Source organism: Eisenbergiella massiliensis, assembly GCF_003435485.1.
Genome location: NZ_QVLV01000023.1, coordinates 1 through 57,671, shown reverse-complemented (window position 1 = coordinate 57,671; position 57,671 = coordinate 1). Strand labels below are relative to the sequence as shown.

General features: G+C 47.8%; 58 protein-coding genes (1 of these 58 running past the window's edge). 29 read left to right on the top strand and 29 right to left on the bottom strand.

Annotation, left to right across the window (positions count from 1 at the left end; genetic code table 11):
• The 9 genes from DXC51_RS23500 to DXC51_RS23460 all read left to right on the top strand — a co-directional run.
• Positions 1-245: the 3' end of a ParB/RepB/Spo0J family partition protein gene (locus DXC51_RS23500; protein WP_002596257.1), read on the top strand. Its footprint begins 610 nt before the window's first position; the window shows 245 of its 855 coding nt (coding positions 611-855); its start codon lies off the left edge, out of view; it ends in the stop codon at positions 243-245.
• A 45-nt stretch (positions 246-290) separates the two neighbouring features.
• Positions 291-521 carry a YdbC family protein gene (locus tag DXC51_RS23495; RefSeq protein WP_002596258.1) on the top strand — a complete coding sequence of 77 codons (231 nt, stop codon included), beginning with the start codon at positions 291-293 and terminating at the stop codon, positions 519-521.
• A 70-nt stretch (positions 522-591) separates the two neighbouring features.
• Positions 592-783 carry a hypothetical protein gene (locus DXC51_RS23490; RefSeq protein WP_002596259.1) on the top strand — a complete coding sequence of 64 codons (192 nt, stop codon included), beginning with the start codon at positions 592-594 and terminating at the stop codon, positions 781-783.
• Positions 784-837: 54 nt separating this feature from the next.
• Positions 838-2,739 (top strand): recombinase family protein, encoded by a 1,902-nt coding sequence (locus DXC51_RS23485; RefSeq protein ID WP_117545518.1) that lies wholly within the window; start codon positions 838-840, stop codon positions 2,737-2,739.
• A gap of 65 nt (positions 2,740-2,804) precedes the next feature.
• Entirely contained in the window at positions 2,805-3,710 is a 906-nt protein-coding gene (locus tag DXC51_RS23480; RefSeq protein ID WP_025489048.1) for a hypothetical protein, read from the top strand.
• On the top strand, positions 3,710-4,048 hold the full coding sequence (locus DXC51_RS23475; RefSeq protein WP_021639590.1) for a plasmid mobilization protein: 339 nt from the start codon (positions 3,710-3,712) through the stop codon (positions 4,046-4,048). The genes DXC51_RS23480 and DXC51_RS23475 overlap by 1 nt, the downstream gene beginning before the upstream one ends.
• A 73-nt stretch (positions 4,049-4,121) precedes the next feature.
• Positions 4,122-4,403 carry a CD1845 family protein gene (locus DXC51_RS23470; protein ID WP_025489049.1) on the top strand — a complete coding sequence of 94 codons (282 nt, stop codon included), beginning with the start codon at positions 4,122-4,124 and terminating at the stop codon, positions 4,401-4,403.
• A gap of 189 nt (positions 4,404-4,592) precedes the next feature.
• A complete protein-coding gene (locus tag DXC51_RS23465; RefSeq protein ID WP_181970178.1) occupies positions 4,593-5,222 on the top strand; it encodes a recombinase family protein in 630 nt (209 codons plus the stop codon).
• A 66-nt stretch (positions 5,223-5,288) separates the two neighbouring features.
• Positions 5,289-6,716, top strand: coding sequence for a relaxase/mobilization nuclease domain-containing protein (locus DXC51_RS23460; protein ID WP_021639587.1), 1,428 nt, complete (start codon positions 5,289-5,291; stop codon positions 6,714-6,716).
• A 301-nt stretch (positions 6,717-7,017) separates the two neighbouring features.
• On the opposite strand, the gene DXC51_RS23455 is transcribed toward DXC51_RS23460, so the two are convergent.
• Positions 7,018-8,478 carry a GntR family transcriptional regulator gene (locus DXC51_RS23455; RefSeq protein ID WP_021639585.1) on the bottom strand — a complete coding sequence of 487 codons (1,461 nt, stop codon included), beginning with the start codon at positions 8,476-8,478 and terminating at the stop codon, positions 7,018-7,020.
• 160 nt (positions 8,479-8,638) lie between these two features.
• Here DXC51_RS23455 and DXC51_RS23450 point away from each other — a divergent pair, with 160 nt between their 5' ends.
• From DXC51_RS23450 to DXC51_RS23410, 9 genes are all read left to right on the top strand, one after another.
• On the top strand, positions 8,639-10,291 hold the full coding sequence (locus tag DXC51_RS23450; RefSeq protein WP_021639584.1) for a diguanylate cyclase: 1,653 nt from the start codon (positions 8,639-8,641) through the stop codon (positions 10,289-10,291).
• 18 nt (positions 10,292-10,309) lie between these two features.
• Positions 10,310-10,672: an Hpt domain-containing protein gene (locus DXC51_RS23445; RefSeq protein ID WP_021639583.1), complete on the top strand. Its 363-nt coding sequence runs from the start codon at positions 10,310-10,312 to the stop codon at positions 10,670-10,672.
• 5 nt (positions 10,673-10,677) lie between these two features.
• Positions 10,678-13,239 (top strand): hybrid sensor histidine kinase/response regulator, encoded by a 2,562-nt coding sequence (locus DXC51_RS23440; RefSeq protein WP_117545517.1) that lies wholly within the window; start codon positions 10,678-10,680, stop codon positions 13,237-13,239.
• A 230-nt stretch (positions 13,240-13,469) separates the two neighbouring features.
• Positions 13,470-13,748, top strand: a complete 279-nt coding sequence (locus tag DXC51_RS23435) for an RNA polymerase sigma factor (RefSeq protein ID WP_117545516.1) — start codon at positions 13,470-13,472, stop codon at positions 13,746-13,748.
• A gap of 154 nt (positions 13,749-13,902) precedes the next feature.
• Positions 13,903-14,094, top strand: a complete 192-nt coding sequence (locus tag DXC51_RS23430) for a hypothetical protein (protein ID WP_021639580.1) — start codon at positions 13,903-13,905, stop codon at positions 14,092-14,094.
• 14 nt (positions 14,095-14,108) lie between these two features.
• The gene (locus DXC51_RS23425; RefSeq protein ID WP_025489050.1) at positions 14,109-14,504 is read left to right on the top strand and encodes an RNA polymerase sigma factor; all 396 of its coding nucleotides are present in this window, start codon (positions 14,109-14,111) and stop codon (positions 14,502-14,504) included.
• A gap of 478 nt (positions 14,505-14,982) precedes the next feature.
• Complete coding sequence (locus tag DXC51_RS23420; RefSeq protein WP_021639577.1) at positions 14,983-15,159, top strand: transposon-encoded TnpW family protein; 177 nt, start codon at positions 14,983-14,985, stop codon at positions 15,157-15,159.
• Positions 15,160-15,247: 88 nt separating this feature from the next.
• The gene (locus DXC51_RS23415; protein ID WP_025489051.1) at positions 15,248-15,682 is read left to right on the top strand and encodes a recombinase family protein; all 435 of its coding nucleotides are present in this window, start codon (positions 15,248-15,250) and stop codon (positions 15,680-15,682) included.
• Positions 15,679-15,909: a recombinase family protein gene (locus tag DXC51_RS23410; protein WP_025489052.1), complete on the top strand. Its 231-nt coding sequence runs from the start codon at positions 15,679-15,681 to the stop codon at positions 15,907-15,909. The genes DXC51_RS23415 and DXC51_RS23410 overlap by 4 nt, the downstream gene beginning before the upstream one ends.
• Positions 15,910-15,957: 48 nt before the next feature.
• Here DXC51_RS23410 and DXC51_RS23405 read toward each other — a convergent pair whose 3' ends face one another.
• From DXC51_RS23405 to DXC51_RS23365, 7 genes are all read right to left on the bottom strand, one after another.
• The gene (locus DXC51_RS23405) at positions 15,958-17,634 is read right to left on the bottom strand and encodes a recombinase family protein (protein ID WP_002569190.1); all 1,677 of its coding nucleotides are present in this window, start codon (positions 17,632-17,634) and stop codon (positions 15,958-15,960) included.
• Between the two features lie 100 nt (positions 17,635-17,734).
• Positions 17,735-17,962 (bottom strand): TnpW family protein, encoded by a 228-nt coding sequence (locus DXC51_RS23400; protein ID WP_004613661.1) that lies wholly within the window; start codon positions 17,960-17,962, stop codon positions 17,735-17,737.
• A 417-nt stretch (positions 17,963-18,379) separates the two neighbouring features.
• The gene (locus DXC51_RS23385) at positions 18,380-18,640 is read right to left on the bottom strand and encodes a helix-turn-helix domain-containing protein (protein WP_002569189.1); all 261 of its coding nucleotides are present in this window, start codon (positions 18,638-18,640) and stop codon (positions 18,380-18,382) included.
• Positions 18,621-19,061, bottom strand: a complete 441-nt coding sequence (locus tag DXC51_RS23380; RefSeq protein ID WP_002569188.1) for an RNA polymerase sigma factor — start codon at positions 19,059-19,061, stop codon at positions 18,621-18,623. Before DXC51_RS23380 ends, DXC51_RS23385 begins: the two co-directional genes overlap by 20 nt.
• Positions 19,062-19,162: 101 nt before the next feature.
• Complete coding sequence (locus DXC51_RS23375; RefSeq protein ID WP_009243795.1) at positions 19,163-19,348, bottom strand: hypothetical protein; 186 nt, start codon at positions 19,346-19,348, stop codon at positions 19,163-19,165.
• 250 nt (positions 19,349-19,598) lie between these two features.
• On the bottom strand, positions 19,599-20,588 hold the full coding sequence (gene rlmN / locus DXC51_RS23370) for a 23S rRNA (adenine(2503)-C(2))-methyltransferase RlmN (protein ID WP_002569187.1): 990 nt from the start codon (positions 20,586-20,588) through the stop codon (positions 19,599-19,601).
• A 23-nt stretch (positions 20,589-20,611) separates the two neighbouring features.
• The gene (locus tag DXC51_RS23365) at positions 20,612-20,791 is read right to left on the bottom strand and encodes a cysteine-rich KTR domain-containing protein (RefSeq protein ID WP_002588768.1); all 180 of its coding nucleotides are present in this window, start codon (positions 20,789-20,791) and stop codon (positions 20,612-20,614) included.
• A gap of 384 nt (positions 20,792-21,175) precedes the next feature.
• On the opposite strand from DXC51_RS23365, the gene DXC51_RS23360 reads away from it, so the two are divergent.
• The 4 genes from DXC51_RS23360 (at position 21,176) to DXC51_RS23345 (ending at position 23,748) form a co-directional block, all read left to right on the top strand.
• Positions 21,176-21,529, top strand: coding sequence for a helix-turn-helix transcriptional regulator (locus DXC51_RS23360; protein WP_002569186.1), 354 nt, complete (start codon positions 21,176-21,178; stop codon positions 21,527-21,529).
• Positions 21,530-21,796: 267 nt separating this feature from the next.
• Positions 21,797-22,126, top strand: coding sequence for a plasmid mobilization protein (locus tag DXC51_RS23355; protein WP_002569185.1), 330 nt, complete (start codon positions 21,797-21,799; stop codon positions 22,124-22,126).
• A complete protein-coding gene (locus DXC51_RS23350) occupies positions 22,087-23,433 on the top strand; it encodes a relaxase/mobilization nuclease domain-containing protein (protein ID WP_002569184.1) in 1,347 nt (448 codons plus the stop codon). Before DXC51_RS23355 ends, DXC51_RS23350 begins: the two co-directional genes overlap by 40 nt.
• 63 nt (positions 23,434-23,496) lie before the next feature.
• Positions 23,497-23,748: a helix-turn-helix domain-containing protein gene (locus tag DXC51_RS23345; protein WP_002569183.1), complete on the top strand. Its 252-nt coding sequence runs from the start codon at positions 23,497-23,499 to the stop codon at positions 23,746-23,748.
• A 177-nt stretch (positions 23,749-23,925) separates the two neighbouring features.
• Here the strand turns inward: DXC51_RS23345 and DXC51_RS23340 are convergent, their stop codons facing one another.
• The 19 genes from DXC51_RS23340 to DXC51_RS23255 all read right to left on the bottom strand — a co-directional run bounded on the left by DXC51_RS23340 (position 23,926) and on the right by DXC51_RS23255 (position 43,787).
• Complete coding sequence (locus tag DXC51_RS23340) at positions 23,926-24,291, bottom strand: cysteine-rich VLP domain-containing protein (protein WP_002569182.1); 366 nt, start codon at positions 24,289-24,291, stop codon at positions 23,926-23,928.
• A complete protein-coding gene (locus DXC51_RS23335) occupies positions 24,288-24,500 on the bottom strand; it encodes a transposon-transfer assisting family protein (protein ID WP_004607965.1) in 213 nt (70 codons plus the stop codon). The genes DXC51_RS23340 and DXC51_RS23335 overlap by 4 nt, the downstream gene beginning before the upstream one ends.
• Positions 24,497-25,450, bottom strand: a complete 954-nt coding sequence (locus tag DXC51_RS23330) for a hypothetical protein (protein ID WP_002569180.1) — start codon at positions 25,448-25,450, stop codon at positions 24,497-24,499. The genes DXC51_RS23335 and DXC51_RS23330 overlap by 4 nt, the downstream gene beginning before the upstream one ends.
• Positions 25,451-25,453: 3 nt before the next feature.
• Entirely contained in the window at positions 25,454-29,017 is a 3,564-nt protein-coding gene (locus tag DXC51_RS23325; protein ID WP_002569179.1) for a YodL domain-containing protein, read from the bottom strand.
• 212 nt (positions 29,018-29,229) lie between these two features.
• A complete protein-coding gene (locus DXC51_RS23320; RefSeq protein WP_002569178.1) occupies positions 29,230-31,320 on the bottom strand; it encodes a DNA topoisomerase 3 in 2,091 nt (696 codons plus the stop codon).
• Positions 31,321-31,335: 15 nt separating this feature from the next.
• Positions 31,336-31,524 carry a hypothetical protein gene (locus DXC51_RS23315; RefSeq protein ID WP_002569177.1) on the bottom strand — a complete coding sequence of 63 codons (189 nt, stop codon included), beginning with the start codon at positions 31,522-31,524 and terminating at the stop codon, positions 31,336-31,338.
• On the bottom strand, positions 31,521-32,222 hold the full coding sequence (locus DXC51_RS23310; protein ID WP_002569176.1) for a DUF4366 domain-containing protein: 702 nt from the start codon (positions 32,220-32,222) through the stop codon (positions 31,521-31,523). The genes DXC51_RS23315 and DXC51_RS23310 overlap by 4 nt, the downstream gene beginning before the upstream one ends.
• Positions 32,215-32,493, bottom strand: a complete 279-nt coding sequence (locus DXC51_RS23305) for a DUF4315 family protein (protein WP_002569175.1) — start codon at positions 32,491-32,493, stop codon at positions 32,215-32,217. Before DXC51_RS23305 ends, DXC51_RS23310 begins: the two co-directional genes overlap by 8 nt.
• 34 nt (positions 32,494-32,527) lie before the next feature.
• Positions 32,528-34,597: a C40 family peptidase gene (locus DXC51_RS23300; RefSeq protein WP_002569174.1), complete on the bottom strand. Its 2,070-nt coding sequence runs from the start codon at positions 34,595-34,597 to the stop codon at positions 32,528-32,530.
• Positions 34,598-34,632: 35 nt separating this feature from the next.
• Positions 34,633-35,592 (bottom strand): DNA-methyltransferase, encoded by a 960-nt coding sequence (locus DXC51_RS23295; RefSeq protein WP_002569173.1) that lies wholly within the window; start codon positions 35,590-35,592, stop codon positions 34,633-34,635.
• On the bottom strand, positions 35,589-38,027 hold the full coding sequence (locus DXC51_RS23290) for a VirB4-like conjugal transfer ATPase, CD1110 family (RefSeq protein ID WP_002569172.1): 2,439 nt from the start codon (positions 38,025-38,027) through the stop codon (positions 35,589-35,591). Before DXC51_RS23290 ends, DXC51_RS23295 begins: the two co-directional genes overlap by 4 nt.
• A complete protein-coding gene (locus DXC51_RS23285) occupies positions 37,978-38,379 on the bottom strand; it encodes a PrgI family protein (RefSeq protein ID WP_002569171.1) in 402 nt (133 codons plus the stop codon). The genes DXC51_RS23290 and DXC51_RS23285 overlap by 50 nt, the downstream gene beginning before the upstream one ends.
• Positions 38,380-38,556: 177 nt before the next feature.
• Positions 38,557-39,426, bottom strand: a complete 870-nt coding sequence (locus DXC51_RS23280; RefSeq protein WP_002595174.1) for a VirB6/TrbL-like conjugal transfer protein, CD1112 family — start codon at positions 39,424-39,426, stop codon at positions 38,557-38,559.
• A gap of 19 nt (positions 39,427-39,445) precedes the next feature.
• Positions 39,446-39,661 (bottom strand): Maff2 family mobile element protein, encoded by a 216-nt coding sequence (locus tag DXC51_RS23275; RefSeq protein WP_002569168.1) that lies wholly within the window; start codon positions 39,659-39,661, stop codon positions 39,446-39,448.
• Between the two features lie 417 nt (positions 39,662-40,078).
• Positions 40,079-40,249, bottom strand: a complete 171-nt coding sequence (locus tag DXC51_RS29675; RefSeq protein ID WP_002569167.1) for a hypothetical protein — start codon at positions 40,247-40,249, stop codon at positions 40,079-40,081.
• On the bottom strand, positions 40,236-42,044 hold the full coding sequence (locus DXC51_RS23270) for a VirD4-like conjugal transfer protein, CD1115 family (RefSeq protein WP_002569166.1): 1,809 nt from the start codon (positions 42,042-42,044) through the stop codon (positions 40,236-40,238). The genes DXC51_RS29675 and DXC51_RS23270 overlap by 14 nt, the downstream gene beginning before the upstream one ends.
• Positions 42,041-42,517 (bottom strand): PcfB family protein, encoded by a 477-nt coding sequence (locus DXC51_RS23265; protein WP_002569165.1) that lies wholly within the window; start codon positions 42,515-42,517, stop codon positions 42,041-42,043. Before DXC51_RS23265 ends, DXC51_RS23270 begins: the two co-directional genes overlap by 4 nt.
• A gap of 41 nt (positions 42,518-42,558) precedes the next feature.
• Positions 42,559-42,780 (bottom strand): DUF5348 domain-containing protein, encoded by a 222-nt coding sequence (locus DXC51_RS23260; protein WP_002569164.1) that lies wholly within the window; start codon positions 42,778-42,780, stop codon positions 42,559-42,561.
• Between the two features lie 23 nt (positions 42,781-42,803).
• Entirely contained in the window at positions 42,804-43,787 is a 984-nt protein-coding gene (locus tag DXC51_RS23255; protein WP_002569163.1) for a DUF6017 domain-containing protein, read from the bottom strand.
• A gap of 255 nt (positions 43,788-44,042) precedes the next feature.
• On the opposite strand from DXC51_RS23255, the gene DXC51_RS23250 reads away from it, so the two are divergent.
• A complete protein-coding gene (locus tag DXC51_RS23250; RefSeq protein WP_147332399.1) occupies positions 44,043-45,548 on the top strand; it encodes a recombinase family protein in 1,506 nt (501 codons plus the stop codon).
• Positions 45,549-45,640: 92 nt separating this feature from the next.
• Here the strand turns inward: DXC51_RS23250 and DXC51_RS23245 are convergent, their stop codons facing one another.
• Both DXC51_RS23245 and DXC51_RS23240 read right to left on the bottom strand, forming a co-directional pair.
• Entirely contained in the window at positions 45,641-47,176 is a 1,536-nt protein-coding gene (locus DXC51_RS23245) for a response regulator transcription factor (protein ID WP_021639574.1), read from the bottom strand.
• Positions 47,145-48,827: a cache domain-containing sensor histidine kinase gene (locus DXC51_RS23240; RefSeq protein WP_181970177.1), complete on the bottom strand. Its 1,683-nt coding sequence runs from the start codon at positions 48,825-48,827 to the stop codon at positions 47,145-47,147. Before DXC51_RS23240 ends, DXC51_RS23245 begins: the two co-directional genes overlap by 32 nt.
• 399 nt (positions 48,828-49,226) lie before the next feature.
• Between DXC51_RS23240 and DXC51_RS23235 the strand changes: the two genes are divergently transcribed.
• The 6 genes from DXC51_RS23235 (at position 49,227) to DXC51_RS23210 (ending at position 57,402) form a co-directional block, all read left to right on the top strand.
• Positions 49,227-50,594, top strand: coding sequence for an extracellular solute-binding protein (locus DXC51_RS23235; protein WP_021639571.1), 1,368 nt, complete (start codon positions 49,227-49,229; stop codon positions 50,592-50,594).
• Between the two features lie 75 nt (positions 50,595-50,669).
• Positions 50,670-51,557, top strand: coding sequence for a carbohydrate ABC transporter permease (locus tag DXC51_RS23230; RefSeq protein WP_049942492.1), 888 nt, complete (start codon positions 50,670-50,672; stop codon positions 51,555-51,557).
• 12 nt (positions 51,558-51,569) lie between these two features.
• Positions 51,570-52,436: a carbohydrate ABC transporter permease gene (locus DXC51_RS23225; protein ID WP_021639569.1), complete on the top strand. Its 867-nt coding sequence runs from the start codon at positions 51,570-51,572 to the stop codon at positions 52,434-52,436.
• Between the two features lie 17 nt (positions 52,437-52,453).
• Entirely contained in the window at positions 52,454-53,938 is a 1,485-nt protein-coding gene (locus DXC51_RS23220; RefSeq protein ID WP_021639568.1) for a sulfatase family protein, read from the top strand.
• Positions 53,939-54,159: 221 nt separating this feature from the next.
• A complete protein-coding gene (locus DXC51_RS23215) occupies positions 54,160-55,227 on the top strand; it encodes a LacI family DNA-binding transcriptional regulator (protein WP_021639566.1) in 1,068 nt (355 codons plus the stop codon).
• Between the two features lie 126 nt (positions 55,228-55,353).
• Positions 55,354-57,402 (top strand): beta-galactosidase, encoded by a 2,049-nt coding sequence (locus tag DXC51_RS23210; RefSeq protein ID WP_025491541.1) that lies wholly within the window; start codon positions 55,354-55,356, stop codon positions 57,400-57,402.
• Positions 57,403-57,671 lie beyond the last annotated feature (269 nt).

The following is a 57,671-nucleotide window of genomic DNA, read 5'->3' as shown; positions in this document are numbered from 1 at the left end:
CAACGCCCTCACTCTCACAGGCACAGCGGATGAAAAGCCTAAGCCAGAGCGGGCGGCTTGACATGGATACGATATTTGCAATTATGACGGAGGAAAAGGGAAACCAGAAAGAAACCTTGAAAATCAACACAAGCAAGCTGAAAAAGTATTTTCCGAAGAACACAACGCCGAAGCAGATGGAGGAAACCATCATTAAACTTTTGGAGCGTGAATTGCAGAGGAAACGGGGCAGGGACAGCCGCTAATCTTCTCTTTTCGGGAGGTAAATGCAGAAAATTGAGGTATGAAGAATGAAAGAAATCCAGTATGAGATTGTAAAGGAAATCGCCGTATTGTCTAAGGGCGACAGCGGCTACACAAAAGAAATCAATCTTATCTCATGGAACGGAAGAGAGCCGAAATATGACATCCGCAGCTTTTCCCCGAACCGTGAGAAGTGCGGAAAGGGTATCACGTTGAACGCTGATGAAGCAGCAGCACTCCTTGAAGCATTACAGAAAGAAGTAAACAGCGGGGATTGATGGTATCTGATTGACAGGGCGGGGCGTTTCCAGACGTTCTCCTGCCCTGTCTGGAAAGGAAGATTTAAGTATGGGCGAGGATAAGAAAGCAGATAAAAAGAGAAAGCGTATCGTGCCGAAAGCACCAGTTCAGATGATAATCAGCCGTGAATATGTCGGCACGCAGACAGTCACAGAAGCGTTTATCCCGATTATTTCCGAGGATATTCGGAAGAAGATTGCCGAGGGCGACACCTTCGACAATGAGGGGCTGTCCGCTTAGAATGTACGCAATGGAACATGAAAACAGATAGGACAGATATGGAGGTTTTACAGTATGGCAGGAATAAGAATGGAGAACAAGATTTATGAAGTCGGCATGTACTGCCGCTTGTCAAAAGACGATGGCACGGATAACGAGAGTGCGAGCATTGCGACACAGAAATCCATCCTCACGGATTATGTGAAAAAGCAGGGATGGCACTTAGCAAAAACGTATGTGGACGACGGTTACTCTGGTACAAATTTCCAAAGACCAAGTTTCCAGAACATGATTAAGGACATTGAAAGCGGTCTGATAAACTGCGTTATCACGAAAGATTTATCTCGTCTGGGGAGGAACTATCTTGATTGCGGACTGTATCTGGAAGTGTTTTTCCCAGAGCATAATGTGAGGTATATAGCGGTCAATGACGGCGTGGACACGCTCAATAAATCCGCTATGGACATCACGCCTTTCCGCAACATCCTAAACGAAATGTATTCCGCCGATGTGTCGGTCAAGATAAAATCGGCGTACCGAGCGAGGTTTCAGCAGGGGAAATTCATGGGGACGACAGCACCATACGGTTACGTCAAAGACCCCGCCGACCACAACCATCTGCTGATAGATGACAAAGTTGCCCATGTGGTAAGGGAAATATTTGACCTTGCGTTAGCGGGCAACGGAATCGCCAAAATCCGCAAGCACATCAACAAACAGCATATCTTACGCCCCGCCGCTTATGCGGCGGAGCAGGGGGCAACAGGCTATGAGAGGTATTTTGAGGAGAATGAGGAGAACCGTTATATTTGGAGCGAGAACAGCGTAAGGGGCATTTTAAGAAGCCCGATATATGCGGGAAACCTTGCAGGCTACAAGCGGATTGCCGCCAACATGAAAAGCAAGAAACGCCCCTCTAAGCTGCCCGAAGAATGGGAAGTGATACCAGACACCCATGAGGGGATAGTCACGCAGGAGGAATTTGATACCGTACAGCAGCTTATTACAAGCCGCAGATTACCAGAAAACAAGGGCGGCTTTGAGAACATCTTTGCAGGCGTTATTAAGTGTGCGGACTGCGGCTATGCGATGCGGGCTATGAGTGCCAACAGGAGGAAACGCCCCGACATCATCGACTGCGTACAATATTCCTGCAATAATTATGGCAGATACGGTAATATCATGTGTACCGCACACAGCATTGAAGCGAGGGACTTGTTCAACGCTGTCCTCACCGACATCAACCGATTTGCGGATATGGCAGTCAATGATGAAAAGGCAGTGAGGGCGATTGAAAAGCGGCTCACGGAAACAGACCAGAGCAAGGCAAAGGCACTGGAAAAGGAGCAAAGAAAACTGAACAAACGCCTTGCAGAACTGGACAGGCTGTTTTCCTCACTCTATGAAGATAAGGTGATGGAGCGTATTACCGAGCGGAATTTTGAGATGATGTCGGGAAAATACCAGAAAGAACAGCTTGAAATTGAAGCAAGGCTGAAAGAGGTAACGGAAACGCTCAGCGACAGCTATGAGAAGACGCAGGGTGTCCGTGATTTCCTCTCCCTAATCCGCAACTATCAAGGCATTAAGGAACTGGACGCAACCATCATAAACGCACTTATAGACAAGATACTTGTTTCGGAACGTGAGAAACTTACAGACGGAATGGTGCGGCAGGAAATCAAGATTTATTATAAATTCATCGGCTTTGTCGGTGAATTACATATCACACCGACAAAGCGGTGGACTGCGTTAAAGCCTAAGAATTGTACGGTGTGCGGTGTTGAATATGTTCCCCGCTCTGGCATATCGAAGTATTGTCCTGCTTGTGCCAAGAAGATACAGAGGGAGAAATCAAACGAGAGCAAACGCAGGAGCAGGGAGCGAAACAGACAGGCATGTATTGAACTGTCCGCAAAAAATGACCGACTGATATTGAACAGCGTGAGGGCCGGATTCTGCGCCAAGGCAATCTGAATGAGGTTGTTAAGATTTTCAAGTATGTAACGGAAAACACTTTTGACGCTTATAACTGGAGCATTTTGGAGAACAAGCAAAAGTTTATCGGCCAGCTTATGAGTGGTAAAAATCCCTCCCGTTCCTGTGAGGATGTGGACGAAGCCGCCCTGTCCTACGCAGAGGTCAAAGCCCTGGCTTCCGGCGACCCGCGCATTATTGAAATGACCGATTTAGACAGTCAGGTGACAAAGCTGAAGCTGCTGAAAGCCAACCACGAGGGCCAGCGGTATATGCTGGAAGATCGCTTAATTCAATTTTTCCCCCAGGCTATCAAGCGCAGGCAGGAACAAATCAAGGGCCTGGAAGAAGATATTGCCCACTTGCAGGCACACCCCCAGGATAAAGATCACTTCTCTATCTCTTTGGCCGGGGAACTTTACACGGAGCGCAAGGCGGCAGGTCAGGCAATCATCGAAGCCTGCACACAAATGAAAAATGTATCGGAACGGATTGACCTGGGCGAATACCGGGGCTTCCCGCTGACCTTATGGGCAGATACACAGACGCAAAAATTTCAGGTGACGATGAAGCACAGCCTTTCCCATACCATTGAATTGGGCAGCGACCCCGTGGGCAATATGGCCCGTTTGGATCACGCGCTGAACATCATGGTAGAGAATTTGGAGGAAAACCGGGCCAACCTGGAAAACCTGACCGCACAGATGGAGGAAGCAAAGATTGAGGTACAGCGGTCATTCCCCCAGGAACAGGAACTTGCCGAAAAATCTGACCGGCTGAACGTGCTGCGGATTGCCCTGAATATGGACGGAAAAACGGTGGGCAAGCGCCAGCGGGAAGCGGAGGAGCTGGAAAGCGATACCCAGGGCGGCCAGCCCTCCATTAAAGGTATGCTCAAACGCCTGGGCGTGGAATCTGCGGCTACGGCTTCCCCTCCCGCCAAAGGAAAAGACATGGAGGTGGCAATCTGATGAAACCGCACAGCGGGCGAACAATCCCGCTTTATTTCAAGGTATCACCTGAAGAAAAGGAACTCATAGAAAAAAAGATGGCCCAGCTTGGTATTCACAACCAGCGGGCCTACCTGCGAAAGATGGCGGTGGACGGTTATGCCGTCCGGGTGGATATGTCCGACTTCAAAGCCCTGGTGTCGCTGCTGCGGATCTGCTCTAACAACTTAAACCAGATCGCCAAACGGGTGAACAGCACCGGCAATCTCTATGAGGAAGATGTGGCCGACCTGCAGGAACGGTATGGGGAACTTTGGGGCGCGGTCAGTACCCTGCTGGGGAAGCTGGACAATTTATAAAAACTGCCTTTACTGTATCGCTTTAATGTGTTATAGTGTATCCGTAAATAAGTTTGCAAAGGAGGTTGCGCGAATGAGAATTATAATAAAGATTTTGCTGTTCCCCATCGTCCTGGCTCTGACGCTTCTGGTAGCGTTCTGCCGGTTCTTCTGCCTGTTTTCCGGCATGGTGCTCGGCATTGTCGCGTTTCTGTTGTTCCTGCTGGGGATCGTGGTATTGTTCGCCGGACGGGTGGACGGATTTATCGGCTTCCTGGTTCTGGCGTGGCTGGTAAGCCCCTACGGACTGCCGCTGGCGGCCTCCTGGCTGACGGAACGGGTGGCGGACTTTAACCACATGCTGAAATCTATTTGATACAAAAAAGCTGACCGGGCGCGGCATTCTAAACGGGTGCCGCGTCCATGTTCTTAAAGTAGATCAAAATAAAGGTGAGGTGTGACTATGAAATCTTACGATGAAATAGAAAAAGCATATGCGGATATGGTAGCGGACAGTAAAATATCCGATAGGCTTAGAACTCTGCTAAAAGAGAAACGGGCCAGAATGGAGCAGGTGCAAAAGGAACAGATATATGGTTATAAAGTGAATGACAAAAACCTGCTTGTAGTTGATGATCTACCGGCTGAGAATGTGAAATTTATCTTTTACAAGATAGAGGAATATATACAGAATCCTCCGGCCGAACTGGTAACAGAGGTAATGGAACGCCATAAAGGCTGGAACACAGAATTGACTTATGAGGAAGCTATCCCACTGGTTAGCCTTTCAGCCATACAGGAATATGTAGCAGAAGAATTGTCCGTTAAAAATATGGCGTTCATTCTCTCTGAGTGCCCACAATCGGCGGAAAACCTGCGGGCAATCCTGGCACGGCCTTTTGCTGATTTTCCTGCTGATGATATTCGGAGGGCATACCGGGATAAAGTACAGGCAGAAAATTCTAACTCGCTTCTGGATTGGAAAAAGCGGGTACGGAGGGTATCGCGCAATTCTATTTACACGGGAACCATAACATTGGAACGACGGCTTGGCTCTCCCTCTTTACAAAAGCAGTGTGCCCTGGAACGGGTGGAACTCTTTGACCATCAAGCACTTGTTTCTAAAGAGCAGTTTGAACAGGTAAACAGGATATTGAAAGAAGCAAAACGAGAAAAAACACATATGGAAATTTAACATCTCTCACTGAACCGCAGATCATAACTGGTCTGCGGTTCTTTTTATCGAAAGGAGGGTCAGCAGGTGGCAATTTCCAAAATAAAACCTCGTCATGCCAGTGAGGGCCGCAGTATCGCGGCGGTACTGAAAGATCGGCTTGACTACGACAAAAATCCTGAGAAAACAAAGGGCGGCCTGCTGGTATCCTCCTATCAGTGCAGCGCAGATACCGCGTGGCAGGAATTTACCGTCAGTAAGCAGATTTATGAAGCCACTACCGGGAGGCGGCGCGATCCAGACGAAGATGTTATTTCCTATCTGTTAATTCAATCTTTTCGGCCAGGAGAAATTACACCGGAGGAAGCAAACCGGCTGGGGTATCAGCTTGCCTTGGAATTTACCGGCGGCCAGCACCAATTCATTGTAGCTACTCATATAGATAAGCACCACATTCATTGTCACATCGAGTTTAACAGTACCACTTTGGACTGCACCCACAAATTCAACAATTACTGGAATACCTACAAAACAATCCGGCAGATCAATGACCGGCTGTGTCAGGAACATAAGTTATCCGTCATTAAGGAGCCAAAAGAAAAAGGAAAGCATTATGCAGAATGGGCCAATGAAAAGCGTGGCTCAAGCTGGAAAGCGAAGCTGCGCCGGACGATTGACCGGGTGTTGCCTACGGTGTCCAGCTATGAGGAATTTTTGGCGGCCATGCGGCGGGAGGGCTATGAGATTCAGACTACCAGGAACATTCTTAGTTTCCGCCTATCCGGTGAGGGTCAGGAGCGTTTTACCCGAACCAGAACGCTGGGAACCGATTATACAGAGGAAGCCTTAAAAAGCCGCATTGGACAACCACAAAAACGCCCGCGTCGGCGTACTGCACAGCTTCAAAAAAATGGCCGTATCAATTTGCTGCTTGATATTCAAAGCCGTTTGCAGGGGCGCGGGCCAGGCTATGAACGCTGGCTGAAAATTCATAACCTGAAAGAAGCGGCACGGACGCTCAATTACCTAACGGAGCATGACATTACAGAGTACGATGTGTTGGCGGCCCAGGCCGCTTCCACCGCTTCGGAGTTTGAAAAGGTGTCTGCTTCCATCAAGCAATATGAACACCGTATTGAGCAGGTGGCGGCTCTGAAAACACACATCATCAATTATGCGAAAACTCATGATACCTATGTGGCCTACCGAAAGGCCAGTCCCAGGGAAAAGGCGGCGTTTCGTTCTGCCCATGAAGCGGATCTGCTGTTACATGAAGCTGCAAAACGGGCCTTTAACGATTTAGGCACAAAGAAGCTGCCCACGGTTAAAATTTTGCAGGCGGAATATGCTGACTTGCTCGCTAAGAAGAAAACAGCTTATGAGGATTTCAAACGCTTGCGGAAAGAAAGCCAGGAATTGCAGACAGTCAAGGCAAATGTAGACGCGCTTCTGCGTATTGAGCAGGTACAGGACTACGAACAGGAAAAAGAGAAAAATCAGGAACAGGGCCGGTAAAGCCGCACTGCGGTTTTACCGCCTTGTCTACCCAAAAGCAAAAGCCGGGAACGGTGTCAAGGGTAAAATGAACGCGCCACGGCGCGCCCCTGACACCGTTCCCGGCTTTTGCTATGTCCTTGCTCTTTAAGCGTCCGCCAGGGCGCGGCAGCCACCATGCTCCGCATGGTGTTCGGCCCACACATTTCTGTGTTGGGCCGGGGGCTTGGGGAACTCCCCAACAAGCGGAAAGGGGTAGCCTTTTGGTCGGGAGAACGAAGTGAAAACGGGCAAAAGGATATCCCTTTCCATTGCTTGCTAACTAATATTTTTCTGGAACCCGAATATTAGCTACATGATAAAATTTATGTTTTTCTACCATATGCTTCTTCATACGACTCAAATTGTAACGATAACAATCTGCTATGCCATCCGCAAAGGAATCTGCATTACCTTCCCTTAACTGTTGAAGCGCAAGAATAACTTGCTTGTTGAGATGTGAAAGTGTATGTTTCTTGGACGGATAATAAGCAAAATGGTGTCCCCATTCAAGAAGATGATTGGTTTCAGACAATATAACATATAAAGGTTCTAACGTGGTATTTCTCATTATGGCTTTCAAAATATCCGACAAATAAATAGAGTCAGAAGAAGTAAATCTATCTGCCAACTCGTCCAGTTCTTCTTTAGTAAACTGTGGAGCAGCAGCTAAAGCGGCAGGACGAATAATTAGTACCATTAACTGCAAAGCGTGAAGGTAACGTAGTGCTTTTTCTACATATCCGGAATTAAGAGCCAGCTGATGAAGTTTCGTATCATCCGGTTCTATCACTATAGTACCTTTACCATTTAATGTCTTTACGAAACCTCTTTGCTCGAGTTCTGATAATGCCTTTCTGACCGTCGATATAGAGACCTCATACTGGTTGGCCAGTTGTTTTTCATATGGAAGAAACATTCCAACAGAATACTCTCCAAGACCGATTTTTAGATTCAAGTCATCAACAATTTTTGAGTAACAATAATCCTGACCACGCATGGGATTCCACGAGAACTTCAAACCAGTTTGTGCAGGACATTTGGTAGTGCTATCTGACAGGTAATTTAACGTATTCTCAATGGAATCCGCAAGTTTTTGATACATATTTGATAACTGGTCATACTTCGTAAGTGGATCATCGCCCTTTAATATGTCAATAACACTGGTTGCAGATAAAGGCCCCTGTAAAAAGTATTTAGAGAAATAAGTACACTCTTCTGTAAAAAATGCAAGCTTATTATAAAGGCCAAACGTAGAGTAGAGTTCGCTGAATAGGGAATTACCACCTATTCTCAATATATCATATCCTAATTTAGAAAAGGAACGCCATACACCGGGGGCATGTCCCAAACGCAATGCTTTCATAGCCTGCTTATAGTGGGGCATTATCTCCACATCACACCCCTGCAAAGCAAAAACCATAAGGGAAGGCAGTATTAGAGCAAAAGTCTGATATACCTGTAAAATGCTTTCCTTTTGCTTTAGAATCTCCAAAACAATATTTGATGAACTACAGGTATCTTTTTTTGAAACAACAATCGGCGCAAGGCGAGGCTGAATATCAACCAGTCCTTCCGCCCTCAATGCTTCGAAAACACGATTAATCGTATATCTGCTAACATGGAATTGTTCGCAATACATCCTTGAAGATGGCAAGGCATTTCCATGAGGTATCTGTCCATCTAAAATACACTGCTTAATTTCATTATATACAAATTCAAATTTTGTCTCTTGTGGTTTCATAACTTGCCTCCTTGCTGTCTGGATTATATCATGGTGTGTCTATTTTGTCAGCACAAAAAACGCTCACCTATTTGCACACCTTACCAATATAGATATTGCCAGTATATATGGATGACATTTATAATGAAAATGCAAATCAATAGGAAAGAGTTTAAGTATCATGGATAAACAAAAAATTTTAATTGTGGACGATTCAGAAATGAACCGAGCTCTTTTGATAGATATTTTGGAAGAGCACTATGATGTGGTAGAGGCTGAGAATGGTGTGGAAGCAATTTCTCTCCTTTCAAAGCAAAGAGCAGATTTCTCCCTTTTGCTTCTGGACATTATGATGCCTGAAATGGACGGATTTGAAGTATTAGCTTACATAAACAAATACCATTGGAATGACACCTTCGCTGTTATTATGATTTCTGCTGATGACACTCCTGCTAATATAAAGAGGGCCTATGATTTAGGGGCTTTTGACTATATCAGCCGACCTTTTGATTCAACCATTGTCCAGCGTCGAATTTCTAATACGATGTTTTTATACGCAAGGCAGCAGCGCCTTGAAAAAATTATTGCAGAACAATTTCACGAGCAGGAAAAGAATAGTAAGCTGATGATCTCAATTCTGTCTCATATTGTGGAATTCCGTAATGGAGAGAGCGGCCTACATATCCTGCATGTAAATACAATTACAAAATATTTGCTGAAGCAGTTGGTTCAGCTGACAGATCAATATCCTTTGTCTAAAGCAGATATTTCTTTGATCAGCACTGCTTCTGCGCTGCACGATATTGGGAAAATCTCAATTTCAGATGCAATATTAAATAAACCCAGCCGACTTACGGCAGAGGAATTTGAAGTGATAAAAACGCACTCAGTGATCGGTGCTAACATGCTATTAGACCTGTCCATAGAGCAGCGCGAAAATCCGCTTATTAAAGTGGCTTCTGAGATCTGCCGATGGCACCACGAAAGGTATGATGGCAATGGTTATCCGGACGGATTAAAGGGAGAAGAAATTCCCATTGCCGCTCAGGTAGTTGCGCTGGCCGATGTATATGATGCCTTGACCAGTGAGCGCTGCTATAAGAAAGCTTATTCACATGAAGAAGCTTTAAAAATGATTTTAGAAGGACAATGCGGTGCATTTAATCCTTCTCTTTTACTATGTCTGCAAGAAATTGCCGATACACTTGAAGACGAACTAATGGCTGCCTCTCAGGAACAAGAGGCTAAAAATATTCAGGATATAAGAAATAAAATAGACTACGATAGGCTGTTTTCCTGTAAAAAATACACCGCCTTGTCTCGCAAACAGCAGCAACTGCACTTATTATATATTGATTCCTTAACCAGTATTTACAATCGCCGCTATTATGACGAGCATTTTCAAGGCACAGATGATATTCAGGCAATGGCCGTAATAGATGTAGATGATTTTAAGTACATCAATGATAATTATGGCCACGATGTTGGCGATATCATATTGCAGAGCATTGCACAAACTGTTTTATCCTGTGTGCGAAAAACAGATGCAGTTATCCGTTATGGCGGCGATGAATTTGTAATCATCTTTTTTAGTATGCCCCAAGAGATATTTGAGAAAAAACTGGAGAGGATCAGACATTCTGTTGATAGTCTGATAATTGATGGACATCCCGAACTACATATGTCTGTAAGCATAGGTGGGGCATATGGAAGTGGAACCGCAGAAAAACTGTTCAAAGTTGCAGACACTATGATGTATCAATCAAAAAAAGCAAAAAATCAGGTGACCATTAGTTTTCTGGACGAGATGGTGGGCAGCGCAGACAGCATTTAAAAAGGAGGAATCGTGATTATGAATCTAAAAGATTGTTATATAAAATTTGGCGGCGATTTTGATGAAGTGCTGGGCAGATTGCGTCGTGAGCAAATCGTTCAGAAATTTATGTATAAATTCCTGGATGATAAAAGCTTTCATTTGTTTGAAGCGTCTGTGGAGAATAAGGACTATGAAGAGGCTCTAAGGGCCGTTCATACACTCAAAGGAATTTGTCAAAATCTTTCATTTACCAGATTGTTTGAAAGTAGTAGTTTGGTAACTAATGCATTAAAAGAAAACGATTGGGATAAGGCTATCGATATGATGCCGAAATTATCAGAGGATTACTATGAAACCATCAATGTTATTAGAGATTTTAAGAATTCCAGGGAGGAATAACATCAATGGGAAACAGTAAAAAAAAGCATTCTGTAACACATTTTCTAATAGGCAGTTTTATTGGGTTAATTGTCTTTAGTATTATGGTTTTCAGTATGCTCGGAATTTATATGAGCCGAAAAAGCAACAAGGCTATTAATGAAGTTGCTCAGATTTATATGTCTGGAATGAACGAACAAATGTCCAGACACTTTCAAACTGTCATTCAATTACGTTTTGATCAGGTCAGCGGCATTGTTTCTGTTGTCTCAGTAGATAATAACGAAAAAGAAAAGTTATATGAGGAACTTGTTTACAGGACGAAGGTCAGGAACTTTGACTATTTAGCACTTTGTTCTAATGAGGGAGATTTTCAGACTCTTTATGGACAATCAATACAACCACTGAACCCAGCCCCCTTTGTAGAAGCATTAGTACGAGGAGAACAAAGAGTCGCTTTAGGTAGTGATTCTGCCGGAAATATAGTGGTATTGTTTGGCGTTGATGCCACTGATTACCCTATGCAGGATGGCAGTATGAGCACTGGACTGGTAGCAGCCGTCCCACTGGAGTACATCATTGATTTCCTTTCCTTAGAGAATGAAGAGCAGCTGATATATTATCATATTATCAGGCCAGACGGTAGTTTTGTAATACAGAACGACAACACTGAGTTGTGGTATTTCTTTGAACAACTACAAAAGCAGCTTAATGCTACAGCAAATGAGCTATCTGTAGAAAATTCTATTAAAGAATTTGGTGCTGCACTAAAGAATCATGACGAATATAGTACAACATTTGAAGTGAATGGTGAAACACTTCAAATATATGGTAACCCATTACCCTGTTCCGAGTGGTATTTAGTATCGGTAATGCCTTATAGTATATTGAACAAAAACGTGGACGCTCTGGAAAACCTGCGCATATTTATGGTAGGATTGGCCTGTGCTTCTATCTTGATTTTTCTATCATTGATTTTTATTCGGTATTTCTTCATAACCCGTTCTCAGGTGTATGAATTGGAGAAGGCCCGGCAGACTGCTCTTGAAGCGAACAAAGCCAAAAGCGAATTTTTAGCAAATATGAGCCATGATATTCGTACACCCATGAATGCAATTGTCGGCATGACCGCGATTGCCACAGCCCACATAGATGACCAGAAACAGGTACAGAATTGCCTTAGAAAAATTACATTATCAAGTAAACATCTATTAGGGCTGATCAACGATGTTTTGGATATGTCTAAAATTGAAAGTGGGAAATTAACTTTAACAACAGAACAAATTTCATTAAAGGAAGTTGTTGAAGGAATTGTTAATATTATGCAGCCACAGGTTAAGGCAAAAAGGCAAACCTTTGACATACATGTGGAAAATATCTTAACAGAAAATGTGTGGTGCGATGGTGTACGCTTGAATCAGGTTTTGCTAAATCTTTTATCGAATTCAACGAAGTATACACCGGAGGGGGGTTCGATACAACTATCCCTCTCTGAAGAAAAATCTCCGAAAGGAGAAAACTATATCCGAATCCATATCAAGGTCAAGGATAATGGAATTGGTATGTCGCCAGATTTTCTGAAAAGAATATATGAACCCTATAGCCGTGCTGATGGAGTCAGGGTTAGTAAAACGCAAGGCACTGGTTTGGGAATGGCGATTACAAAGTACATTGTGGAGGCAATGGAAGGATCCCTTAATATAACAAGTGAACTTGATAAAGGTACCGAGGTTTCTCTTACATTTGATTTTGAAAAAGCGGTTGCACTGGAAATGGATATGGTTCTTCCTTCCTGGAATATGTTGGTAGTTGATGATGATGAATTACTCTGCAGGACAGCGATAGACACGCTGAAAACCATCGGCATCAATGCCGACTGGGTATTGAGTGGAGAAAAGGCGATAGAACTGGTTACCCAACACCACCAAAAGAGAGATGATTATCAAATCGTTCTATTGGATTGGAAACTACCTGGTATGAATGGGATTCAAGTTGCAAAAGAAATCCGGCGTAATTTGGGAGATGAAGTGCCGATTTTGCTGATTTCTGCATATGATTGGAGTGAATTTGAAGCGGAAGCTCGTGAAGCAGGTATTAGTGGTTTTATTTCCAAACCCCTTTTTAAATCCACTCTGTATCATGCTTTGCGTCAGTATATGGGCGCTGAAACAGAAAATGATCAGACATTGAACCACAATATCGATCTATCCGGACGTCGTATTCTGCTTGCTGAGGATAATGAACTAAACTGGGAAGTCGCTAAAGAATTACTTTCCGATTTAGGCGTGGAACTGGATTGGGCAGAAGATGGCCAGATCTGTCTGGACAAGTTCCAAAGATCACCACAGGGATATTACGATGCCATTCTTATGGATATACGGATGCCGCATATGACAGGGTATGAGGCCACAAAAGCTATCCGTGGACTGAATCATCCTAATGCCCTATCTGTTCCAATTATAGCTATGAGTGCAGATGCTTTTTCTGATGACATACAGCATTGTCTGGAGTGCGGTATGAATGCCCATATAGCAAAGCCAATCGATGATATAGAATTGACTCGCATATTAAAAAGATTTTTAATTTAAATCTATCCATAAAAGCGCGTGTCCGAAGGCACGCGCTTTTATATTTATCTCCAATTCCCACCTTTTCGTTTTTAGGTGTAGATCGCCTCCATTCCAATTATTTCAAAAAAATGATTGGAATGGAGGAGTAAATGGATTATTAATATTGGACTAAGACCATAAATGAAGAAGATCGTAAAATCAACAATGCAAACCGTAGATTTCGTTATCATTGTTACTCACTGGAAAGTATGAGTGAAGAACTCATTTACCAAGAACGTTCTTTATTTCCCCACAACGACTTTACCACAGAATTATTTAACGAGGACTTTATTGATACTGTCCAAAATGAAAAATTAGCCAAAGCCCTGCGTCGTCTGACCGACCGGCAAAAGCAGGCTATTAAACTTGCTTTTTGGGAGGGATATCAGTACAAGGAAATTGCGGCAGTATTCCAGTGTAGTCCGGCGGCGGTTACGCTACTGCTTCAAAGAGCGTTCCACCGGCTCAGGGAATATCTAAACGAATAGTTGAAAGCAAGGGCAGTATCCAAGCGATACTGCCCTTGTCTTTGTCTATTTATTTTTTGAAAATTGTATCGTTACCCTTTAATTTACAGGTTCTCTAATCTCCGATAGATAAGAGGGATAAGCCCTCTAATACAAAAATCGGAGGTGTTCTATTATGGTAAAAACCATCAAAGTAATTCATCTGGCTCCTGGGGAATCCGTTTTAATCACAGCGGCCCCTGCCCCTACGCCACCTTGTCAGGCTGCCGCAAGCTGTCCTTATGCCTGCGGCGAACCAAAACAGTTCTGTGATACTCATGCAGAACATACGCCGAAAGAGATCGTCGCTTTTTTCCGCGTTGCATGATGGAGGGCTGGCCTATGTATGTCATTACAATTACTAATATCGATCATAATCTGCTGGAGGTCGAAGTGTCGGTGGACGTTTACAAGGTTTATGAGGATAGCCGCCGCCAGGAAGAACGCCAGAGATATGAGCGCCGGAAACATATCGACGGGAGGTCCTTTGACAACTGCCTGCTTTTTGAACTGGCGACGGAGCCTTTGGAACAAACCTATGAACGTATAGAACGGCTGCGGGAAATACAGGCCGTTCTGCAAGATATTCCACCGCAGCAACGTGAGCGATTTATTCTGCATTTTGCCTACGGTTACTCTTACTCGGAAATTGCCAAAATGCAGGGGTGTCATAAGGCGGCTGTCATGCGTTCCGCTAAATCTGCACTGAAAAAAATTCGTGAAAATCTTGCCGCCTGACTATCAACTTTTGCCCGCTTTCCCTCCTATATAGTGAAAGGGATTGGAGGACCTTTTCTATATCAGGACCTTGACAAACAGCGGGCAATCCGTTCATATCAGCATTCAGATTTTGAATGTGACAGCGAGCAACGCATAGCGCAAACGCCACGACCCCCTGCGGACTGGTCAGAGCAGTCCGTCAATACGATAACATCAAAGGGGCTGAGCGGTTATTTGGCGGCTGATACCCGGCCTGTGGTGGGCTGGAAATTGCCGTGACCTGTCACAGTAGAAAACGCATTACTTCACCGAACGCGGAGGGCCGCCAGCTACCGGCTGGATAACCACGGCACGATCTGAATGTTCCCACTGTACCGGGGGTGAGCCGATGGACGATGACAAGTCCAGATAATACGGTACTAAATAAAACGATAACCGAGGCCCGCGCTGGAGCAATCCGGCGCGGTGCCCTCTTTTTATAGAAAGCAGGTGAAAAATGGACAAAGATAGGAAACCGGACGCTGTGATGATGCGCCGGGTAAAGGGCACGACCTATGTTGTGTCCTCTTTCTTCAATCAGGACAGCAAAGAAACTGCTGCCGACAAAATGGCGCGATTGATTGAACGTGAAGCTGGCCTGGGTACATCAGTTAATAAAAATTTAACACTTTAATGTGCGAAAGTGCTTCCTAAGACGGCAAAGGTGCGGTATAATAAAGGCATAAACCCAAGCCCTTTAGTTCGTCGGATTGGAGGATATGATGTTACAGACGAACGAAAAGGACAATAAAAAAATTGAATATATCGCGCTTTATTGCCGTGTAGATTCGGCAAACAGTCAAGTCAATACTTTGGGGATTCTAACACAGAAAAAACGACTGGCCCTTTGGGCGGAGCAACAGGGCTTTACCCCTGAGCAGATCATCTATTTGGTGGACAGCGGCTTTTCTGGCCGTACTCTTGACCGCCCTGGTATTCAGAAATTCCTTTCTGGTGACCGGAAATATGCTATTATGGCTGCTATGGATTTTTCCCGGTTCAGCCGTGATTTGTTCCTTGCTGACGAACTTATTGACTATGCCGACACCCAGGGAACGACGCTCTATGTGTTAAACCAGGATATTTCACTTAACCAGTGGAAGCGTGAACGGGATCAACGCCTGTATGCACTCCTGAAAGGGGGTGCGGCACAATGATGGCAAATATGACTGAAATGCTTTCATACCATAACGTGTTGAGCCTGGACGCTTTGACTGCCCTGTACTGCCGGTTATCGGTGGACGACGCAAATGACGGTGACAGCAACAGTATCCAAAACCAGAAAGAAATGCTGGAAAGGTATTGCAAAGAAAACGGCTTCACCAATTACCGATTTTATGTTGATGATGGCTATTCCGGCACGACCTTTGTTGAGGTAAGATAACGATACCTTTTTTGCAGAGGGTGTTATCTTACCTCTTTTTGATGTATGTTAGATAGCATAACTCTTTACGTCGGCTCCTATCTGTCTGAAATAGGAGATACTTTCGGTAGGCTTGTCACCTGTATCAACTCTGCCGACAAAGCTATAAAAGATTTCGATTTTGCGGGTGTTCGTTTCCTTATCCAGTTCGTGAATAAGAATACGGTCAATAAATTCATGGACGTTTTCGTAGGTCAGTTCTTCAATCGCTGTGTATCTGCGTACCAGTGCGACAAACCTTTTTACGTCCGCGCTGCGCTCGGTGGCGTTGTCGATTTCCTGTGACAGCTCCGCAATCCTCCGGGTCAGCGTCTTTTTTTCTTCATCATAGCCGGAAGTCAGAAAAGCAAATTGTTCATCTGAAAGTTTCCCTAAAGCGTTGTCCTCGTAGAGCTTGCGGAATAAGATGTTCAGCTCGTTAATACGGTTCTGCGCCTTGTCAAGCTCTTTCCGCTGCTGTGTCAGCGTCTTTTGTACTGCCTTTGCGCTGCACTCGTTGGCTGTTTCGATAAACTCCTGTTCATGCTCTTTCACATAAGACGTTACTCGCTGCAAGTCTGCAAGGACAAGTTCTTTCAATACGCTTTTGCGGATATAATGCGTAGTGCAGAGCATATCATTTCTTGCCCGGTTGCGGTAGTTGCCGCAAGTGTAGGCGTGTTTCCGTTCAAGCGTCCCGGCTCCGCGTACTGCATACATTTTGTAGCCGCAGTCCCCGCAAAAGAGCAGCCCGGAAAACAGGTCAATTTCATCAACCTTTGTCGGGCGTTGCCGGGTGGCAATCCGCTTCTGTGCAAGTTCAAAGGTTTCTTCATCAATCAAAGGTTCGTGAGTGTTGGGGAAGAAATACCTTTTTTCCTCCGGGTTCTTTTTCGTCTTTTTCGACTTATAAGATACCTTGTAGGTTTTCCCGGTTATGGTATGCCCTAAATATTCTTTCCTTGTCAGAATGTCGTACAGCGTCTTATCCGGCCAGTTGTACCATGCGTTGAGCTGTGGGCGGGGGTGGCGTTTGCTCCCTGTCCTGCGGTAGCGCAGTTCCCCGACGGTCAGTATTTCATTGTCCCGCAGCCAGTTCTGGATTTCACACATACGGTCGCCCCGTACATACATTGCAAAAATCTGTTTTACGACGTGCGCCGTTTCCGGGTCGGGTATCAGATGATTGCGGTTATCCGGGTCGATAAGGTAGCCGTAAGGAGCTTCGCCGTTGACGCGCTCGCCTTTCTGCGCCTTTGCCTGTTTGACAGCCCGGATTTTCTTTGAGGTGTCGCGGGCGTAAAACTCGTTGAACCAGTTCCGCAGAGGGGTAAACTCGTTATCTTCCCTTGCTGTGTCTACACCGTCGTTAATGGCAATGTAGCGCACTTCATATTCGGGAAAGACAATCTCTATCAGCTCCCCGGTTTTCAGATAATTACGTCCCAGACGGGAAAGGTCTTTTGTTATGACGGTCGCCACGTTCCCGGCTTCAACCTCATGCAGCATGGCTTGAAGCCCCTCACGCTCAAAGCTCACGCCGGAAAATCCGTCGTCTACGAAAAAGCGCGTGTTGAAAAAGTGGTGTTCGTCAGCATACTTTTGTAAAATCAGTTTTTGGTTCTGTATGCTCTCGCTTTCCCCGGCTTGCATATCTTCCTGGCTCAATCTGCAATATAAAGCGGTAATCTTGTCTGTCTGTAACATTTTGTCCTCCTTTCCGACGACAGACAAGCATGGTATTTGTACTGTCTATATTATACCACATACCGCTGCCTGTGTCATGTATAAAATGTGAAGAAACGCCCTATTTCCGGGCGTTTGCGGGGTTCAGTTCCATGTCTTTGCGAATGAGTTTTTTTATCTTTTTATCCAGTGTGTCCGTTGCGCGTTCACTTGCGGACGAACATACAAGGTAAGTAACTTTTCCTATTTTATGCTCCGTTGTGGTAACGGGCGTTTGGTTTTGCGTCAAAGAAAATCCCCCTTTCTTTCGCAAACATATAATATAGTCTATGAATAGCAGCAAGTCCACTATTCAATAAAACAAAGGCTTTAATCGGACGGTTATTAGCATAACCTCATGGGAATTTCACCCCGGCATGGTTCTCATGCCGCCCTACCCATTGCCTGCGACGCTCTTAACGCTCGGACTGTGGCTGTAAGGAAGTATCATTGTATATTCTGCGTGTCGTCGCCCGCAAGCCGCTACACTTGCTTTCCGGCGCGGTGTTGGTCGCTCGGCTGTCCGGGCGGGGATAACCTCACCCGGATAGCGTCATGGCGCACCCGCCGTATGGCTCGGCGCAAAAGGAACGTATCCGATTTGCCCTATGCTGCGCCGCCGTTATCTTGCGCCGCTTTCTTTGTCAAGGTTCAGAATGGCTTTGCTGCCGCGTCAGCAGCGGAACGGAAAAGGGGGAGAGAGAAAGCGTCCCGCCGCCGCTGCGGTTTATTCCTCTGCCTTAAAGGTGAGGACAGCCATCATCAGTTTTGCTTGCAGCCGTTCCCGAATGTCGTGGTCTACGCCAAAATAGACGTTCCCGCGCTCGTCGTACAGCTTCCGCATGGAGAGGCGGGCTATGTAGCCGCTGAAATGCTGCAAGACAATCTTCATGGCGTCCGGGTCGCCCTTTGTCGCTGCCACAATGACAGGATAAGGAACAAGGGCATTTTCCGGGTAGCCGGGTTCGTTACCATTCGTCCCATTCATCAGCATTTTCCTCCAGATATTTTCTTAATTTCTCAAAAGAGCTTGTCCGCCTGTACTGTATCGTGCTTCTCGACGTGTTGAACAGCTCCGCAATCTCGGTATCGTTCATTCCCTCGAAGTAATACAGCAATATGGCTTTGCGCTTTTCTTCCGGCAAAGTACGGATTGCTTCAAGAAGCAGCTTTGGCGTGATTTTCTTCCCGGCTTTCTCAAAGACGGTTTCGGCGGCTTCACGTTTGAAATATTCATCAAACGTATGAAGCTGCCGCGCTTCGTCTAAGGTCATGTCGGAAAAGGTCACTTCCTTTGCCTTGTGTCTGCGAAGTTCTCTATGGGTGTCGCAAGCTTCATTGTGCAATACCGTATTACAAAACTTCTGAAAAGCACACTGTTTGTAAAACTCCCTGCTATTAGGTTCCACATTCTCACCTCCTTTCTCGTTGGAAAGTTGGTGGTGCTTCCCCCCTTTTCGCGGGGCAATACGGCGTTTTTCAAAAACGCCGAAGATTTTTTGAAATTTCTTCAAAAATTTTTTGAACGTACAAAATGCGCCCGTCCGAAAAGCCCGGACGGGCGCATAGGCATTGTAAGCAGTATCCAGATGATTAGACAGTTCATATATATAAGCGTAGTTTCCCCCGGTGGTGGGCGGGCTTTTTTTGATAAGTCAATAACTGTCGGATTTTGTCGATATGCTTTTTGCTTCATGGCGGCTACCTCCTTTAGCCGCCGATTTCAACAGTGATACCGCGTCATTTCATTAGAAGATAAAAAGAAACGGCGGCTTTGATTTTTCAAAGCTGCTGCGGAAATCAAAGAACGACAAGCAACAGTTCTGATTTTGCTCCAATATGGTTATTAGGGGCACAAATTAAAATCAAAAAAGAGCCGATAACAGCAGTATTTCAAACTGCATATTATCGGCTCTGCGTCTGTGCGTCTGGCTCTTTTAATTAAATTATTTCTGTTGTTTTTTGGCTTTATTATATGTATTAGCTAACTGTCCACAAGCTGCTTTAATCTCTCTACCATGAGAAACTCTCATGGTAACTTCAAGTCCTGTTTGCTCTAATTGATGTTTGAACGCAACCATTTCTTGTTTTTGTGGTGCTCTAATTTTTGAATTACTCGTCGGGTTGTATTGCAGCACGTTAATCATAACATTTTTGCCCTTAAACCATTTTGCAAGTTGCCTTATATCTGAGGAACGGTCATTTATACCTGGTAAAAGCAAATACGCAAATACCACTTTTCGATTATGCCTTTGAGAATAGGACAATGCTTGCTTAACAACATCTTCAATAGCGTACATGTGCATATGAGGAATGATACAGTTTCTCGCAGCCTGTGTTGCTGCATGTAAAGATATTGTCAACTGAATTTTTAGATGTTCTTCGCGCAATTTTTTTAATTGATTAACTGGACCAACTGTTGATACGGTAATGCCGTCGGTTGGAAAGTTAAGTCCATTTCTATCTCGAAGAATATGGATTGCTGCAATCAAGTTGTCGTAATTGAATAAAGGTTCTCCCATTCCCATAAAAACGATACGATTTACTTTTTGACGTATCAATACAACCTGCTGCACAATTTCAGACGGTGTTAGATTACGAACAAAACCATTGCGTCCGGACTCACAAAAAATACAGCCAACAGAACAACCAACTTGCGTACTTACGCAAACAGTCCCACCATCTCGCCGTTTAATAAAAACCGTTTCAATATACCTGTTATCTTTCAATTCATAAACATACTTTTCAGTATCGCTACTTTTATAGACTTTTTTTGTTGATATTGATAGATTTTCTTTGTGAAATGGCTGTTTATACAATTCCGTATATAAGGCTCTTGCTTTATCCTCTCCAATTACTTCCGACATTTCTTTGTAAGTAAATCCGTATGGGTCATTCAATATTTCCGTAGGTGTACTTTTAGGTAAGTGTTTCATTTAAATATCCTTCCTTTTCAAAATTAAAAAGTTTGTTTTTCAGAGTTTTTGATTATGATTTCTAGTTTTTCAACATCAACGATATGCGTTAATTTACATTTAGGGCAGAAAAGAGGAAAATTTCTTAATACCGTATTATAAAATACTTGAACCCTCGTCTTTCCGTTACAAATTGGACATTTTATCCAATATTTTTCAAGCATAATATTTCTCCTTTTGCGCAAAAAAATGCAGGTCAATTCTCAACATGAGCATTGACCTGCATTTATACATATAATACTACAACAAAATTAAGGCATAGTTTTTATACTATGTCTATACGTCGTTAGTTTTGTTGTATAGCATACGCAAAATAAGCATGACAAAAAAGCCCATATTGAAAATGGGAAAAATCTTTTTTGATTTCAATGCTTATCGAATACGCATGCTATGTAACATAAACATTCCCCCCCTTTTATATAATATTATATACAAAAGCAGCTTGTTGTCAACATATATATATATGAATTATTTTGGCTAACTGATAGAACTACGTAGACATATCCAAGAAGAAAGGGGAACAGTAAAATGTAATAGGGTGAATAACTATGGCAAAAAGACCAGTACCACGATACGACTTTAAGGCTTTTGGGGCAGCGATAAAGGCAGCGCGTGAGGGATGCAAGGAGAGCCGCAAGAAAGTAGGCGACGAAATGTTTATCTCGCCGCGCTACCTTGCGAACATTGAGAACAAGGGGCAGCACCCAAGTTTACAGATATTCTTTGAGCTGATACAGCGTTACCATATATCCGTAGACCAATTCCTTTTAGAAACGCCGCCGGAGAAGAACACGCAGCGGCGGCAGCTTGACGCGCTTCTTGACGGTATGAGCGATACAGGCATACGGATTGTAACCGCAACGGCAAAGGAGATTTCCGAAGTCGAAAAAGAGGGCGAATAGGAATGTCCGACTTAAAACTGAACAGGATTTAGAAAGCGTTGTAATCTTTTTTGAGGTTGCAGCGTTTTTCTTTTGCGTAAGTTTGGCAAAATCGCTTTTTCTCCGTAGTAGGTGATAAGAGCCTAAAGGATAAAAACATTCGTAGCAAGCATAGGAAGCGGGTACCACTTCCGTATTTTCGCCCTCCCGCGCTGCGGCGCGTCGGTTGAAAATTGCTTGTTGGGAAGTGTCCCAAACCCTCGGAACGGAAAGGAAAGGAGCGAACACATGGACGGACGCAAAAGGACAGTGCAAATCAAATTCAGAGTGACGGAAGCGGAACGGGATTTAATACTGGAAAAAATGAAGCTCGTACCCACCCGGAACATGGCGGCGTATCTGCGGAAGATTGCCATTGACGGGTATATCATTCAGATAGACCACGCCGATATAAAGGCTATGACCGCAGAGATACAGAAAATCGGTGTCAACGTCAACCAGATAGCACGCCGCGTAAACGCGACGGGGAACGCATACCAAGAGGACATAGAGGAAATAAAGGGGGTGCTTGCGGAGATATGGCGGTTACAAAGATTAAGCCTATTAAAAGCACTCTAAGCAAAGCCCTTGACTATATCGAAAACCCGGACAAGACGGACGGGAAAATGCTTGTGTCCTCTTTCGGTTGCTCCTATGAAACGGCAGATATTGAGTTTGAATATACCCTGTCGCAAGCACTCCAAAAGGGGAACAATTTAGCCTTTCATCTGATACAGTCCTTTGAGCCGGGGGAAGTCGATTATCAGAAAGCCCATGAAATCGGAAAGCAGCTTGCCGACGCGGTAACAAAGGGGCAGCATGAGTATGTACTCACGACGCACATTGACAAAGGACACGTCCATAACCATATCATTTTTTGCGCGGTGAACTTTGTAGACCACCATAAATACAATTCCAACAAAAGGAGCTATTACGGCATACGGAACATGAGCGACAAGCTGTGCCGGGAAAATGGCTTGTCCGTTGTCGTCCCCGGCAAGGGCAGCAAGGGAAAGAGCTATGCGGAGTACCAGGCAGAAAAGACGGGTACAAGTTGGAAAGGCAAGCTGAAAACCACTGTTGACGCGCTTATCCCCCAAGTTTCCAGTTTTGAGGAATTGCTAACGCGGTTACAGGCGGCGGGCTATGAGATAAAGCCGGGGAAATATGTATCATGCCGCGCCCCCGGACAGGAACGCTTCACCCGCCTTAAAACCCTCGGCGCAGACTATACAGAGGAAGCCGTAAGGGAACGGATAGCGGGCAGACGGACAAAGGTGGCGAAAGCTCCCAGAGAGCAGCGCGGCGTGTCGCTGCTTATCGACATTGAGAACAGTATCAAGGCAGCGCAGAGTAAGGGCTATGAACAGTGGGCGAAAATCCACAATCTGAAACAGGCAGCTAAAACAATGAATTTCTTGACGGAACATAAGATTGAGCAGTACGCGGATTTAGTCAGCCGGATTGAGGAAATGGCAGCGGAAAGCGGACAGGCGGCAGACGCATTGAAGAACGCCGAAAAGCGGCTTGCGGAAATGGCGGTGCTTATCAAGAATGTTTCCACCTATCAAAAGACAAAGCCTGTCTATGACGCATACCGCAAGGCAAGGAACAGGGAGAAGTACCGCGCCGGACAGGAACAGGCAATTATCCTCCATGAAGCCGCCGTAAGGTCACTGAAAGCGGCGGGCATTGCGAAGCTCCCGAACCTCGCCGCGCTGCAATCGGAGTATGAAGCCCTCCAAGCGCAGAAAGAAGCCCTTTACGCCGACTATGGAAAATTGAAAAAGAAAGTCCGGGAATATGATATTATCAAGCAGAACATTGACAGCATTTTACAGGCAGACAGACAGCCGGAACGGGAAAAGGAAACAGAACGCGGATAAGGATAGCAAAATCCCCGCCGCTGTGCTATGATAGGGCTATCAAAAAGCAGAGGAGCGTTGAGCATGGAAAACCAGAAAATGCCGGAATATGAAACCATACGCGCCGCCGTTGCCGGGGAGAAATGGGCGGTGGAGAAAGTCGTGGATTGCTACAAGGACGAAATCGACAGGCTATCGACGGTAGCGGTCAGACAGCCAGACGGAAGCACGAAACAGGAAATCAACGAAGATATGCGCCAGTCTATCACAAAGAAGCTGATAGAAGCCCTCCCGCAGTTCCCGCTTGAAGAAATGGAAAAGGGAAATGTCAGATAGGCAAAAAAAGAACAGGGCGCGGAAGCCAGTATATGACTTCCGCGCCCTGTCTTTTTATGGGTGCTGTTTTCGTGAATGTTACGCAGTAGAACGCCATTTTCGGGGGTAAAGGTATAAAGTATCGCCTATCCGATTTTCACGCCCGGAAAGCCCTGTAAATCAAGGGATTTTCCGCACCTACTGCGTAACAGGGGTGCGTCTTTTCCTCATGCGCTCGGCAGCTTGTCTGCGGGTGATACGCTTCCGGCAGACGGGGCAGTATTTGACACTGTTAGAGGTTGACGCAAAGAACGCGCCGCACTCGGTACACTTCTTCTTGTCCCCTGTCTGGTAAAGCTCCGCATAGAGTAGCCTGTCGGCGGGAAGCACCGCAGCCCGGAACCACTTGCAGAGAAGCGAATAGGAAATGAGCTGCGGACAAACGCACTCGTCCCCGTCGTCCAGTAAGATACAGTTCCCGTTATCATAATTGCAGCACGTCCGGCGCACAAGGGCGTTGACTTTCCGGCTCTGGGGCGGCGTCAGCCGCTTAACCCCGTTCATACTTCATCAGCGGCGTAAATGGGAAGCTCTGCAAATTCCGCTTCGGTCAAAGCGTCCACTTTGGAAAGGGTGCGCTTTGCAAGCTCCCGCATATCCGCGTCCATGTAGGGCAGCGCGGCGTTGACATTCTCAATCAAAGCCCGCTTGCCGCCCTCGTTGTAAATGCTCAAAAGGTTTGTTTCTTCAACAGTCAGTCTAATCATGCTCATACCTCCATATCGTGATTTTTTGTTTTTGCCGCCGCCTTTTTCGGGGCGGTCTTTGCCTTGTCTGCTTTAAGCTGCGCCCGGATAGAGGGGCGGGGCTTCCTTATCTTCCTGTCCCGGTTCTCCCCCTTGTCAATCAGCGCATACGTCCCATGTCTGCCCTCGATTTTGGAAAAGGCAAGGGTCTTGTAGGGCAGCATGGAGAAAAGGCGGTCAGTGTCCTTTGTGGCTGCAAGCTGCATGAACGCCGGGGAAAGCTCTACCATGAAATGGGTCTTGTTGGGGCTGTTCGGCGTGTCGTGCCGCTTCATTTCCCGTACAATGCGCCGCGCTTCCGTTTCAATCAGCCCGTCCCGCAATGCGGCGATATGCGCCTTGAAATCCCCCGGCGGAAGCTGCTCCCGGCTGCGCCGTTCTTCCTGTAAGAGCGATTGCAGCGCGTCCGGGTCGTTGGGTACGGCTTCAAAGCGTTCAAACTTTCCAAGCTCATAATCGGGATTGCCGTTGAAAAACTGTCCGGCGGGTATCTCCCGTTCCCCATGCTCATAAATCAGCTTCACCGTATCGGCGGGCAGCTCCTTTTCCTTGACGCGCTCATAATGTTTAGCGTAGTCCAGTTCGTACAGATTGCCCTTGATTTTCCCGCGCTCCGTCCCCGTTAGCTCGATTGCATAGGCAAGGACGCGGTCGCTCGTCTGCTCCATGTAGAAACGCCATGTGTTGTGGGGCGCGGTGTCTTTGAGGAAAACGTCGCGCTCCCGGAAGCAATGCGTCCCGGACGGGCGGCAGAACCACAAAAGGGTCTTGTCCTCCTTGCGGGGGCTTGCCGCCGCCTTTGCGATAATCTCCTTGTCAATCTCCAAGTCGCTCTGGTAAAAGCCTGTGTTCTGCTTCATAACCGCATTGAGGGAAGCGAACAAATCCACGTTCTCAAATTTACTCTGTTTCGGCATGGGTCAGCTCCTTTCCAAATCCTGTAATTTCTGCTTTGCGTTTTTCTTCTGCGCCTTTTCCTTGTCAGCCCTAAGCTGCGCCCGGATAGAGGGCTTCTTTTCCGGCTTCGCTTCCTTGCCGCGCTCTTTGTCGGCTTTGACCGCGTTAGCCAGGTCAACAAGGGAAATTGTTTCTCCCGCCTTAACCTTTGCTTCCAGTTCGTCAACGGTAGGGGTGTTGTTGATGATACCGTCAAAGTTGTTGTCGTTCTGCTCTACGGTGTCCTCGATATGCTTCAAGGGGTTTGCCTTTTCCGGCTGCTCTGCGGCAACAGCAAACGCCCGCGTCCCGTTCCCCATAATCAGATACTTTCCGTCGTCCGACTGGTGGTGAAAGCCATATCCGGCGGCTTCTATCTGCTCCCGGCTCATGGCGGTCACATGGAAAGTCCCCCTCGGTGTCTGGATTGTTTCGCCCGTTGTCAGCTCGTCCGGGGTAAGCTGCTTCTGCTCCTGTAAAAACTCCGGCACTTGCCGGAAGCCTACGCTGTCAACGTAATGCGCGGTGTCCTGTCCGTTCTGATGAAGCACTACCACGTCCGAAACGGAAAGGCTGTGTCCCTTAAAATCTTTTGGGTGGTCGATATTGAAGCGGGTATAAATATCTTCAAGGGAAGTTTCCGGCGCAAGGGGCGCGGAATAGACAAGCTCATAGTTCGCTTTATCAACCACATTTCCCGCCGCCTGCAGGCGGTCGTAAGGCTCAAAGCGGAAGTCCCTTGTTTCGTCCCCGCCCTTTATCTGGTAAATGGAAAAGGTGTCCTTGTCCTGTCCGGTGGTCTGCGCCGTTTCCTGTGCCTTTGCGTAAAGCTGCTTTACGTCGCCCTCGGTCAGCTCGCCGCTTTTGAGCTGCCCCATAAGCTCGCGGCATTTCTCCGGCGTTCCCGTATAAAGCACGTCGCCCATTTTCGCCCGCCCGTTCTCCTGTGTCACATAGGCTTGCAAGAGGTGGCTGTTTTCCCGGCTGTCGCTGTAAGGGTTCCGGCGCACTCTGTAAATCGTTTCCGGGGTAAAGGCTTCTTTCGGGGCTGCTTCCGGCTTTTCTTTCCCGGCTGTATCTGCTTTTTTCGGGGCTTCCGGCTGTGGCGCGGCTTCTTGTCCCTCTCTGGTGGGCTGCTCCTGTCCGGCGGTCTGCTCCTTGTCCTGTGCCTTTTGCAGCTCCGCAAAATTCGCGTCTATGGAATTGATAATCTCGGCGGCTGCGCTGCGTATCGTTTCAAGGGAGCTTTTCAGCTCGGACAGCTCCCGCCCGCTGCTCCACCCGGCGACATAGCCGAAAGAATAGTCCGACGTGTCAAGCCCGTAATGTTGGCAGACGGTATAGGCGACGCTTTCCGCTTCGACTTCGCGGGTGCGGCGGTCAACGCGGGGTTGCTCGTCCTTTGGCGCGTTGAGGTCAATGTCGTGCAGCTTCGCATGGGCGATTTCGTGAATGGCGGTCTTTAAGGTCTGTAATTCGCTCATGCCCTCGTTGATAGCAATGCGCTTGTCCTCCAAGTGGTAGTAGCCATGAGAGCCGCCCTCGATATTCTCAAAGGCGATAGGAACGGGGGAAGTCTTTTCAAGGGCTGCGAAAAAGTCCTTATAGCGGTCAACGTCGCCTGTCAGTTCGTCAACGGCAATGTCCGGCAGTTCCTTTCCCTCGGTCTGGGAAACGTCAAAGACGGATACCACCTTGTAGGCGGGTATGGTGATTTCCTTTTCCTCGGTGACGGGCTTTCCGTCCTTGCCGATTATGGGCTTCTGCGTGTGCGGGTCGATTTTCTGCATTTCCTGTTTGATTTTATAGGGCGACGGGGCAATGATTTTAATTCCCTTTTGCCCTCTCATCACATTTCGCTCAAAGTTGTTCTTCCAAGCGGAAAAGCCCGCCAAAAGGGAAGCGTCCGGCTTCTGCATGGCGATAAGGACGGTGTTTCGGAAGCTGTAATTATGGAATTTTGACATGACTTTCAGATATTCCTTGTAACGCTCGCTGTCAAAGAGTTCCGTAATGCCCTGTTCCAGACGGTCGGTAATCTCTTTTAATTTCTCGGCGGGCTTCCCGGCTGTCAGCACGATAGGGATAACCGGGTGCGGCTCCTGTGGCTGCTCTGCGGCGGTTCGGGCGGTCTGCTCTGTGGCGGCTGCGTCCATAAAGGTCTTGTCCTGTCCGCCGCGTTCCGGCTGTGGGAAGCTCATAACGCGGTATTCTTTGGGTATCTCGTTTTCCGTTCCCCGATACCATTCGGTAAAGGTGTTCTGATTGTTATAGATATAGCCCTGTTCGGTAAACTGCCCCTTATCCTTGCTAACTGCGTCCCGCCCGTATTCTTCATACTTGAAATATTTCTTTGCTTCTTCGGGAAGCTCCAGCTCGTCCAGTTCGTCGATAAGATAATAACCGTAATCTTCTTCGCTGCGGACAGTGGGATAGAGCCAGTAACAGTCAAGGTTTTGTGCAAGGTTGATAAGGTCTTTCATGCTTCCGGCATACTCGCCATGTGTAACCGCCGCCGCAAATTTATCCTTGTCCCCGTCACTCTGCATTTCCAGAAGTTTTCCAAAATAATTCAGCTCGTCCATGCTTGCGCTTTGGATAACGGAAAGCGGCAAGTCAAAGGGGCAGTCCTCCGTAGAAGAATACCCGTTGATGAAAAAATCCTGCGGATTGTCTGCGGTAATGCCGACGCTTTCCATAGCCGCATGAAGCTGCTCTGTTGTGGTCGGCATGGGAAGCCACACGCCGCCCGGTTTGCCTGTTTCAAAGCGGCTGCGGCTGTCGATAAGAATTGAAAACTGCTCGTTTATGGTTTCACGCTCCTTTCTCTGTTCGGTGTCCTGTGGCGGCTCTGCTGTGGTGGGGGCTGCTTTTTCAGCGGTAGGCTGCGCCCGTTCCTCGCCCTCGATAGCATAGCCCGGTAAAAGCTGCCCGTTTACTTTGAAATGCTCTGCATACTCTGGCGGGATAGGCGGCGATACCTCGGTGAATAAATGCTGATAGGCTTTGATACGCCCATTCAGATATTTTTCCATAGCTGCCTTGTCTGCAAAGACTTTCCTTTCCTGTCCGGCGATTTTTGCCTGTCCGTAATTGTGGGGGCTGTTGGTGTAAATACTCCATGAAAGCGTCCACGAATAGGGAATGGATTTCTCTTTTTCCCTGTCATACCGGGTATTCTCGGATATGTGGTAGCGCATTTGGTAGACGCGGTTGCTGATGTGCTTCCCGTAGTCCGTAGCTTCCCACTGGTTCGCGGTATGCGTAGCTTCGGGTGTCCTCACATACTCAATGGCTTTGTCAATGGCAAGGGTCTTTCCCGCCTGTTCGTCCCATGCCGCCGCCTGTTCTTGCAAGGCTTCAAAAGCTGCCTGTTCAGCCGCCGCGTATTCTTCCCGCAATGCCTGTAACTGTTCTAAGGGCAGGGCGGTAAGCCCGGAAAGGTCAGCGGTCTGTTCCTCAAAATAAATATTTCGCTCTATCCGCATACTGTCAGCCGGGTCTAACTTGTCACGCTCAAACATGGAGTAACCTTTTTTCTTTTCCATTCATTCGCTCCTTTCTGAAATGGCGGCGCACCGCCGCGCTTTTGGGGTTCGCCCCGTACTACGGTGGGCTGTGCGTTATGCCAACAATTTTTTCATTTTTTTAGAGGGTTTGGGAAACTTCCCAACAAGCAAAATCCCCGTCCGGCGCGTCAGCGGCAGGACAGGGATTTACGGAAGTGGGTACCCGCTTCCTATGCTTGCTATTCAAGTTTTTAGTTCTTCTGTACTTCGATACGGTAGTTGACGTATTTCCCGCCAGTGTCAGCCAGAACGATAGTTCCGTCATAGGTCTTGCCTGTTTTCGGGGAATAGAGCTTCTTCACATTCACTTTGCCGGATTTAAGGAGCGCGGCGGCAATCTTCGCGGAAAAAGCGGTCTTGCGTTCCTCGAAAAAGCGGTCATTCTTCCACATGACAAAGGCACATTCTTTGTTGCTGCAATAATAGTTTTTCTTCCCCTCATGGACGGGGGAACCGCAACGGGGGCATTTGCCGACAGAGGGCTTTTCCTCCCGGAACAAATCCTTTTTCCCGTCCAGTGCTGCGGCGTGTGTCTGCACAAGCTCCCGCGCCATAGCTTCAATGCCGGACAGAAATTCGCCGGGGTCTGCGGCTCCCTTTGCTATCTGCGTCAGATTGTTTTCCCATTCTGCGGTAAGCTGCGGGGAAGTGAGCATATCCGGCAAGACTGATATAAGGGCGGCTCCGTTCTGCGTGGGGATAAGCTGCTTCCCCTTGCGCTCTGCAAAGCCGCCCTTTACCAGTTTTTCAATGACGGCGGCGCGGGTGGCGGGAGTGCCAAGCCCCCGGCGTTCCGCGTCCGGGTCGGTGTCCCCGTTCCCGGCTCGCTCCATAGCAGAGAGAAGCGACGCTTCGCTGTGGGGCTTCGGCGGCGTTGTGGTATGCTCCGTTACTTTTGCGGCGGGGTTAGGAAAGTTCTGTCCCTCGGAAAGCTCCGGCAGCGTCACGCCCTCATTTTCCCCGTCCTCTGCTTCGGGCTTATCTTTCAGCGTCGCCCGGTATCTGCGTTCAAGCTCTTTCCAACCCTCCGCAAGTACGGTCTTTCCCCTTGCGGTGAAGTCTGTCCCGGCGCATGAGAAAACCGCCGTAACCGCTTCATAAATATGCGGCTCGGCGGTGGCAAAAAGCAGACGCGCCCCCGCAAGGGTAAGGATATTCTTCTCGCTTTCCGGCAGCGCGTCCGGGTCAGCCTTTGCAAGCTCCATAGTGGGAATGATTGCGTGGTGGTCTGATACTTTCTTGCTGTCTAATACCTTTGCAATCTCCGGCGTGAAGTCCGCGCCCGCCATAAAGGGGAGCTTTTCGCAGAGCAGCGCGATAATGTCCGCTGCGGTGCCGCCCATGTCGTCAGTAAGAAAGCTGCTGTCCGTCCTCGGATAAGTAAGGAGCCGCTTTTCATAAAGGGATTGTGCAAGGTCAAGGGTCTGCTTTGCGGTGTAACCGAAAATGCGGTTCGTTTCCCGCTGCAAAGAGGTAAGGTCAAAGAGCTTTGGCGGGGCTGCGGTTTTCTTCTCTCTGGTAAGGGAAACGCATACCGCCTTTCCCGCTTCGCAAGCCCCTTTCAGCGCGTCGGCTTCTGCCTTGTCCGAAATCCTTTCGCTTGCCGCGTCCGCGCCGGATAAATCAAGGCGAACATGATAATATTTTTCTTTCTGGAAATGGGAGATAGCCGCGTCCCGGTCGGTGAGCATTTTTAAGGTCGGGGTCTGGACGCGCCCCACGTTCAAGGTCTTTCCATACAGGCAGGAGAAAAGCCGGGTGGCGTTAATGCCGATAAGCCAGTCAGCCTTTGCGCGGCAGAGGGCGGACGCAAAGAGCGCGCCATAGTCCCGCCCGTCTTTGAGGGAAGCAAAGCCCGCCTTAATCGCCCCGTCCTCCATTGAAGAAATCCACAAGCGGCGCATGGGCTTCTTGCAGCCCGCCACTTCGTAGACAAAGCGGAAAATCAATTCACCCTCGCGCCCCGCGTCACACGCATTTACCACTTCGGAAACGTCGGCGCGGTGCATAAGCTCTTTAATGGTTTTGAATTGCTTCCCCTTGTCCGGGTCAACGGCGTACTGCCATTCCTCCGGCAGAATGGGTAAGCTGTCAAAACTCCATTTTTTATATTGCTCCCCGTAGGCGGCAGCTTCCGCAAGCTGTACCAAATGCCCGACGCACCATGAAATGAGGTAGCCGCCGCCCTCGATATACCCGTCCTGTTTCCCCTTAATGCCAAGCGCGGCGGCGATAGTCTGCGCCACGCTCGGCTTTTCTGCAATCACAAGTCTAAATGCCATGAAAAAATCCTCCTTTCAGCGTTCCGGCGCGGTGTGCTTCTTCTCCTGTGCCTGTTTCAGACAATAGCCGATACAGGGGGATTGCGCCTTATAAGGGCAACGCATACACGCCGGGGATTTTGGAACGGGCGGCGCACTGTCACGCCGCCCGGTGGGTCTTTGTACCATCATTTTTTCTAAAGGGTTTTCGGTAAAAAGCGTCATGCTTCCTCGTCCTCCTGTTCTTCATCAGAAAGCCCGTCCCCCTCGTCCTCGTCGTAATCGTCAAAATCGAAATCTTCAAGGTCGGTGTCGCCCTTGACGTTCTGCTTTGGCTTCATAAACTTAAAATAATAGAACGCGCCCCCGCCGCCAAGAAGTGCCACGACAAGGAAAAGCACAAGCCCGCCTGTATTGCCTTTCTCTTTGGGCTGCTCTGTTGGTTTCTCGGTTTCCGGCTCCGCTTCCTTGCCGCTGCAAGCGGTCATGTTGTCCTTGCAGACAGGGCAGCTCACATTTACCTTTCCGGCTTCGCATTTATCGGTGCAACTGCAAACGGCGGGCGGGGCTGCTTCGGTGCTTCCGTCCTCCATGAGTGCCATAAGGTCGGCTTCGTCCACTTGATTAAGGAAATGTACGGTGTCCTCGCCCTCGTCGTCCCGGTCGATAAGGATATAAAAGTAATTGCCGTTTTTGGTCGTCACTGTGATAAGCTGCTTGTTGCCGCCGAAATCGTCTACAAGGGTCGCGTTCCCGTCCGGGGTAAGGGGTTCTTCCTTTTCGGGTTCCTCATAGACAACGCCGCTGTCGTCGGTCGCGTCCTGTCCCTCCGGGGTCTGTGCAAAGGCGGTGACGGAAAAGCCGCCCGTCAGCATGAGGGCGGCGCAGAGTGCGGTCAAGGTTCTAAGGATTTTCTTATTCATTCTCGGTGTCCTCCATTTCTTCGGTGTCGTGGTCTGCGGGTTCTGCGGGGTAGCCCGGCGCGGCTTCCATGCCCGGAATACCGCCGCCGGAAAGCATAGCGGAAAGCTCATGCGGGGAAAGGCGCATGGAGCGCACAAGCTGTACGATTTGCAGGTTTTCCGCTTCGGTTTTCTGCGCTTCAAGCCCCCTTAATCTGTTCTGGTACTCGGTGATTTTCTCGCGGGTCTTTGCAATCTCTTTGTCGATACGTTCAATTTTGTTCATAGCCATCAATAAATTTCTCCTTTCTTTGCTCAAAAATATGTTAATTCCAGTTCATCAGCCCATAGCCTTTGATACAGGAGTAATTGACGGGGTAGCTCTTTATCTTGCAGGCGTCGCCGGAATTGCCCTCGACGGTATAGACGCGCTCCCCGTCCGTTCCGATAACAAGCCCCACATGGTCTGCGCTCCCGTCCCCGTCCCAGTCGAAAAAGATAGCGTCGCCGGGGGCGATATTCTCATAGCCCCTCGCGCCCCATTGCCCGCGTGACTGGAACCAGGGTACGCCCTGTGACTGGCACCCGGCAAAGCGCGGCTCGCTCTTTCCGGCTTGATTGTAGCACCATGAAACGAAACAGGCGCACCATTCCACGCGGCTGTTAAATCCGTACCAGCTCCAAAAGGGTCGCCCGCCCACGTTGCCGACTTGCCGCTTCGCAAGGTCTACAACGGCGGTGTTGCCGGGGCGTGTGCCGTTTACAAGCTGTACGCCGCTTAAATCCTCGGACGCGCCCATATCGGGGGAGCCGCCGCCGAAAATCAGCGGTTTGTTTCCGCTTGTTTCCAGATAGACGCGGTACATTTCAAGCTGCTGTGGCGTTAGAAGTTCCTCCGCAATCTCGGAAATGGGCTTGTTCGTCAGCTTCACGTTGAGGATATGGTACTCGTAGGGTACTTCCTCGGTGGTCGTTTCCCCTGTTTCCGGGTCTGTGCTTGTTTCTGTGCGGTAGCGGATTTCCGTTTCTTCTGTCAGCGTCAAAGTGTACTGCATGGCAAAGACGCGATTTAGCTCTGCCTGTGCGCTCTGCGGGGTGTAGGTCTGTAAAAGGGCGGTGAGGTAGGACGCTAACTCATGGGGGTTATGCCCGATACTGTCAAGGTCATAGCGGTATTCGTCATAGCCGGGGTGGGTGCTTTCGATATTGTCAATCTGCTGCTGAAGCTCGTTTTCCTTTGCGGCGTAATTGTTCTCCGTCGCCACAAGGTCGCTGTCCTCCGACGTGTAGGAAGTCCCAAGTATGCCGTTCATCAAGCCGGAGAACATGGAACCGCAAGAGGAAAGCCCCGCCGATACCATGATGAATAAGAGTAGCGCGGCAACGGCGATACATACGCCCGCCGGGTGCCGCCCTACAAAAGCGATTGCCTTTTTTGTTTCCTCGGCGGTCTTTTTTGCCGCCTTGCGGGTGTTCTCTGCGGCTTTCTGCGCCGTTTTTGCGCCGCCTTTCCTTGCCGACTTTGCATACTGCCGCTTGATTTGCTGCTTCTGCATGAAGCGGGAAAGGGGATTGCCCGCAATCTGCGGATTGTCATGCAGGGCTTTATGGTACTGAAAATCCACATTCGCCTTGAACGCCGCTTTCTCTGCCTTTGCCGCCGCCCGGTAGGGTTTGAGCTTGTGGCTGTGGTAGCCCTCCTTGACTTTCCGCGCCCCGTACTTTGCGCCGCGCTCTGCCAGTTCTTCGGATTTGTGCGCCCCCTCAACGCCGGAATTGTCCTTTTCAACGGAATGTATCTTGTTGTGGACGAAAATACCCGCTTCCTGTGCGGGGCGGGATAGCGGGTTATTGTGGGGCTTATTCTTTCCTATGGGCTTTTCCTGTTCCTCAAAATGTAGGCGGGTCTTGCCTTTCCCGGTGGCTTCATCAAAGGTGCGCTCCCGTACAAGTTTCTTTTCTTTGGGGATAGCCGCCTTTGCCGCGTCCAGACGGTCGGCTGCTTTGTCCGATTTTCGGATATACCTTTCAAGCTCCGGCGTTGCCCGTTCCTCGTCGGTAAACTGCAAGCGGGAAGATTTTTCTTTTGCTGTGGCTTCTGCCTGTGCTTTCCTCGCCGCCTTTTTGCTCGCCTTTCTGGTACGCGCCCCGTCGATACGTTCCAAGACGCGCTCGGCTGCTGCGGTGTCCTGTTCCCGTTCTGCCCCCGGCGCATGGGGAAGCGGCGGCGTGTCGGTTAAGGGCGGGGAAGTTGCGCCGCCCGGTAGGGGCTGCGCTGCCTGTTCCGGCTGCGGTGGGGCTTCGGTCTTTGCAAAGTCCGCGTCCCTTATCCGCTTGCTGATACGTTTCTTTTTCCCGGTAGCGGCGTTTACCTCGACAGCCCCCTCGCGGGTCATTTTCTGCGTGACTTTTTCACGCGCCTTATATTGTTTTATGTGTCTGTCCCTCCAATCCGCGCCCTTGCAAGGGCGCAATACTCGGCGTTTATCTCAATGCCTATATAATGCCTGTCAAGCTGCTTTGCGGCTGCCCCCGTCGTGCCGCTGCCGAAAAAGGGGTCAAGCACAACGCCGCCTTTCGGACAGCCCGCCTTGATACAGGTTTCGGCAAGTTTTGGCGGGAACGCGGCGAAATGCCCGCCCTTGTAGGGAACGGTATTGATAAGCCACACGTCCCGCCTGTTCCGCATGGTCGGCATGAGGGCTTCGTCGTAGTAGCTGCCGCTTCGCGCCCGGTTAAGCCCCTGTACGTTCCCCTGTCCGGGTACTTCGTCCGCATATTTCTGTCCCGCGCTGCGCCCGGTGCGGTACCGCGCCGCCGTTGTGGGGGCTAACGGCTCGGCTATGGCGGCTGCGTCATAAAAATACTTCTTTGACTTCGTAAGCAGAAAGATATGTTCATAGCAGCGGGTAGGGCGGTCTTTCACGCTCTCCGGCATGGGGTTTTCTTTCTGCCAGATAATGTCGCTCCGTAAATACCACCCGTCAGCGCGTAGGGCAAAGGCTAAAAGCCAAGGGATACCGATTAAGTCCTTTTGTTTGCAGCCGGAAACGCGGTTGTTTCTTGCAATCTGCTGTCCGTTTCTGCCTTTCGGGTTCTTCGGGTCTGCATGGTAGCCTTTATTTCCTGTGCCGCAGTAGGTGTCCGCGATATTCAGCCAGAGCGTACCGTCAGAACGCAGTACCCGGCGCAGCTCGCGGAAAACCTCGGTCAGCCTGTCAATGTACTGCTCCGGCGTGTCCTCCCGCCCAATCTGCATATCAAGCCCGTAATCCCTAAGCGCATAGTAGGGCGGGCTTGTGACGCAACAGTGTACGCTTTCCTCTGGAAGCTCCCGCAAGGCATAGAGCGCGTCCCGGTTGATGATTGTGTCAGTTTTCAGCCCGTTCATGCTTCGCCCACTTCCTCCGGCTTCGTCGTCATTACCCGGTAAAGCTCGGTGTCTTTCGGGAAGCGGTCTACAAAGGGCAGCACCACGTTCCCGTAGAAGATAAGCCCCTCGCCCGCTTCGGTGTGGGTGACATACTTCATCTGCTGCGGGGAGATGTTGAGCTGCTTTGCAAGGATAGCCCGGTCGCCCGCCGCCTGATTGAGCATGAGGACAAAATCAGAGTTTTCAAAGATATTCTCCACTTCGCGGGAAGCAAGCAAATCTTTGACGTTCTGCGTGATTGCTGTGGGTATGCCGCCCCATTTTCTGAAACGCTTCCAGATTTCAACGGAATAGGCGGCGGTCTGTTCCTCTTTCAAGAGAAGATGAAATTCGTCCATAAAATACCGGGTGGATTTCCTTTCTGCCCGGTTGACGGTGACGCGGTTCCATACCTGGTCCTGCACAATGAGCATACCTAATTTTTTGAGCTGCTTCCCAAGCTGCTTGATGTCAAAGCAGACAAGGCGGTTTGAAAGCTCTACATTCGTCCTGTGGTTAAAGACGTTAAGGCTCCCGGAAACATAAAGCTCCAACGCCGCCGCGATACGCGCCGCTTCCGGCTCCGGCTGCTTCAAAAGCTCGTTGTAGAGGTCGCCCAAGATAGGCATTTTCTCCGGGTCGGGGTCTGCAAGGAAAGGGCGGTACACGTTCCTAACAGCGCGGTCAATGACGGTCTTATCGACGGGCTGCAAGCCCTCCTTGCCGCCTATGACAAGCTCGCAGAGGGAGAGGATAAAGTCGGATTTCAGCGCAAGGGGGCTGTCGTCCTCGCTGTAATTGAGGTTAATATCCATAGGGTTCACATACTGGGGCTTCCCGTCAATGCCCTTGCCCGTAGGCGATAACCGTATCACTTGCCCGTCAAGCCGCTGCACAAGGGAAAAATACTCTGCTTCCGGGTCGCAGATAATTATGTCGTCGTCGGTAATGAGGAAAGCGTTTGTCATTTCCCGTTTGGCGGCAAAGGATTTCCCGCTTCCCGGCGTACCCAAGATTAAGCCGTTGGGGTTCTTTAGCTGCTTGCGGTCGCAGAGTATCATGTTGTTACTAAGGGCGTTTAAGCCATAGTACAAAGCCGCGCCCGTCTGAAAAAGCTCCTGCGTGATAAAGGGGATAAAGATAGCGGTGCTTGACGTGGTAAGCCCTCTTTGAATGGGGATAAGGTTCTCCCCAAGCGGTACAGAGGACATAAGCCCCGCTTCCTGTTGGTAGTCAAGGCGGGTTAAGGCGCAGTTGTTCTTCTGTGCAATGCCCGCCGCCGCGAATACGTCATTTTCCAGTTTCCTTTTTGTGTCTGCCATGTTCACCACAAGGAACGTCAAGAGGAACATTCTTTCATTCCGGCTCTGCAAGTCCTGTAAGAGGTTCTTCGCTTCGCTGCCGAAAGTGGCAAGGTCGGACGGGATTATATCCATGTCGTAGCCGCTGCGTACCGCTTTTTTCTGTTCTTCGATTTTCATTTTGTCAAGGTCGGTGATTTTCCGCTTGATTGTCTTTATGGCTTCGGTCTGGTCGATACTGTGGATATGCAGATTGACGATAACGCCCGTTTCCAAGTCCAGAATGTCAGATAAGATACGGTCGTTTAATTCCGGCGCAAGGATTTCAAGGAATGAAACCGCGCCGATTTTGCGCCCCATGCGGAAATACCGCCCCTCGCCAAAACGGAAAGAGGACGGGGCGATAAAGTCCTTTGTGGAAAGCCCGGACGGGGCAAGCCATGAAAAATCAAAGGCAAACTGCCCGCCCTCCGGGTGGAAAATGCCATGCAGCATTTTAAGGCGTTCATAGCCTGTCATGGGGCGGGCAGACACGCCCAAGAGCTTAAAGTTGTTGAGTACGTCCGTTTCGATACGGGCAAGGCGGGATTTCGCCGCGCCCAGACTGTCGGCTTCAATGGCAAAGGTGATATATTTTGCTTTGACAAGCCCGTTGTTGCCCTTTGCAAGCTGGTTTTTCAGCATATCCCGGTATTCTGTGCGGATAGAATTGAAAGCGTCCTCCTGTGCCGGGATATTGACCGCCTTTTCCGCTTCGCCGCGCTGCGTCCCCTGATTGATGAAAGAGAGCTGCACCGAAACGGAAGCGTCAAAGTAGTTGAGGAAGTCGCACCAGTTCTCAAAAATGGCGGTCTTGTCGTCTGCCTGTGCAAGCTGATAGTTAATATCTTCAAAGGCGACGGTCTTTGAGTATTTCCGTCCCGTAACCTTGCAGATACCGTCCGGGTACATCTGGATATAAGGGATTGTCTGCTGCGCGGTGTGCGCTTTCCCGTCGCCCTTTGCCTGTCTGATGATTTCCGCAATCTGCTTTTTCTCGGCGCGGGTGAGCTTGCGGGGCGGGTTAGGCTTTGCGCTTCCCGCCGCGCTGTTTCTTCGTGTTTCCTTTTGCAATCGCTGATACCTCCTTTTCAAGTTTTCTCTGCCGTTCTAAGACGGAATAAAAGTTGTCTGTCCTGTATGGTCGTTCTTTGGGGGCTATGAATTTCGTCTGAATGATGTTCTTCACCACCACTTCAAGGGGCTGTCCATGCTTCTCATACATGGCAAAGAGGAAACAGGGCAGCATGACGGCAATCATAGCCATAGACGCAAGGCTTGTGCCTGTGCTGTCTTTGAGCAGAAAGAAAAGCGGCAAGCCGAACAGGAGAGCCGCCGCAAAACATACAATCTGCCGTTTGGTAAGGTTGAACGCTACTTTTGTCTTGACTTTGGATAAGTCTTTGGGTACGGGTACATACGCCAAGTGAAAACCTCCTTTCTCTGGGTTTGGTGTTGCTGTAACTTCCCATAAGGGTAATCAAGGCAAAGGTCAATCTATGCCCTTTGCCCGCCCGTATTATATGGGGGTTATCCGCGTCAAGGTCGGGTCGTATTTTCGCCGCTTCGCTCTGAAAATCTCCACCCTGCCCTTGACACGCCGCTAATGCGCGGAGAATATCGACTTCGCCAGTGCGCCGGATTTGAACAGGGAGAAACAGAGGATAACGGTATAGGCTGCAAGGGAGAATATCGCGCTGTGCAGATTGTCCGCTATTATCATGTTGTTTACCAGAACCGCGTAAATGCCGACGCATATCATAATGAGGAAGCCTTGAAAACCGATAGCGAACAGGGATTTGAGGTAGTTGTTTCCTATCTGCCCCCATTCCCGGTTCGTCATTGTTGCAAACGGGATAGGCGATACCGAACAGTAAAGGTAAATCTCTATCATGCGCCCGTAGAGGATAACGGTTATCAGTACGGACATGATTTTCATGCACAAGCTCACAAGGCTTGTTTCCATGACAAGTAAGAGCAGTTCGGGGATTTCCATAGCGTCAAGCCCGTCCTGCATGGAAGCAAGGGCGGCGGCAACATCAATCTCTGTGCTGCCGCCGATTACCCCCGCCGCGCCGGAAACAACGTGCTGCGCCATATCGAACACCGCCATAGTGATGTCAAAGGTGTGCGTCACAAGGTAGACTGCCACAAACGCCTTGAACACCCACTTGAAGAACATGGAAGTGTCAACGTCGTGCATATTGTTCTTTTCCGTTACCATGCTGATAAGCTCATAGCATAGGACGTAGGTAATGACAAGCCCCGCAATGGGTACGATTACATTCTCACTAAGGGTCTGTATCATGGAGAATATATTTGCGTTCCACCCTTGCGGGGTCTGCCCTACCTCTGCGGCGATAGTGCCGACTTTCTCGTTTACGTCCCCGAACATAGTTGACAGATTACCGTTTATGGCTCCTATGAGGATTTCCTTTATCCATTCGTTAATCGCGTCAAGTATGCTCTGCATAAGCCTTTACCCGCGCTTCTTAACCGAACAAGCCGGAAAGCAGCGGTACAAGGGTCATGCCGATAAGGGCAACGCCGCCGCCCGCCATAAGCTGCTTCATGCCCTGGCTCTTCGCGCCCGGATTGTCGTTGCCGTAGCCCTCCATGAGATTGATAACGCCCCAGATACCAAGCCCGGCTCCAAGTGCTACAACAAGGGTCTGCAAAACGTCTACTGCGCTATTGAAAAATGCCATAAATAAATCCTTTCTGCCGCGTCTGCGGCTGTCCGGCAAGCGGACAAAAGGCGGTCAGCGTATGCCGCCGCATAAAAAAACCGCCCTCTGGTAAAGGCGGCTGTCCCCGCGCTGCGTAAGTTCTGCGGCGCGGCGGTATTCAGTTGTAGGGGGGTGCGGCTCCTGCCGCTGTGTGCTGCGCCGGAAAGTAGGGGCGCGTATCATGTAGCCGATATTGATATATGTGATTGCTTCGATTCCTCCTTTCGGTGTCCCGCTGTGCTGCCGGACGGGTATTATTCAGACTTGCGGGAAGTGAATAGCTTGCATAGCAAGGTGTTCGCTTCCCGCAAGTTCACAAAGGGGTAGCTGCCGCAAGGCAGCGTAGGGGAAGTGTAGCTTCCCCTGTCCCCCCCTCCCCGGCGGTCTGCCATGCTGTCACTGTTGAGGGATAAGCCCCCGGCGCGTGACATACTCCGTTGCAAAACGGCGGTGTTCCGCTTCCTTTTCCCGCCAATACTCCCATAATGCAGCGTCGGCGGCTTCCGCAACATTCATTAAAAACCGTTCAAGCTGCTTTTGTTTTTCCTCTGCGCTACGTTTCCTCATGGTCTGCGTCCTCCTGTAAGTCTGCTGCGTCAATCTCGTAATAGTCAAAAACCTCGTCGGGCTTGACAATGGCGGGGCGGCGTTTAAGGTGCTTTTCCATGTCAAAGGCGTTCTTCGGGTCTGCGTCGGATAGGTACTTGTATTTCGGGTGTTTCGTTATGTCGAATTTGTCCGAAAAGAACGGGCGCACCCCGCGTAGCTGCAAGATACATTTCCCTCCGTCCATGACTGCGATTTCATCTTCCGTCATAAGCTGCTTTCCCAATTTCTGATAGTTCAGCCCATGCGAAAGCTCCCGCCCCCTTGTTTCGGAAGTGTTGAAGCTGTCTATCGTTTCCTTGCCTAAAATCTCCGATATTTCTTTGAGCGTGGTTTTTTCCTTGCCGCCCAAGAAAAGCGTGGTGTCGCAGTTGCCGACTATGGTATCGGCGTTGTCCTTGTAGATTGCCTTTAGCTGTGACTGGCTCTGCAAGATGATTGACGCGGAGATTTCCCGGCTCCGTATGGTTGCGATTAGTTTCTCAAATTTGGGGATTTGCCCGATATTCGCAAATTCATCAAGTAAGCACCGTACATGGACGGGAAGCCGCCCGCCGTATTCATCATCTGCTTTGTCGCACAAGAGGTTGAATAGCTGTGTGTAGAGAATACTCACGACAAAGTTAAAGGTGTCGTCGGTGTCGCTGATAATCACGAAAAGGGCGGTCTTTCTGTCACCTATGGTGTCAAGCTCCATTTCGTCGGTTTCCATAAGCTCCCGCAGCTCCTTAATGTCGAATGGGGCTAACCTCGCGCCGCATGAGATAAGTATGCTTTTTGCGGTCTTGCCCGCCGCCAGTTTGTATTTTTTGTACTGCTTGACTGCAAAATGTTCCGGGTCTTTTTCTTCCAGACGTTCAAACATGAGGTCAACCGGGTTCTGGAAATCCTCGTCGTCCTCGCGGGCTTCCGACGCATTTATCATTTCAAGCAGCGTCGTGAAGTTCTTCTCGTCCTCTGGGGCTTCATACCAGATATAGCCGATTAGTGCGGTGTAGTAGAGCTTTTCCGCTTTCACCCAGAAATCCTCGCCGGATTTTTCCCCGTCGCCTTTGGTGTTGGCGATAATGGTATTGACTAATTTCAAAATGTCCTTTTCGCTCCGCAGATAGGCAAAGGGATTGTATTTCATGGATTTTTTGAAGTTAATCGTATTTAGCACTTTGATACGGTATTTGTACCGCTGCAACATTTTCCCGGTTTCCAAAATCAGTGTTCCTTTCGGGTCAGTGACGATATACGACGTTGGAAAATCCTTTGACGTACATTGCATGAGCGACGGTTTCACAAAGAACCGGGTCTTGCCGCTGCCGGAACCGCCGATTACAAGAATATTTTTGTTTCTTGCGTATTTCGGCTGCTTCGGGCGGCTGTTCATGGTGAGCCGTTCCGTCTGCGTTAAGGGGATATTGTTCTCAAATACCGGGTCTGTGTACGGCTTTATGTCGTCAGCCCCGCCCCAACGCGCCGAACCGTATTCTGTCCCGCGGCGGTATTTCTTCGCGTTCTTGCCTTTGGTGTAGATAATCAGCCGGACAATGACCGCCCCCGCAATGCCGATAAGTAAGTCTGCCGGGTGGAAGCTCGGCGCGATACTGGAAAAGGCGGTGGTAAAACCGTCCCCAAGATGTAGCAGCTTTGCGCTTGCGTCCGCGCCGGGGGATAGACGGACAGCCGCGCCCACTTTATCAAAGAGCCAGACAAAGAGCAGATACGGGAGATTTAGGATAAGCAGCTTCTTGATTTCCGGCTTCATAGCGATACCTCCCTGTCCTTGTTCTTGACCTTTGCCCGTTCCGCGTTCTTGCCCTGTGCGGCTTCTTTGAGCGTAGAGAGCAGCTTTCGGATAGAGGGCTTTTTCTCCTGTGTCAGCTTCTTTGCGGAAAACTCCTTAAAGGCTGCGGTCAGCACGTCCGCGTCCCGCCCCTTGAAAAAAACCAGATAGCGGGGCGGGCTTTCCGTTGCGTCCTTTTTCAGCGCAAAGTCGATACCGTACTTTTTCGCCGTACTCTCAAAGGCTTTGATATTGCCCTCGGTAATCTCAATGTTGGAAACGCCCGCGTTCTGCTTCATAAGCTGCTTTAAGCTCTGCTTTCCCTGTGGCGGTTTTGCAAGCTGCTTTTTGCCCTTTGACAGTATGGCTTTCATTGCCTTTTGGAGCGTCTGGGCGGTCAGCTTCCCGGTCTTGATGTAAAGGGCTATGGTCTTTTCGTTTACTTCGTCCTGCAATTCCTCGCGTCCTCCTTTCGCGTTTCTTTATGGGGCGGCGGTCAGATACGCACCCGCAGCCCGTTCAAGTCCTCGGCTCTGATACCCACAAGATACCAGTTGTCGCCGTACTCAATCCGGGTCGGCTTCCACTTGCCCCGCACGAATACGTCAAAGCACTCACCGCAATGCAAGCCCCCGTAGTAGCTGTTTAAGTCAAAGCGAATGTCGTAACGGTCGGTGCGCTCGTCAAATACCAATGCTCCTGTCATTTTCTGTGCCATAATAAAATCCTCCTTTTGTTGTTTTACAGGCTTTCGCCCGGTTTGAATGAATAATAGTCCGGGTCGCCGTACTGCGGCTTCTTCGGTGACAGTGCGCCGCTTGCCATGTCATGGGCGACAAGGGAAGTGTAATAATTGCCGATAGTGGACGGGGCGTTGAAAAGGGCTGCTTTCAGATATTGCTTGATGTTGCGGATTTTCGTTGTGTTCTCCCGCATACAGTCAAGCACAAAGCGGATATGCTCGCCGTCCAGTTTCATAAACTTAGATTTCACAAGCTCTGCCGGGTAGTCGTCCCCCGCAATCCGTACCCGCTTTCTGGCGGTGCATACGGTTTCAAGCATGAGGTCTACAATCTCGTCCAGCCTGTCCCCGTCAAACTTCATGTCCTGTTTGAGAATGTGGTAGTCGATATTGTCCTTGATGATTTCCCGGTATATATCAACTGCGCTCTGTGCTGCCGCTTCCGTTCCTTTCCGTTCCGGCGGCGTAGCCGCTTCTCTGCAAGGAGAGGGGTTAGGGGAAAGGATAGGAATGGAATGGGTACTTGATAAATCTGTATTTGATTTTTCTTTTTTTGGTAAGTCAGTTCTTTGTATATCTTTATTTAATTGCGTTGGATTTTCCAACGTAGGTTTTTCCAATGTTGGTTTTTCCTGCGTTGGATTATCCAATGTTGGATTTTCCAATGTAGGTAAATCCGGCGTAGGCGGCTGCGGCTGCTCGAATATCACATAGTCCGCGCCCCGCAAGCGTCCTTTCTCGTCGCGCTCCCTTGACCGAACGATATACCCGGCGCGTTCAAGCTCCTTAATGGCTTCGCGGATAGCGTCTATCTTCTCCCGGTTGATAAGGGATAAGCCTTTCAAGGTGTAGTCCCAATCTTCGGGGAGTGACAGCATTTGCGACAACAGCCCTTTTGCCTTTAAGGAAAGCTCCTTGTTGCGTAGGTGGTGGTTGCTCATTACGGTGTAGCCCTTGTTCCGTTCCACTCTGAAAACTGCCATAGTAAATCACTCCTTTTGCTGTGGATTTGTTACGCAGTAGAAGCGCGGTTTCGGGGGATAAGGTATAAATCCCTTGCCGCGCCAGATACGCGCCCGCAAAATCGCTTGTAGCAAGGCTTTTTCTGCCCCTACTGCGTAACAAAGGGCATAAAAAAGCGGCGTTCCTGTTCTCCCATGTAGAGAGTAAGAAACGCCGCTTCTGCGTCGTATTCAGTTTTTAGTACAATACCCTGCTTGTCCGTCGCTCGAAAAACCTTGATTTTCCAGTGTTTTCAAAAGTATCGTTATCTAACGTCAGCTTTTGACCGCCCTGATTTTCAAAGAATGGTAGCTGATGTGCGGGCTGGTTTAGTAAAAAGGGTCATTATCAAGGATATGTCGCGATTTGGCCGTGACTACTTGCAGGTGGGCATGTATACGGAAATGATCTTCCCGGAATATGAGGTTCACTTTGTTGCTGTCAATGACGGTGTAGATTCTCAAAAGGGCGAAAATGACCTGACCCCGTTCCGCAATCTGTTCAATGAATGGTATGCCCGTGACTGCTCAAAGAAGCAAAGGGCGGTCAAGCGAATGAAAGGTATGTCCGGGCAACGGATAAGCAGCAACCCTCCTTATGGCTATATTAAGGGCGAAGGTGGCCAGCTTGTTCCCGATCCGGAAGCAGCCTGGGTAGTCAAGCTGATGTTTGATCTGGCCGCACAGGGGCTGGGGCCGGTTCGGATAGCAAATATCCTGACCAAGAAAAAAATCCCCACACCTGGTACGCTGGCATTCCGCCGGACAGGGAAAAAGCGGAACTACCACCCGGAAGCACCTTATAACTGGTCTGACAGCACGATTGCCAACATTCTGGAATATAAGGAATATTTGGGCCACACGGTCAACTTCAAAACCTACTCCAAGTCTTATAAGTTCAAGAAGCGGCTGCCTACCCCGGAGGATCAGCAGATGATTTTTGAGAATACTCACCCGGCGCTGGTAGAGCAAGAGGTTTGGGAGCAGGTTCAGCGACTGCGGGAGGGGCGGCCACGTCCTACCAAGCAGGGGGAAATGGCATTGTTCTCTGGTTTGCTGTTCTGTGCAGACTGCGGTTCCCCACTCCGCGCTCACCGTGGACAGAATATCAGTAAAAATCAGGAGTGCTATTGCTGTGGGAAATACCGTGACCGGACAAATAGCTGTACCATGCACTACATCAGAGCAGTGGTTCTGGAAAATCTGGTATTGGAAAACCTAAAGCAGACAGTTACTTTTGCACTTGAAAACGAACAGGAATTTGTCCGGCGTTTAATGAATCGCTCCGCAAAGGAGCAGCAAAAGCAGATACAGTCCATGAAAAAGGAACTGGCTGCAAAGGAGCGTCGGATTGGTGAGCTGGATAACATCATCAAACGGCTTTATGAGGACAATATAAGTGGAAAGCTGTCTGACGAACGGTTCAAAAAACTGTCATCAGACTATGAGAAAGAACAGCGCGATACATGTTCTGAAATCGCAGATATTCAGAAACAGGTCAATGAAGCTGAAAGCAAAGTCATTAAAATAGACAGCTTCTTGAAGATGGCCAGGAAGTACACTTCTTTTGAAGAACTCTCCCGTGGTATGCTTCACGATCTGATAGAGAAAATTGTTATCCATGAGGGTGACAAGAGCAGCGGCCACCGCCAGCAGAAAATTGACATCTACTATACCTTTATCGGGGAAGTTGGTGCAACACAGCTTGTGGCGCAACTCGAATTGAAAGGAAAAGCAGCGTAACATACTCTCGTACATTACGCTGCTTATCACAAAACTAAAAAAGTTTCCTTAACCGGCTCCCGCTTTTGCGGTTCAGGGTTTTTTGGCACATTTCAGCGGCTTTTGTGGTATAGCTTTTGATATTCCTTAGGAGAGCAGCCTGTAAATTTTTTGAATATTTTTGAAAAATAGCCTTGATTTATAAAGCCGCATTTTTCACTGATGCATTGAATGGAGTTATTTTCGGTTCGCAGAAGTCCCTTGGCTTTTTCAACACGCATACGATTCAGATAGTCAGAGAAATGCTCTTCTGTGTTCTGATAAAAAAGTGTGGACAGGTAAGTGTAATTCAGGTGAAACTGTTTGGCCAGATCGTATAGCTTCAGTTCCTGTTCGCAATTCAGACGGATATATTCTTCAATTTTGTAGAATAGATTACCCTCTCTTTCCTGCGTGCCCTTACGGACAATATCCTCCAGCTCGGCAAATGTTTCGGAGAGAACCTGTCTGAGAGAATTACAGTCAGCTGACATATCCATTTTTTTAAAATACATTACCTTTTTTGAATTTATTTCATCGGTTGGAAACGAGGCGTCCGCAAGCGTCTGTATGAGTCTGTATATTGCATTCTCTACTTGTTTTTTCAAGGTAAATACATCCATGCCGGCCTGTGCTTCTGCATTGCTCAGATAATTGTATACAAGATTTCTGGCATCATCAAGACGTAATGGATCCAGACAATTTGAAAAAGAAGTATCAGGAAAAGCAAGCTCGCATTTATGGACATCCTCAGGAAACAGTAATGTTTTTTCCGGAAAGTAAAAACCGTAGGAAAGCAGTCCGCACATTTCTCCATATACCTGAGAAAGGTTACTGAGTACGGAGAATACCGGCATGCATGCGAAAAGAAAACTATTTTCCAGTTTCCTTTCCAGCTGAACGGTAAACTCGGTAAGCCGGGCATGAGACGGAAGTTCCGTAGCGCTTACTGCCTGAAGAAGGATGCAGAGGTAGCCCTGACTTGTGACACAAGAGATACAGGGACAGGCCGGAAATAGCTCCAGTGAAAGATTTGTCACGGCAGGAAGAAGCCTGTGAACCGGTATAGTCCCCTGATAGGGAGCTGCCATCAGCGTATATGGTATTTTTTCTTTAAAATGGATACCTCTGTCATTAAATTCCTCCAGATATTCCTCCTCCTCCAGGCTGCAGAATGTAAGAATTTCTTGGAAAAACTGAGAGGCGGAACTTTTGAAATCATCCAAACCAGAAGTCCTGCTGAGCTTTTCCAGCAGATGAAGAAGATCTGCAGCTTCCAGTTCCGGTTTAAGCAGATAATCGGCGATGCCAAGCTTAAAGCTGGATTTTGCGTAAGCAAAATTGTCATAGCTGCTAAGGACAATAATATGAATATTGGGGAAATGCTCTTTAATCTGGGCGGTTAGGCTGATGCCGTCCATTCCTGGCATGACAATATCTGTAATAACAATATCCGGCCGGATTTCCTGTATCAGCTGAAAACCTTCAATGCCATTAGAGGCTTCCCCTGCAATTGTAAATCCATGAGCCTCCCAGTCGCAGAGATATTTCAGTCCGTTCCGAAGAACCATCTCATCATCAATGATGACTATCTTCTGAAGATTTTTCATAGCATTTTTCCCCCTCAAAATATATCAAAGGCAGATGTATTATTACCTGAGTGCCATACCCTGGAGTGCTCATTATATTGAGGCCATATTGGGGTCCATAAATCATTTTGATACGGTCTTCAATATTTTTAAGACCTATCTTTGTAAGGCTGTTTCGATTGTTTTTTGCAGAAACATCCATAATGTGCATCAGGATATCCGGTGGAATTCCAGCACCGTTATCCATAATTTCCAGTTTCAGAATTGCGCCGTTTATCGTGGCGTAAATGCTGATACTGCCACAGGGGGTGTTGGTGGAGAAACCATGAAAAATAGAGTTCTCTACCAGAGGCTGAAGAAAAAATTTGGGAACCGCAGCTGAAAGGCAGGTCTCTTGTACATTTAAGTAAAGACGGATGCCATCACCATAGCGCAACAGCTGGATTTGGAAATAATCTTGCAGTAAATCCAGTTCCTGCTCCAAAGGAATGGTTTCTCTGATATCCCCCAGCGTTTTTCGGAGGAGCTTTGTGAGAGAGTTGATTCCTGTTATGACCTTTTCCCGCTGGCCTGCCATAGAAAGGTATCTGATGGAAGCGAGCGTATTGTAAATGAAATGTGGGTTAATCTGGTGCTGCAGGGAATTCAGTTCGGCTGCATGACGGGCATCCTGTTCCTGCATTAGTTTTTTTGTATAGTATTCAAGCTTTGAAAACATTTCATTGAAGCTTTCACCGAGAAGCCGGGCTTCTGAACAACCTGTGAAATTCATTTTTTCAGGACGGGAGAGAAGATCTCTGTCTGAAACATTCTGCATGGCTACGGACAGCCTGTGAATTGGGCGTGTGATTTTCTGAAGGAGACATATAAGAACCACTGTTATAAGGAGCTGGGCAAAACAGCATAATTCCAATATCCGCAGGATAGATGGAGAGACTCTGGATGTAATGGCATTATATTCAGTTAACTGTAGGATATAAAAATCGAAATACTGGTTATATATGGAGCTTGGAATCCACTTTTCTCCCGCATATTCCAATACGCCGTCGGAGTTTTTTCTGGCGATATCAAGAAGGGTGGAATCAGAGCTGTTGAGAAATTCAGCTTTGCTGTCGGAAATAATGAGGCCGTCCTCTGTAATAACAGAAAAATGATTGTTATCCTGGATTAAATCGGAATACAGATTCTGGAAGCATGACTCATCTATTACAACCAGGATTGTGCCATAATATCTGGAACGGTAGGGATCATATAAGGCGTGGGCAAAATACATGTAATCATCATTTTGGGTGTAGGGGGTCAGACCGGAATGGAAATAAGACACTCCAAGCCGGCGGTGATTTTTTTCTGCCTGTTTTACAAAATCTTCTTTAAGGATACCAGTATCTTCTAAATATAAGGTTTCATTATAGGTGGTATAAGTCTGCCCGTTTTCACCATATAGGATCAGGTGTACGTTAGAATTGGGAAAAAAACCATTGTAGGTTTGGAGAAAATCATGTACATACCGTTGCATCTGATAATATTCAAAGTTGTCTTCCGGTTCCTTTGTAAGATACTGTTTTAATACGGTATCACCGGACAGTTGAATCAGAATATAAATTATCTGCTGATAAAAAACATCAAAGCTTTCATTTAACTGTGTAAGGGAATGCTGCTGAGATTCTTGCATAATATCAGTTACATTCCTGTAATACAGTTCGGTAGTAAGTATAGAGAAAAAAAGGAATAAAGCAAGGAAAGATATGATAACCGTAATAATTATCTGAAAAGAAATACTTTTTTTATTCCGCATCGTTTTCACCTCATTCTGGACTTCATTCATTATATAATACAAAAGTGTAGTTGGCAAATGGTATGAAATGTATAAAATGCACAATCAGAAGATTAGAGAAAAGGATCAAAAAATATTATAAAAATAAAACTGCACATAAAAATAAAAAGAGATTATATGAATATATTTTAAAACTGCCAATAAATAGAAGCAGTATTTTTTATACGGTAATGTTAATATGGCTTTACAAGGAATGAAGGCCTTCAGCTGTTGTAAGAATCGGAAGGAGAGGGACTTATGCGGAAAAGAAATAAAGTACAAAGGTTATTGGCAATTATGATAGGGGCAGCTATGCTGGCAGGCTGTGGCAGCAGCGATACACAGCAGGTACCACAGGACACTGCAACAGAGGAAAACAGCGCAGTATCGGCACAGGAAAGTACACAGGCACAGGGAACCAATGAAAAATCTGAAAGCGGTGAACAGGTAACAATACAATACTGGCATCAGGGAACATCACAGGCAGATACGGAATTCGTACAGAAATGTGTGGATTCCTTCGAAGCAAAATATCCTAATATAAAGGTAGAAGCTACCGGAATGTCTTCAACGATTTCAGATCAGGAAACGAAATTAAATGCAGCTGTTTTAAGTGATACCTATCCGGATGTTATTCAGCTGGTTTTGGCGGAAGTCGGGTCCCGGGGTGCTTTAGGTGATTTCGAAAAGCTTGACAGCTATATAGAGGGATGGGAGGAAAAGGACGATTTATTTGACAGTGCTTATGAAATGGGGAAATATCAGGGGAATCAGGTTGCACTGGGAATTTTCCCCAATCCTCAGGTGTATGCTTTCCGAAAGGATAAATTTACAGAAGCGGGACTGGATCCGCAAAATCCTCCGGCTACATGGGAAGAACTAAAAAATGCGGCGGAGGTATTAACCGAAAGAGATGGGGATAAAGTGGTTTTTGCCGGTCTGGATATTCCCTCAATTGACAGCTCGCTTGTTTTTACAGAACCTTATATGCGAAGTGCAGGTTCACCGGTAATTGATGAATTGAATCTGAAGCCGGCGTTTACGGATCAGGCAGCCATAGATGCTTTCTCATTTCTGGGAGAACTGGCACAGATGAATGTTTCCATTCCTCATGATCAACAGAAGGGAGATGAACGGCCATTTATGAAAGGAATGTCGGCCATCAGCAATTTATCCCCTCAGCAGATAGGACAGTTTATGAAGGATAACCCGGAAGTTGAATTGGGGTATCTTCCGGTACTGTCGAAAGACGGCTCAGAACCCGGGATTTCCTTCTGTGGCTATAATCTGATAGCAATGGGAGCAACCTCAAAGCATAAGGAAGCAGCCTGGCTGTTTATGCAGCATATGCTTTCCAATGAAATTGTCTGGATGAGGACCGAAGACTTTAAGGTGCCAATCGTAAAAAAATCTTTGGAAGAGCAGTTCATTCAATCAGGGAACCCGGAACTGAATCAAGCGGTTATTGATTATGTGGAAAGTGGAAAAGGCAAAGCCACCGTGCCCTGGATCAGTGTCTACAATAAATATGTTTCCGTTGCTTATGAAGAAGTAATCAATGGAAAGAAGACAGCAGAGCAGGCGTTAAATGATGCGCTGTCACAGTTGGAAAAGGAGATAGAATAGCAGAAACAGTACAGCAATGCGGGCAGGCTAAACCTGCCCGCTGCTATAGAACTAATAAAAATGGTGGGGATTTGGATGAAAAAGAAAAAGGGTGTCACAACCGACCGGTGTGCTTACTGGTTTATTGCTCCATATTATATATTTTTTCTTTTATTTGTATTATTTCCTATTGTAGTGAATGTTGGATTGAGTTTTACAGATTTTAATCTGAAAACAATTTCTTTTACCGGAATTAAAAATTATATTGCTCTTTTCCATGATGGGCTGTTTTGGAAATCTGTGCAAAACACTTTTATTTATGTGGTATTTACGGTATTTATGACTCTCATTCTGGGGTTTGTCCTCGCACTGGCCTTAAATAGCGCGGCGCTTTGGGGCACACGTTTTTTCAGAGGCTTTATTTATCTTCCATACGTCACATCCATGGTTTCAATGTCGATGGTCTGGCTTTGGCTGTATGATCCTACTAACGGTGTGTTTAACGTAATCCTGGAGGCGCTTGGTTTTGAGGCCAGGCAATGGCTGTATGATGAAAAATTAGCTTTGGGCGCAATGATAGTTATGGGAGTGTGGAAGGGGGTCGGTTATTATATGACATTATATCTGGCCGGGTTGAATAACATCCCTTCTTATCTTTATGAAGCGGCATCCATAGACGGAGCCGGCTATCTGCAGAAGGTTTTCCGAATAACAATACCAATGCTTCGCCCTGTAACCTTTTTTATTGTGATTACCGGAGTGATCAATGCGTTTAACGTATTTGAGCAGGTGAATGTAATGACCGGCGGCGGACCGATGAATGCTACAACAACAATAGTACATCAGATTTACACGAGAGCTTTTACAGAATACCGGATGGGTTACGGCGCTGCGGAGGCGGTTTTCCTGCTGCTCATTATTCTGATATTTACACTGCTGAACTTCAGATATGGGAATCAGGGACAGGATTTGGATATCGGATAGAGGAGAAAACAGATGAAAATGAAAAAGGGTGCCCGTTTACTTTTATTTCTGCTGATGCTTTTGTTCTGCGTTATCATAATTATTCCTTTTTTAATTATGTTTTTTACATCATTGAAAACCCAGGCGGAAATTTCCGGTGCGGCGTTCCGGCTGTTACCGGAACACTGGCTGTTTTCCAATTATGCGGATGCCATGAAATCATCTGATTGGGGAAGATTTTTCTGGAACTCCTTTTATACAACATTTCTGGCAGTGATTATCAGCCTGGTTATTAACTCTCTGGCAGGATATGCATTTGCACGTATGGAATTTAAGGGAAAGGATTTTCTGTTTCTTCTTGCGCTTGTGGGTATGATGATACCTCAACAGGTTACCATGCTGCCTAATTTTGTAGCGATGAAATACTTTCCTCTTATGGGAGGAAACAATATTCTGGGGCAGGGAGGAACCGGCCTGATCAATACCTATGCAGGTATGATTGCTCCTTACATAGCAGGTGCATTCGGTGTATTCCTGTTTCGGCAGTTTTTTATGAACTTCCCAAAATCTCTGGATGATGCAGCCAAAATTGATGGTCTATCCAGATTCGGAGCATTTGTTCGCGTATATCTTCCTCTCAGCAAGGCTATATTTGCAACATTGATTGTGTTTAAAACAACAAGTACATGGAATGAATATACGTGGCCTCTGATTATAACCACACGAAAAAATATGTGGACGGTACAACTTGCCCTGAGTGTTTTCAGAGAAGAGTTTATTACGCAATGGAATTATCTGATGGCGGCGACAACGCTGATTATGCTTCCGCTACTCGTTATGTATGTATTTATGCAGAAATACTTTGTGGAGGGAATTGTGACAACCGGAATTAAGGGATAACAGAACAGGGGGGAATTATGAAAACGATTTTGGTATTAATGGATACACTGAACAGGCGGTATTTAAAAACATATAATGAGAGGGCAAAAGGAATCACACCGAATATAAATGCTTTTTCAAAGGACTGTATTATTTATGACAATCATTTTATCGGTTCTGCACCCTGTATGCCTGCCAGAAGGGATATTTTTACCGGACGGATGCAGTTCTTGGAAAGGGGATGGGGCGGTGTTGAACCTTTTGATATTACGCTTCCTTCCGTACTGCGTGAAAATGGCGTTTTTACGCATATTACGACCGATCACACACATTACTTTGAAATTGGAGGAGAAAATTACTGCTACTTGTTCAATACGTGGGATTATCATAGAGGACAGGAATTTGATACCTGGATTTCCCGTGTGAACCAGCCTTCAGTTGATCCGGAAAGTTATGGAAAAAAGTCATCTCAGTATCTGCTTAACAGAACCAAATTTACGAAGGAGTCAGAATATCCTTCTCCCCGAACCTTCCGCTCGGCCTGTAGTTGGGTTGAACAAAACAATGGCGCAGACGATTTTTTTCTTATGGTAGAAAGCTTTGATCCACATGAACCTTTTGACTGCCCTGAAAAATATCATCAAATGTATAATGACAACTATGTGGGCCGGGAATTTTGCTGGCCCACGTATGCAGAAGTAACAGAGCCTGCGGAAGCGGTGGAGCATCTGGAAAAATGTTATCTTGGAACGTTGAGCATGGCTGATTACTGGTTTGGAAGGCTTCTTGAAACATTAAAAAAGAATAATATGTATGAAGATACGCTTATTATTTTTACGACCGACCATGGGCATATGCTGGGAGAACATGGTTTTACCGGAAAAAATATTATGCATGCCTATAATGAAATGGCTCATATACCACTGATGATTCATTTCCCTGGTACAAAAGAATCCGGGAAAAGGGTAAAGGCGCTGACACAGAATATAGATCTTATGCCTACAATTTTGCAGCATCATGGATGTAAAATACCGGAACGGGTAAAAGGAATGAGTCTCCGGGATATTGCTGAGGATAGAGAAAAGCCGAGAGAACAGGTGATTTATGGCTGGTTCGGCAGAGCAGTTAATGTTTATGACGGCAGATATACTTATTTTAGAGCACCTGAAAACAGGGAAAACAGCCCTTTATACCAGTACTGTGCAATTCCGTCCACATGCTGGAGATATTTTGATGAGCGATATGCGCAGGCAATGGAAATGGGCAGATTCCTTCCTTACACCCACTATCCAGTTTATAAAATTCCGGCGCTGTTTCCTGAAGATTATTCAGGTAATATAGAGTATGTAATGACATCAATGCTTTTTGATTTACAGAATGATTATGAACAGCTTAACAGATTGGAAGATGCGGAAAAAGAAGCTGATATGTGCAAAAAACTGGAAGCAGGGATGAGGGAGGCACAAGCACCTGAAGAGCAGTATGTGAGGCTTGGACTAAAGGGCACGGAGAAGACAGGATAAAGGGATGGCAAAAAGGAGACGGTAAATGCTGTCTTCTTTTTTAGTATGAATGTGGCCCCGTGACCACATTTTCCGCTATTGCAACCTTTTTTCATAAAAGCTAAGATACAATCATACCCCCATATGTTACAATAACCTCATATCCTGTCAGGTTCCGGGCAGAAAAAGACGGCGGAAGGCAGGAACAGCCTGAAACCTTATTGCTGAAAAGGGGAGAGAGAATGGTCACCAGAAAAGAGGTTGCGCTCAGAGCCGGCGTATCGGTTTCCGTGGTATCCAGGGCGATGAACAACAGCGGATACGTGGAGGCGGAGAAGAAAAAAAGAATACTGGCCATAGCGGAGGAGCTTGGCTACTATCCCCATCCTGTGGCGGAGGCGCTGCAGAAGAGGAGGACGAAGCAGATTCTTTTTTTCTGCAAGGATCTGAAGAATTCTTTTTACATAGATATGTACAGAGGGATGGTGGAGGCGGCCGGGAAGAGGGATTATATGGTGGTCTTCAACGGCAGCATGGATTTTGAGAAAATCAGGAATGCCATGATTGACGGAATTATCATGCCCAATGAAGGCATTACCCAGCATTACCTGGATACAGTGGGGAGGAATTACCGTCTTCCGGTGGTGAGCGCTTCTTACGGAAATGCGGAGGGCTTTTCCAGGGCGGTGCCACGGGTGGAAATCGATATGGTCAGGGTGATGGAGCTTGCGGTCCGCGCGCTGCGTGAAAACGGGCACAGGAGGATTGCGCTGGGCATGCCTTATCCTTTCAGCTCCATGGATGCCAGGAGGCTTTCCTTCTGCTCGCTGATGAAGGAAGTTTACGGGGACAGGCTGAAGGAGTATTATATCGGCGTCTACAGGGAAGATATGGCGGGAGACAGCAGAATTTTATCCTTTCTGGAGGATGAGAGGCGGGAGGACGGCATGCAGCTGATGGAGGAGGATTTTTTCGGGAAAGGGGAGCTGGCGGCAAGGCTGTTTGCGGAAAGAAGGCTGGATGCCACGGCAGTGGTGGCTTTTAACGATGAATTTGCGCTGGGAATGTGCAAGGCCTTTCATTCCATGGGGCTGCGGGTGCCGGAGGATATTTCTATCATAGGGATCGATGGAAGCTCCGCCAGGAAGTATATGGATCCGCTGCTCACCTCGGTGGGCCTGTTTCCGGAAAAACAGGGAGCGAAATGTGCGGATATCCTGCTGGATATGCTGGAGGGAAAAAAAGTAAAGTATGTGTCAGGCTCGCCGGTACAGCTGGTAAAGGGCGCTTCGGTGAGAAAAATCAGATAGTGCCGTAAAGTGCCGTAATTATTTTGGGCGGATGCGGTAAAAAGAAGGGAATTAAGCAGCTGTAAAGATATTGGACGGCTGGAAAAATAAAATGTGCAGCCCCAGGGGGGCGGAAGGAGAGAAATTATGGAACGGAGTATGAACCTGGAAAAAATCACGCTGGGCACCTGCTATTATCCGGAGCATTGGCCGGAGGGCATGTGGGAAGAGGATCTGCGGCGGATGCTGGAGAATGGGATTGAAGTGGTCCGTGTGGCGGAATTTGCCTGGAGTAAAATCGAACCCAGGGAAGGGGAATTTACCTATGAATTTTTTGACCGGTTTCTGGAAATAGCGGAACGCGCGGGCATGAAGGTCATTTTCTGTACGCCAAGCGCCACGCCGCCGGCATGGCTGACCAACAGATACCCGGAGGTGCTCAATGCCAGACAGGACGGGGTGCTTTACCGTCACGGCTGCCGGAGGCATTACAACTACAATTCTCCGAAATATCAGGAGCTGGTGAAACGGATCGTGGAGAAATCCGCCGCCCATTATGCGGCGCATCCTGCCATCATCGGCTGGCAGATTGACAATGAGCTTAACTGTGAGGTGAATGAGTTTTATTCCGAAAGCGATACGGCGGCTTTCCGTGTGTTCCTTCAGGAAAAATATGGTACGTTGGACCGGCTGAATGAAGCTTGGGGGACTGTTTTCTGGAATCAGACCTATACGGAATGGGAGGAAATCTATGTGCCCCGGCCGACGCCCAGTAATTCTACCAATCCTCATGAGGTGCTGGATTATATACGTTTTATTTCTGACAGTACCTGCCGTTTTGCAAGAATGCAGAGCGATATTCTGAAAAAATATGTAAAGCCCGGGGATTTCATTACCACAAACGGGCTGTTCGGGAATCTGGATAACCACCGTATGACGGAGGAAAGCCTTGATTTTATCACCTATGACTCCTACCCGAATTTTGCTTATTGCCTGGATTCCTATGAGCCGGACGATAAAAGCATGCGGGACAGAAAGTGGAGCCGCAATCTGGCGGAGGCCAGAGCGATTTCCCCTAATTTCGGCATTATGGAGCAGCAGTCGGGAGCAAACGGCTGGAACAGCCGGATGGAAGCACCCACGCCAAAGCCGGGGCAGATGACGCTGTGGACGATGCAGAGTATTGCCCACGGGGCGGATTATGTGAGTTATTTCCGGTGGCGTACCTGCACTATGGGGACGGAAATTTACTGGCACGGCATCCTGGATTATTCGGGAAGGGACAACAGGCGGCTTTCCGAGCTGAAGGAAATCCATGAGAAGGCAGGACGTATGGCCTGTGTGGCTGGAAGCCGTTATCAGGCGAAGGTGGGTCTTGTAAGAGATTACGATAATCTGTGGGACAGCGTAGTGGACGCCTGGCATGGAAGAGTGGAGAGGGAAAGCGGCAAAGGGCTTTTTGAGGCTTGCCAGAGAAAGCATACGCCCTTTGACTTCTGCTATCTGGATCATATGAAGGCGGAGGAGCTGTCAAAATATCAGGTTCTGTTCTATCCTCATGCAACCATGCTGACACAGCAGATGACGGATAAGCTGACGGCATATGTGGAGCAGGGCGGCTGTCTGGTGCTGGGCTGCCGCACCGGGTATAAGGATGAGACGGGAAAATGTGTGATGAGTAAATTGCCCGGCCTGCTTGCGCCGCTGACAGGGACGGATATTCCGGAATATACCTTTGTTTCCCCGGCGGACGGAACTGTTTATGCGGACTGGGACGGCACCCGGATCGAAGCGGCGGTATTTAACGATCTGCTTGCGCCGCTGACAGAGGATGCGAAGGTGGAGGCCAGGTTTTCTTCCAGCTATTACGCGGGGACGCCGGCGCTTATCAGCAGGGAGCAGGGAAAAGGAAGGGTGTATTATTTTGGCGGCGCTTTTTCTGAGCATACGGCGGAGATTTTCTTGGAAAAGCTGGGTGTTGCAGAGCCTTACGCAGATACAGTTGTATTGCCGGAGGGCTGTGAGCTGGCGGTCAGGGAAGGGGAGCAGACGTATCTGTTTGTTTTGAATTACCTGGATGAATGCGCTGCTGTGGAACTGAAAAAGGAATGCGTGGATCTGTTCACGGGAGAAACGGTTTCCGGAAGCATGGAGCTGAAGCCATTTGAGGCAAAGGTGCTGGCTGTGGGGAAATAAATTTTGCCGGAATGATGAAATGAAGCAGTAATTCAGAGATCGTGACCATTATGAAAATTTTCATGGAAAATGGAAAAATCCGTTCTGTTTTATGGCAGAGCGGATTTTTCTTTATATATTACACGATGGAATGGATCTGATTACTGCAATTGTGATGAAGGTAATATTTCGCATAGCTTTTGATTCTGTTTGAACAGATAATCTGTGTAAATCTTAGGGTGTGTCAAATAAACTGTGTATCACGTGCAGATTATTCGACACACCTCTTT

Bases quoted from the DNA above. Each gene is read 5' to 3' on its own strand.
- DXC51_RS23435 (WP_117545516.1), top strand. From the start codon at position 13,470: ATGAGTGAAGAACTCATTTACCAAGAACGTTCTTTATTTCCCCACAAC.
- DXC51_RS23325 (WP_002569179.1), bottom strand. From the start codon at position 29,017: ATGGAAAAGAAAAAAGGTTACTCCATGTTTGAGCGTGACAAGTTAGAC.
- DXC51_RS23455 (WP_021639585.1), bottom strand. From the start codon at position 8,478: ATGAAACCACAAGAGACAAAATTTGAATTTGTATATAATGAAATTAAG.
- DXC51_RS23310 (WP_002569176.1), bottom strand. From the start codon at position 32,222: ATGAATAAGAAAATCCTTAGAACCTTGACCGCACTCTGCGCCGCCCTC.
- DXC51_RS23270 (WP_002569166.1), bottom strand. From the start codon at position 42,044: ATGAAGCCGGAAATCAAGAAGCTGCTTATCCTAAATCTCCCGTATCTG.
- DXC51_RS23485 (WP_117545518.1), top strand. From the start codon at position 838: ATGGCAGGAATAAGAATGGAGAACAAGATTTATGAAGTCGGCATGTAC.
- DXC51_RS23475 (WP_021639590.1), top strand. From the start codon at position 3,710: ATGAAACCGCACAGCGGGCGAACAATCCCGCTTTATTTCAAGGTATCA.
- DXC51_RS23430 (WP_021639580.1), top strand. From the start codon at position 13,903: ATGGTAAAAACCATCAAAGTAATTCATCTGGCTCCTGGGGAATCCGTT.
- DXC51_RS23465 (WP_181970178.1), top strand. From the start codon at position 4,593: ATGGAGCAGGTGCAAAAGGAACAGATATATGGTTATAAAGTGAATGAC.
- DXC51_RS23245 (WP_021639574.1), bottom strand. From the start codon at position 47,176: ATGAAAAATCTTCAGAAGATAGTCATCATTGATGATGAGATGGTTCTT.
- DXC51_RS23335 (WP_004607965.1), bottom strand. From the start codon at position 24,500: ATGAGCATGATTAGACTGACTGTTGAAGAAACAAACCTTTTGAGCATT.
- DXC51_RS23340 (WP_002569182.1), bottom strand. From the start codon at position 24,291: ATGAACGGGGTTAAGCGGCTGACGCCGCCCCAGAGCCGGAAAGTCAAC.
- DXC51_RS23220 (WP_021639568.1), top strand. From the start codon at position 52,454: ATGAAAACGATTTTGGTATTAATGGATACACTGAACAGGCGGTATTTA.
- DXC51_RS23320 (WP_002569178.1), bottom strand. From the start codon at position 31,320: ATGGCATTTAGACTTGTGATTGCAGAAAAGCCGAGCGTGGCGCAGACT.
- DXC51_RS23425 (WP_025489050.1), top strand. From the start codon at position 14,109: ATGTATGTCATTACAATTACTAATATCGATCATAATCTGCTGGAGGTC.
- DXC51_RS23355 (WP_002569185.1), top strand. From the start codon at position 21,797: ATGGACGGACGCAAAAGGACAGTGCAAATCAAATTCAGAGTGACGGAA.
- DXC51_RS23210 (WP_025491541.1), top strand. From the start codon at position 55,354: ATGGAACGGAGTATGAACCTGGAAAAAATCACGCTGGGCACCTGCTAT.
- DXC51_RS23410 (WP_025489052.1), top strand. From the start codon at position 15,679: ATGATGGCAAATATGACTGAAATGCTTTCATACCATAACGTGTTGAGC.
- DXC51_RS23255 (WP_002569163.1), bottom strand. From the start codon at position 43,787: ATGGCAGTTTTCAGAGTGGAACGGAACAAGGGCTACACCGTAATGAGC.
- DXC51_RS23330 (WP_002569180.1), bottom strand. From the start codon at position 25,450: ATGCCGAAACAGAGTAAATTTGAGAACGTGGATTTGTTCGCTTCCCTC.
- DXC51_RS23420 (WP_021639577.1), top strand. From the start codon at position 14,983: ATGGACAAAGATAGGAAACCGGACGCTGTGATGATGCGCCGGGTAAAG.
- DXC51_RS23315 (WP_002569177.1), bottom strand. From the start codon at position 31,524: ATGACGCTTTTTACCGAAAACCCTTTAGAAAAAATGATGGTACAAAGA.
- DXC51_RS23225 (WP_021639569.1), top strand. From the start codon at position 51,570: ATGAAAATGAAAAAGGGTGCCCGTTTACTTTTATTTCTGCTGATGCTT.
- DXC51_RS23470 (WP_025489049.1), top strand. From the start codon at position 4,122: ATGAGAATTATAATAAAGATTTTGCTGTTCCCCATCGTCCTGGCTCTG.
- DXC51_RS23295 (WP_002569173.1), bottom strand. From the start codon at position 35,592: ATGAACGGGCTGAAAACTGACACAATCATCAACCGGGACGCGCTCTAT.
- DXC51_RS23230 (WP_049942492.1), top strand. From the start codon at position 50,670: ATGAAAAAGAAAAAGGGTGTCACAACCGACCGGTGTGCTTACTGGTTT.
- DXC51_RS23260 (WP_002569164.1), bottom strand. From the start codon at position 42,780: ATGGCACAGAAAATGACAGGAGCATTGGTATTTGACGAGCGCACCGAC.
- DXC51_RS23345 (WP_002569183.1), top strand. From the start codon at position 23,497: ATGGAAAACCAGAAAATGCCGGAATATGAAACCATACGCGCCGCCGTT.
- DXC51_RS23385 (WP_002569189.1), bottom strand. From the start codon at position 18,640: ATGAATGGGACGAATGGTAACGAACCCGGCTACCCGGAAAATGCCCTT.
- DXC51_RS23240 (WP_181970177.1), bottom strand. From the start codon at position 48,827: ATGCAAGAATCTCAGCAGCATTCCCTTACACAGTTAAATGAAAGCTTT.
- DXC51_RS23495 (WP_002596258.1), top strand. From the start codon at position 291: ATGAAAGAAATCCAGTATGAGATTGTAAAGGAAATCGCCGTATTGTCT.
- DXC51_RS23350 (WP_002569184.1), top strand. From the start codon at position 22,087: ATGGCGGTTACAAAGATTAAGCCTATTAAAAGCACTCTAAGCAAAGCC.
- DXC51_RS23275 (WP_002569168.1), bottom strand. From the start codon at position 39,661: ATGGCATTTTTCAATAGCGCAGTAGACGTTTTGCAGACCCTTGTTGTA.
- DXC51_RS23300 (WP_002569174.1), bottom strand. From the start codon at position 34,597: ATGACCCGCGAGGGGGCTGTCGAGGTAAACGCCGCTACCGGGAAAAAG.
- DXC51_RS23375 (WP_009243795.1), bottom strand. From the start codon at position 19,348: ATGAAGCAAAAAGCATATCGACAAAATCCGACAGTTATTGACTTATCA.
- DXC51_RS23280 (WP_002595174.1), bottom strand. From the start codon at position 39,426: ATGCAGAGCATACTTGACGCGATTAACGAATGGATAAAGGAAATCCTC.
- DXC51_RS23215 (WP_021639566.1), top strand. From the start codon at position 54,160: ATGGTCACCAGAAAAGAGGTTGCGCTCAGAGCCGGCGTATCGGTTTCC.
- DXC51_RS23440 (WP_117545517.1), top strand. From the start codon at position 10,678: ATGGGAAACAGTAAAAAAAAGCATTCTGTAACACATTTTCTAATAGGC.
- DXC51_RS23235 (WP_021639571.1), top strand. From the start codon at position 49,227: ATGCGGAAAAGAAATAAAGTACAAAGGTTATTGGCAATTATGATAGGG.
- DXC51_RS23490 (WP_002596259.1), top strand. From the start codon at position 592: ATGGGCGAGGATAAGAAAGCAGATAAAAAGAGAAAGCGTATCGTGCCG.
- DXC51_RS23445 (WP_021639583.1), top strand. From the start codon at position 10,310: ATGAATCTAAAAGATTGTTATATAAAATTTGGCGGCGATTTTGATGAA.
- DXC51_RS23360 (WP_002569186.1), top strand. From the start codon at position 21,176: ATGGCAAAAAGACCAGTACCACGATACGACTTTAAGGCTTTTGGGGCA.
- DXC51_RS29675 (WP_002569167.1), bottom strand. From the start codon at position 40,249: ATGAGGAAACGTAGCGCAGAGGAAAAACAAAAGCAGCTTGAACGGTTT.
- rlmN (WP_002569187.1), bottom strand. From the start codon at position 20,588: ATGAAACACTTACCTAAAAGTACACCTACGGAAATATTGAATGACCCA.
- DXC51_RS23305 (WP_002569175.1), bottom strand. From the start codon at position 32,493: ATGGCTATGAACAAAATTGAACGTATCGACAAAGAGATTGCAAAGACC.
- DXC51_RS23450 (WP_021639584.1), top strand. From the start codon at position 8,639: ATGGATAAACAAAAAATTTTAATTGTGGACGATTCAGAAATGAACCGA.
- DXC51_RS23365 (WP_002588768.1), bottom strand. From the start codon at position 20,791: ATGCTTGAAAAATATTGGATAAAATGTCCAATTTGTAACGGAAAGACG.
- DXC51_RS23405 (WP_002569190.1), bottom strand. From the start codon at position 17,634: ATGTTACAGACAGACAAGATTACCGCTTTATATTGCAGATTGAGCCAG.
- DXC51_RS23415 (WP_025489051.1), top strand. From the start codon at position 15,248: ATGTTACAGACGAACGAAAAGGACAATAAAAAAATTGAATATATCGCG.